Genomic DNA, 57,671 nt, shown 5'->3' with positions numbered 1-57,671 from the left:
TCTGGATTATGAGGAAAAATGCCTCAAATCTCTAAGGAGTTTGCCGAGAAAAGATATGCTTAAGCATCCATCTAAAGGTATAGTCCTTCCGAGTACTATGCAAAATTTAAAAAAACTATTTGCCCTATCGTACATGAGGTTGTTGCCCTTATGTACGATTTTTTATTTCAGTATTCGATTTAAAATGAAATAGGAGAAATCAAAGTAAATTAGCTGGGTGCATATATTGCACATTTTCTTTTTATTATGTTAAAGGGAGTGGTCAGTTGCAGAAGTTAAAATTGTTCATTAAAAATGCGAAGGTAGGGGGGAATATTTTTAATGCCTAATCACTCTCCACAAATAAACAAGTTTTTCAAATGGTGTATGGGTATCATTTTTGTTCTCATCATTATATATTTGTGCACATTAGTCGATTTTTTATTTATACCGATAACTTCGTTAATCAGCGTTGTCTTATTGCCATTAATGCTGTCCGTTTTTTTCTATTATCTTTTGCGCCCATTGGTAGATTTACTGGAGAGACACAAGTTCAACCGTTCTCTTGCAATCATACTGATTTATATCGCTATTGCAGTCATTTTAGCTCTCTTTATTGTAGGTATTTGGCCTTCCATACGAAATCAAATGATCAACCTCGTGGATAATGCACCCAGTTTATTTAGTGCATTAGGTAATAAGGTTCATGAATTAGAACAGAATGGAGCACTTTCTACCATTTTTCCGGGCGACGTTAATCCGCTAACACAACTTACTGAATACTTGAATAAAGGTTTCTTATTAGTTACGGATTATGTAACCGGTTTGTTTGGTCTTGTTTCTAATGTTACAATCGCATTGTTTACGTTCCCTTTAATCCTTTTTTACATGCTGAAGGAAGGAGAAAAATTTGGCCGTAAATTGGTCAGTTTTGTTCCTAAACGCTTTCTAATCGCTGCAAACGAAGTCTTGGATGATATTGATAGCGCACTTAGCAGCTTCATCGTGGGAAGAGTACTTATTAACTTGGCACTTGGTGTGTTAATGTACTTCGGATTTCTTTTGATTGGACTGCCATATGCATTACTATTAACCGTTGTTGCGGTGATTATGAATTTTATTCCTTTTGTAGGTGCTATTCTATCATCAATCCCTATTGTTATTATTGGTTTTATTCAGTCACCCTCGGTTGCGATATGGTCACTTGTTGTTATTTTGTTGGCCCAGCAAATACAAGACAATATAATTTCCCCCTATGTATTCGGTAAGCAGCTTGATGTTCACCCTTTGACAGTGATTATTCTTGTACTGATTGGTGGGGATTTAGCAGGAATTACAGGAATATTGCTGGCCATCCCTTATTATATGATTATTAAAATAATAGTCAGTAAGGTGTACTTGCTTTTTTACAGAGAAAAATGGGAACATTTATAATTGATATTGGATTTTAGTATGCTAAAATTTATTTTTTTGCCCAAACGTACACACATCCTCGCACATGTGTACGTTTTTTTAAAAAAGGTACAAAATGATAAAATATAATGTTTTTTCTAAGTACTTAAATTAGAGGTGGACTATGGGCAAACAATCCAATGAACAAGACCAAGATGTCGATTTAAAGATCTACAATGGAGAAAGTGATCGACTTACTATATCCAGAGTTCCGATTATATTATGGATCGTTTTCATCTATATCGAGGGAATCGTTATTCAAAATATTTCTACACCATTACCACTTCGAAGTCTATTGTTCTCTCTGGCAATAGCCCTGCATGTACTTTTGTACTGGCATGTTCGAAAAATTCTGCATTACGGTTCATGGATTTATTTTATTATTCAAGCAGGAATTATCTTTTTAAGCGCTTTTCTTCTTCCTGTCAGTTTCCCAATTATGCTCATTGGATTAATCCCAATTTTAATCGGTCAAAGCATAGGTATATATTATCAAACAAAAAAAGTTGTATTGGTGTTTGTTGGCTTCTATCTTCTTTTTTGTCTAGCTATGATATGGTATCGCGATGGTGAGCACTCTGTGCTGTTTATTGGGTTGCTCATTCTTATCGTTATAATCGTAGCTGCATATTCTATTCTTTTCTACAAACAAGTCAATGCGCGAATTCGTATCCAAAACTTTCTTACTGAGCTGGAGCTTGCACATCAGAAAGTAGAAGAGCTTACGTTGGCCAACGAGCGGCAACGCATGGCCCGGGATCTGCATGATACACTAGCTCAAGGTCTTGCTGGCTTGATTATGCAGTTGGAAGCCATAGATGCCCATATGATAAAAGGCAGCTCACAGCGAGCCCATGAAATCGTTCAGCAGTCCATGTCACAGGCACGAAAGGCGCTGGCTGACTCGCGAAGGGCTATAGATAACCTGCGTTCAAAATCGGCCTCCGAGGTCGACTTTTCCGATGCAGTCCGGGAAGAAGCGCAGCGTTTTACGATGGCTACCGGCATTCGTACAGCACTGAACATCAAAATGAAATCCTCTGTATCCAGACTGTTAATTGAACATGGATTACAAATCATAAGTGAATGTTTGACGAACGTAGGCAAGCATTCTTATGCAAAGAACGTATGGATTAATATTTTGGATCAACAAGATAAAATTACTATAGTGGTCCGTGATGACGGAAAAGGATTTAATCCAGATATTATTGCTAGACGATCAGGACATTATGGACTAATAGGCATTCATGAGCGTGCGCGTCTGCTGGGCGGAACAATACAGATCAACAGCACAGTCCAAGAAGGGACATCTATTAAAATAGAAGTACCCCTCACCAAAGGAGATGTATCATGAAATTTAAAATATTAATCGTAGATGATCACTGGGTGGTTAGAGAAGGGCTAAAACTCGTTTTAGAGACAAATGACAGCTACGAAGTTGTGGGTGAAGCGGGAGAAGGGGTAACAGCTATGGCTCTGATTGAGGAACTTCAGCCGGATGTCATACTAATGGATTTATACATGCCCCAAATGAGCGGATTGGAAACGATGAAGGCTCTAAAAGAGAAACAAAATGAAACCCCAGTTATTATCCTGACTACCTATAACGAAGATGATTTAATGATTCAGGGACTCTCCTTGGGGGCCAAAGGCTATTTATTAAAAGATACCAGCCGTGAAAATTTGTTTCGGACTATTGAATCAGCATTAAGAGGAGAGACACTTCTTCAGCCGGAAATTACCGCAAGAGTTTTTGCTAAAACAAGTGGGAAAGAGGTCAAGAGTGAGCAGCATGAAGATACTTCAATGCTGACCGAGAAAGAAAGGAACATTTTACAGTCTGTTGCGCAGGGGCTTAGGAGCAAGGATATTGCGCTCGATATGGGAATTTCGGAGCGGACGGTGAAGGCTCATTTAACGAACATTTATAACAAACTCGGTGTCGAATCCAGATCCGAAGCAGTAGCCGTTTCTTTGGAACGAGGCATTCTGAATATTTAAAATTGGTGAATAAAAACATATAATCATTTTGAATTTGCCCAAACGTACATGAGGTGCTTGCCCTTATGTACGATTTTTTTTTTTGTTAACTGTTGTACCATGAAAATAGAAAGAATCCAGTTAATTTCGTAGATTGCTGGTAACTGCATAGAAGTAAGTCAAGGAGGATGAAATTGTTGAATAGAACACGAATCAAAATGCTAGTCACGGGAATAACCCTCGCTATGGTGGTTTCCGGTTGCTCGAGCGCTTCGGAGGATACCACTGCAAAATCTGGTCAGCCGGTACAAATTCAAAAGGTAAAGATGCAGCCTTTGACTAATGAATTTAATTTGGCAGGAACATTGCAGGCAAGCAATCAAACCGCAGTTTCCTTTGAAGCGAATGGACGTATATTAAATACAACAGTTGCAGTGGGGGATCAGGTACGTAAAGGAGCAGTTCTCGCGCAATTAGACACATCCACTTATCAGCTGGAACTTGCAAGGGCCAAGACAACTATGGAGAAGGCCAAAGCGGGTATCAGCCAAGCTGATGCTTCTGTTCAATCAGCACAGGCAAGCATTCATACTGCACAATCCCAGATTAATTCAGCTCAATCCAAATTACAGGAATTAAACAACGGTGCCAAAAAACAGGAAATTGTACAGGCGCAAAATGCAGTTACAGCCGCTACCAATACTTATAACAAGAAAAAGGCAGATGCCGCTCGGAGCCAAAGTCTATTTCAGGCAGGTGCAGTATCATTAACAGAAAATGAGAATGCGCAACTGGAAGTAACGAACGCACAAAAAAGTTTGAGTGATGCGCAAGAACAATTGTCCCTTTTGCTTGCAGGGGCTTCCCAGGAACAGCGTGCACAAGCTTCGGATGGTGTAGATCAGGCTAGGGCAGGGCTGGAATCGGCTAGGGCTACTCAGCAACAAGGGTTAGCCAGTAAGGCACAGGCACAGGCTACCTATAAGGATGCATTGACCGCTTACGAGCAATCGGCTTTGGCACTCAAGAAAACTACATTAACATCTCCTATAGCTGGTGTTGTGATTGAGAAAAAGGTATCTGATGGGCAGTTAGGCTCCAGCGGGAGTGAGGCTTTTACTGTCGGTAATATTAGTACTTTAAAAGTGCTCTTGCCTGTACCGGATAGTGAAATTTTATCGTGGAAGAAAGATCAAAAAGTAAATATCTCCCTCTATAATGAAATTAGAACAGGGACCGTTACTCAGATCTATCCATCGACGAACTCCAAAACAGGAAGCATCAATGTGGAAGTTAGCATTCCCAACCCCGAACTCAATTGGAAACCGGGTCAAGTCATTAGTGCAGCTAAAATCATGAAGCAAAACGAAGCGCTTTTAGTGCCCGTAGAGTCCGTAATTAGTACGGGTAATGATCCTTATGTCTTTAAAGCTGTAAACGGAAAAGCTGTCAAAACACCGATTAAACTGGGGAAAGTGACTAATAATCAGCTCGAAGTTCTCTCTGGACTACAGGCAGGCGACCAAATCGTTACGCAAGGAGCGGGAACCTTATTTAATGGTGATTTACTTGGGAATGATGTACTTGGGAAATCGGAGGAGTCGTCCGAATGATTAAATATATCGTTACAAAGCGGAAAATTACGCTCATCTTCTTTGCCATGTGCATCATGTTAGGACTATACAGCTTTACATCCCTGCCCAAACAGGAGATGCCTGACGTCATTCCTATGTCAGCCAGCGTTACAACCGTGTATCCAGGGGCCTCACCCGAAAGAATCGAACAAACCATTACGAAGATATTGGAGCAGAAAATCAAAGAAGTGGAGGGTGTCAAAACCATTTCTTCCACTTCTTCTAAAGGCCAATCCAGTATAAGTATAGCAGCATTGGATGAGGCGGATCCGACAAAAGTGTGGGCTGATCTTCGTACAAAAGTACAGGATGCACAGTCCGAGCTTCCGGACGATGCGATGCAGCCCATTGTCAATGATAGCATGGCAGGCTCCTTCATCGGGTCATATGCAATCACTTCTGATAAAGTTGAGAATTTATACTCGTTAAATGAATTGATGAACAAATGGAAAGATCAATTAAAAACGGTCTCAGGTATTTCAAAAGTTAATATTCAAGGAATTCCTGAACAAGAAGTACGAATAAGCCTGAACACTCAAAAAATGCAGCAATATGGAGTCTCCTGGGAACAGGTCGTTCAAGCCATTAAAAATGAAAACGATAGAGTGCCTACAGGAAGTTTGGATTTCAATCAGCGTACGTATCAATTGACGGTAAATGCCTCTACTGACCCGAACGTCTTAAATAATGTTCAGATTTCAAGCAATGAAGAAGGGTTCCCGATATCCTTGAAGGATATCGGTGCAGCCTCGCTTGTTTTTAAAAAAACAGAGAGTTATACGTATGTGAATACCAAGCCTGCTATCTCAATCAGTTTGAGTGGAGATAAGGGCACAGACGTACCAACGGTATCCAAAGCGGCGACAGCCAAAATCAACGAACTTGCGAGTAGCTTACCTAAGGATGTACATTTTGAACTACTCTTTGCTCAAAATGATCGTGTAAGTGAAATCTTTGGAAATTTGTCCAAAGAGATGATGATTGCTATTGCATCGGTTATTGTGATTTGTACATTAGGGTTAAACTTGCTGACTTCAGCATTCGTGGCCTTGGCTATTCCTGTTTCTATTGCCATCGGTTTTATTTTCTTGCCGATGACAGGTACGACGTTGAATCAAATTTCAGTTATCGGATTAATCATCGTGCTAGGGATACTGGTTGATGATGCCGTCGTGGTCAATGACAATATTGAGCGCCGACGCTCAGAATTTGGGGAAGATGCTACGGAGGCGGCAATCAAAGGAACGAAAGAGGTATCCTTATCGATCATTACAGCCACGCTGGCTACGGTTGCAGCATTTGCCCCGCTTTTATTTCTGCCGGGTAATATGGGAGACTTTATTCAACCGATCCCAACCGTAATTTCGTTAACGATGCTGGCCTCCATGATTATGTCGCTTACGATCATTCCTATTTTCCGTCAATGGTACGATAACCGTCATAAGGGTAAAGAACGCAGCAAAACAACCAAGCCTCCAGGGCTCCTCGGCAATCAAATTCAGTCTCTCTCTAATGTATACGCTAAAAACTGGATGCCGAGAATACTGCGTCGACCACTTTTCACTGCGCTTATTGGTCTTATGATTGGTACGGCAGCTTATGGACTGCTTGCTATTGTTCCGATTCAATTATTTCCTGAATCCGATCAACCGGATGCCACAATCAACGTAACGATGCCAGAAGGAACGTCGTTGCAGGCAACCAATCAGGTTATAACCGAGATTGAAAACTGGGTTAAAAAGCAGCCAGAAACAGAACATCTGGCAGCAACTGCAGGTGGTGGAGCACCTCAAATGTACAGCGATATTGTAGCTGGTAGTGGTTCCGTGGGAGCGGTGCACGGACAGCTTGCTGTTGTTGGAAAGGAGGGAGTCTTTGATATCAAAAAAACAGTGGATAGTTGGACAAGTATGCTGCAAGCCCAATATCCAGCAGCATTAATAAGTATACGTGTTCCTCAATTAGGTATCCCAGTCGGCAGTGCAGTGTCTGTCCGTATTAAAGGAGAAGACCTTGGAAAGCTGCAAACGATGACGACAAAAATAAAAGAAATCGTTGCGGGGACTTCTGGAGCTGTAGATGTGACCGACAACATGGGGATGCAGAGCTATAATTTGAATTTTCAAGTCAACCAGCAGGCCTTAGATAAATATCAGGTCAACTATTCCAACTTAACCCGCACTTTGTTGCTAATGGGTGACGGAGTGAAGGTCACTGATTTTGATACGGGCAAGGAACTACTGGATATCAATATGTACATGGATAAACCTAACCAGGATCCTGAAGTGTTATTCCAACAGCTAAGTGTCACTAATGCCGGAGGAGAGCAGGTCCCGTTATCCCAGTTAGCCACGATGAAACCGGACTTTTCCATTCAGCAAATCCACCGCTATGATTTGGAACGGACGGTAACAATCTCAGCCAATGCAAATGGGCGTACGGCTACGGAGCTCACCCAGGACATCCGCAGCAAGCTTACAAGTACACACTTCGATTCGGGGTACACTTGGGAAATGGACGGGGAAACATCTACACAGTCCGATTTATTTAAGGATTTGGGCAAATTAGCCGTTATCGTTGTTTTTCTCATTCTGCTCTTGATCACCATGCAGTTTTACTCGGTTTCCACACCGATCATTATAATGACGACTGTGTACCTAGCAGCAGCAGGAGGAGTGCTTGGAAGCTTTATTACAGGTATGCCAATCGGCTTTATGAGTATCATGGGTATCATTTCACTTGCCGGTATCGTCGTGCGTAACGGTATCGTATTGATAGAGTTTATTGAAGATGCACGGCGTGAAGGCGCCGAATTAACAGAAGCGATTTTAATGGCATGCTCCGCCCGTTTCCGTCCGATCTTGCTCACCTCGCTAACTGCGATCGTCGGAATGATACCGATTGCTACGATGGGAGAAATTCTATTCAAGCCATTGGCAGCCACCATTATATTCGGACTGATTTTTTCAACCATTTTAACGTTGTTTGTAGTTCCGACTCTGTATATGGTCGTAGCTCAACTGAAGTTGAAACGAAAGCATAAGAAGGAAATGCATACAAACAACGATAGCTCATTGTCTTTGTAATGGATATAAAAGAGAGATAGGCCATAGCTTTGCTTGAGCACCTACCCGATCGTACATTAGCCTCTTGCCCTAATGTACGATTTTTTTCTTATATGAGCGTACTACAATGAACAGTAAGGAAAAAATTATTAAAAATCAAAAGCAGTAAAAACAAATTTTATACGATGCCAAAGGAGAGAGTCGTATGACTGAAAACGAGCAGCATGGTCGCATCCTAATATCAGATGATGTTGTATCCCAAATTACTGGTGTAGCCGCATTGAAGACCCCAGGAATTTCAGCAATTTATGGAGGGTTTTCGAAAGAAGCAAACAAACGTATGAATGAAAAAAATATTAAAAAAGGAATTTCAGTAAAAATTAGCTCGGATGAAACAACTATTGAACTAAAAGTTGTCGTTGATTACGGGTGTCCCATCCATGAAGTGACCAGAGAGTTACAACAAAATGTAATGGAAGATGTGATTAATATGACAGGGTTATCCATTGTTGTGGTGAACGTGAGGGTGGAGGGAATTGCTATTTAAAATATTTAACTTTTTGAAGGAATCCAAACCAAATTTCTGCGTTCCAGTCTGTTGTTTATCCAAACGTGCATGAAGGACCTAACCTCATGCACGTTTTTTATATGAAATTGACTTAACATAATTAATGAAGTTACTCGGCTGTCCAAACGTACAGAGAGAGGAACATAAGACTAAACCCATTAAATTGTATATTTAGCTTTCCTTTGGTAACCTACGGGAATTTGTAACGAGGGATAGGAAAAAAGATCAAAGAACTATGCGAGCGAATAGGGGTAGAGATTATCGAAGCGGAAGCATGTGCGGATCACATACACATGTTGGTAGTATACCGCCGAAGCTAAGTATCTTCACCTCTATAAGGTGCAGGTCAAAATAGCCCGAATCTTTAACACCTATTCGGGTGGGTTAAGGAATGATGATGGAAAAAGAAGAGGCTACCGGAGAGATTATTAACATCCGTAATCCTGAAGAGTATGCTATTCTTGATATCGCTCAATTCATCAAGAAATTGGCACAATCCAATAGCAAAATTACGTTTCAACCGCTAACCCAGGACGATCGCGGTGTCCCAATATTGATAAAGCAATCAGATTCTAGGCTGGAAACCCACTATTTTTGTAAGAAAAGGGTAAATTTTGTGTCATTGGACAAGATGAAGGAGAGCTTTCACCCAGTCTTATGATTCAACAAAAGATGAGTTCATCTTCGGCAGCTGGAAATGCCAAGAGGGAAGCACGTTCGGTTGGGGTGAGGATGCTAAGACGCGGCATGATTAGTCTCCCCTCAGATACTGATAAAACGTCTCACGACTGATGCCATACTTGCGGGCCAATTATGACTTTTTCTCGCCGGCATGCGCACGTTGGCGCAACTCTGCCACTTGTTAGGAAAGCGATGACTTCTTTCGTCCTCGGTACACGCCACACTGCTTGGCCAATGCAATTCCTTCGCGCTGACGTTCGCGAATCAAGGCGCGCTCGAACTCTGCAAAAGCCCCCATCACCGAAATCATAAGATTGGCCATAGGTGAATCTTCACCAGTAAAGGTTAAATTCTCTTTAACAAACTCGATCCGAGCGTTCCGTTTGGTCAGGTCTTGGACGATTTTTGAAGGTCATCCAAGTTGCGAGCGAGACGATCCATGCTATGTACCACCACTAAATCTCCTTCGCGAACAAATGCGAGTAACGCTTCTAATTGCGTTCTTGCGTATCTTTACCGGATGCTTTGTCCGTAAACAGCCGATCTATCTAAACTTGTTCCAATTGTCGTTCTGGATTCTGCTCGAAGCTGCTTACCCGGACATAACCAATGCGTTGACCCTGCAGTAGAGCGTGGTGAAATACGTTCGAACTGTTGGAATACTGCTCACTCAGATAATGGCTAACGTTAAGATTGGCGGGACGGTAGGGTTGCTTCTTATAACGAATAGACTATTACATACGGAGTGAAGTGTGCGAATTATAAAATATGATTAACCCCAGAAGCATGGTCGTTAGTTCAATATTGTCCTACTGAGTTACTCTTCAAAATTCTGAATAAGACCGATTTGCTGCGGAAGGTACTTCGGCGAATAATTATTGACTCCGTGGTCAAGATTGGATATGATGATCCCATGAGGTGATTTCATGAGCAGACCAAGAGAATTTGATGTCGATCGTGCACTGCACCAGTCCATGGAAGTGTTCTGGACGAAAGGCTTTAAGTCGACCTCCTTTGAGGATTTGACCCAAACGACGCGGGTCAAGAAACAAAGTTTGTACGGCGTTTTTGATGACAAGCGATCATTGTTTTTGAAAGCGTTGGCGTTGTATCGCAAACAGAGTGTAGCGGTGCTGGAAGAAGTGATCTCCCAGGACGACATGTCTCCCGTAAAGATGCTAGAGGCTATACGAGATGTTGCGTTAGGCCAATGCCACGAAACAATTCGCAGAGGATGCCTCATGGTGAATTCAGCACTGGAATTCGGTACCGACGACAATGAGGTAAAACGCGAAGTAGAGATGATGTTCGCCGAAGTCGAACAAATACTTGAGAAGGTAATCCGTAGCGGTCAGGAGCAGCAGTTGATTACGACCCGCTATACCAGCAAAGAGCTTGCTGCTTATCTAAACAATGCTCTTCAAGGCGCGAAAATGATGGAGAAGTCTGGTGCATCCTGGGAGCGGATCGATATGGTCTTATGTACGTCTTTTGCGATGATCGAGCCTTAATCCTTTTTTTTGCTAAATTTTTGACTATGTGGTCAATAAAAGATCTATAAGGTAAAGAATTGATGATAAAGGTGAAAGGGGGTGGTTCTTTGGGATTATATAATTACGTGTTGAGCAAAAATACGAATTCAAGATGCTGATTGTAACACTTTTAACGCAACCGCTAGTCTGTTGTGCAAAAATATCTGATATTTTAAATAAATTAATCGGAGGTCGTTATGAATAATACTCGATCTGTTCAGGCCTTGTTCAAACCATTCGCAATCGGGAATATGACCCTATCTAATCGTATCGTGATGGCGCCGATGACCCGACAATTTTCCCCAGATGGGGTACCGGGTTTGGACATGGCTTCCTATTACCGTCGCAGAGCTGAGAACGGTGTTGGTCTTATAGTCACTGAGGGTACAGTCATCAATCACCCGGATTCGTCAAATCAAGTCAACGTACCACACATCTATGGTAAGGCTGCTTTAGATGGTTGGGCAAACGTAGTGGCTGCGGTACACGAGGCAGGCGGACGGATCATACCGCAGATTTGGCATATGGGGGCACGAGGCAATGTCGGCGATTATTCGGAATCGGAAATCGCCGCAATCATCCAAGCCTTCGCACAGGCAGCATTCGAAGCCAAGCGGCTTGGCTTTGACGGCATTGAGCTTCACGGTGCGCACCAATTTTTGATAGATCAATTCTTCTGGGAGAAAACCAACCCGCGTACTGACAGCTATGGCGGCGACATAGTTGCGCGCACCCGCTTTGCAGTGGAGGTCATCGAAGCTTGCCGCCGTGCTGTCGGACCGGAATTCCCGATTAGTCTGCGCTTCTCGCAGTGGAAGGCGATTGACTACACGGCAAAATTGGTAGAAACGCCGACACAGCTGGGACAGTTCCTGGCGCCATTGGTCGATGCGGGCGTCGATATGTTCCATTGCTCCACTCGCCGTTTCTGGGAGCCCGAATTTGAAGGCTCCGATCTGAATCTTGCCGGATGGACGAAGAAGCTGACAGGGAAACCGACGATTACAGTTGGATCGGTAGGTCTCGATGGCGAATTTATGAGTCTTTTAACCGAAGGAAAGGGAGCGGGTAATACCAAGATCGACGGGTTAATCGAGAGGCTGGAACGTGAAGAATTCGATCTGGTAGCCGTAGGCCGGGCATTATTGGCTGATCCTGCTTGGGCAAAGAAAATCCGAGACGGCGGAACAGACGAATTGACCCCCATTACAGCTGAGACATTGAAAACACTTCATTAAGTTTCCACTTGATTAGCAAAAACGGGATACAATTTTGAACTAACGGGGACGTTAGTTGAACTTCACTTGCTATTACGAGAACCGGATTCCCTTTAAGGGTCCGGTTTTTTTCATGCAACGCATTGCTTAGCGTAAGATTTTTTCCGTTTCGTGAGGTGACGCCATTAAGCAAGGAATTTTGCCTAGTTGGGAGTACGGCCAACAACTAGATAAAAAAGATCGAATACAAGAAGGGCGTTTCCGGAATGAGCCGGGAGCGTCCCTTTTTCGTTCTAAGTTCAAACTCAGGGATGGTTTAAAACAGCCCCATTCTGGTAGAAAGAAACTGGGTTCCGGATCGGTGAGCAATGCAGGCGGGATGAACAGCAACGGAATGGACAAGAGAGCAGGGTAACCGTGCTCACGCTTAACCTATAGTCAAAACAATTTGATAAGCAAAATAATGACTGCAAAAATACCGACTACAATTAGCAAGTTTACTGCATTACGTAAAGAGCCGAAGTTTTCTTCGGCTCTTTTCTAAAATATACAGTTGCTTTATTGCAAGAAGCGATAACCCGTTAATACTTGATGGTTGTTGGTCATTAAATATATGGAGGAATGTACGCACATAGAAGCTGTCGTTTGGGCATCTTGGTTACTCCCACCCGTTAAAAATTTAGTCCAGAGCAATATCCTGACTCTCTCTCTTAGATATACTTTTTAATTGGAAGCAACCTTAGCACAGTGCAATACCGAGCTGAGGCTGCTTCAGTTATCTAAGACGTACTGCCGTTTACTTCAGATAGGTTCCCGTTTCTCCAATTCCGCCTCTGCCATTCAATACATATACCCTTGCATTTCCTTTGCCGGAGCATGTCAGGGTAATCTTGCCATCAGTAACGGTTTTGGAATCACCGGTCACCGCATCCACATAGGTTCCGTTCGGAATTCCGGTAAACGTGGCGTTTCCTGAAATCGTGACCAATGCAAAGCTGTCAATGCCTTTGGCACTGTCGGTATATCTTCTCTTAAACGCTAGATTGCCCGACACATTCTCTGTGGAATACTGGCCTTTTTGCAAGGCGGGAACAGCTCTTCTGATTAAATTAAGCTGTCTGATATGTTTCGCCAGAGGATGGTTGAGTGATTCCGCAAGCGTGCCAGTAGCATTTGTGTATTTGCCGTAATCTTGTACCGTAACACTACCTTCCATGTGATCGCCGTAATAAGCCCGTCCCGTTTTGCTTAGCGGTGCGTTTGGACCCGGATCAATAACAGCCCCCTTTTGGAATTCGATTTCGGAACCATAGAAGATAGCGGGTATTCCGCGGAAGGTGAACATCAGATCGAGATTCTCGGCCCAAGTGTCCTGTGTGCCCGCAAATCTTTGATTTTCTGGAGCTTGGTCGGGCGCATAGTCATGCGAGTCGACATAGGTTACATTCCAGGTAGCATCATTATAGTATTGATCGCCACCTTTCATGCTGAATGCTTCCTGTGCAGTCTTGAATGCCCAATGCATTGGAAAATCAATCACATCCATGCCCGATTTCATCGAATAGTCAGGCGTATGATAGGTATTTCCGTTTAAGAGAGCATTGTTCGAGGTTGGCTGTCCTGCTGTAGTAGAGTTGTCCGCCCACTCTTGTTCAACTGACGCTTTATTGGAGGCGTAGTCATTCTTTCCATCGCCCGGATACGATTTCGAGCTTTTCCAAGTATAGAATGGCGTCGAGATCGCTGGAATTCCACTGTTCCAGACATCTCTGTAACGAGTGGCTACTTCTCCAAAAATATAGAAATCCGAGCCGCCTCTTGTCTTCCAGGCAGGAATATAGTATTTATTGAAAATATACCTGCTCACATGCTTCACCGTATCGACACGGAAAGCGTCAACACCCATGTCTATATAGTGATTGTAGGTATCAATTAAATATTTGTTAACTGCAGGGTTTTCCGTGTTCAAATCCACGCAATCTCCCGCTATCTGACCAGTCTGAACAGTATAGGATTCCCAGGATAGACTTTTCTCTGTATGGTAAATGTTATTGTTCGTTTCCTCGTTCTTCATTAAAGCAAGCCTTGCCTGATACTGCTGATAGGGCGTCATAGTATCATAGTTTGATGGCAGCTTATCCGTAGTTTTCACCAAGTTGTTAGCAGTATCCTGTTTAGCCGGATCTTTCTTGAACATGGGATACAGATTCTCTTCACCGAAATTACCCGTATGATTGACGACGATGTCCTGAATAACCTTCAGCCCTTTGGCATGGGCTGCATTGATCAAATCCTGATAAGAAGCTCCCGCCGATTCATACCGTGGGTCTACTTTGGCAAAATTTAAAGCATGGTAACCATGGTAATCATAACCGCTGGCATTTTGCACAACAGGTGTAATCCAGATGGCGCTGAATCCGAGGGCTTTGATGTAATCGAGCTTTTGAATCAGCCCCTTAAAGTCCCCTCTCCAAGCCGGGTCCGAATCTGGATTGCGTGCCTTTCCATCATCCCATGCGTGCACGTTGTTGCTCGGATCACCGTCATAGAACCGGGAAGTAATCACGAAGTAAATAGTGTCTTCCCGAAAATCACCCTTATTTCCAATATTATAAACAAAGCTCTGTTTAGTTTGATTGCCAGCGCCGTCTATAACGAGAAATTTTAATGTCGTGGTCTTGGAGATAAGGATAGACGGTCCGGTCAATCCGGCCAGAGCGTTGCCGAGGATATAGACTTTTGAGCTTACGGATGGTTCCGTACCATCCTCCGTGTAGTATGCCTTGGTCGTTGCCGCCTTGTTATCTTTAATGGTGAAGGATACAGTCACCGAGGAATCGGAATGCCCGGCAGGCAAATTCGCTGTGATTGTCGGAGCTTGCAGATCTGCATTCAGGTCAATTACATAATCGAAAGAGGATGCATTTCCAGTTTGACCGATTGAGTTGACACCGAAGGCCTTAATGGTCAAAGAGGAGGCAACTTGGATTGGAGAGGTATACAAGGTCGAGGATGTCGTAGGTGTCGAACCGTCTATCGTATAGTAAATCTTATCGTCACTGTTGGTGCTGGAAAGCGTCACTGTTTGGGACGAATCATATGTTTTGGGTAAAGGAGAGGCGGAAATCGCTGGGATTTTAGGCATTTCCGGGCTGACATCATACCATGTGTTATCTGTGTAATACCAGCCCTCTTTTACACTGCGGGACAAGTCTGCCGTCTGCTTGCCGCTACTGTCATTGAAGATGAGGCTTGAGCCTGTGGCATCGGCAATGGTGTAGCTGTACCAGTCGTTTCCATCCGACTTCATCAGGATTCCCGGCCACGCCCCGCTTATCGGAACGGTTGCCGGATTCAGATTCCAGTAATGGATTCGAATCGCTGAATTCCAGCTTGAAGGTTTCTTAAAGTGAACCGTTAACCCGGTTTGAGTTGATTTAGTTGTTGTGGTAGGTGCATACGTTGCGGTAACGGTAGACGTGATCGAAGCGGTTGTCGATGGAAGAGCAGTCGCTGTGGAATTCGTGTAGGTGGCTGTATAATCGTTGTTACTCGAAGCTACGCCGGGTAAGCCGAAGAAGTTGAAGCAAAGCGATAAAATAATCAACCAAGAAATAAAACTTCCAGTTTTTTTTCTTAGCAAGTTAACAACCTCCTGATAATATTTAGTGGGATAGATTTTGCAACCGGTTGCATTAAAAGTAAAAAAAAGAAAGACATTTATTTGGATAAAATAGATTCATTGATCGCCTCCTCCGTGGTATGTAGGGAAATAAATCATTGTACACGCTTACAAAATAAACTATGAAAAAAGCCCATTCACAGGGCTCTATACCAATGATTTTTTCCTTTTATGATTATATCAACCATACTTTTACTAGTCAATGCAATTGCTAGGGCATATTTCAAACCTAAGAAAACCAGTTCGTGATTGAAACCAACGTCCCAAAAAGCCTTGAAGGCACAGTGAATAATAATGAGGGGAGAAAAAGGCCGCTGGAAATTTATCTTTAATATAAACATTGACAAATTGTTAAATCAATGAAATCATGTCATTGAGTGCAATTATGTGCAAACGATTGCCTCTTTTGAAAACGTATACAATTGTTTTGCCCTCTTTTATTTACTCCTAATCTCTCAAGAGAGGTTGGTTGTAAAATAAAATTTAAAAGGAGAGTTTAGTATGAGGAGGAAGACAAGCCCCATCTTGAGACGTACCTGGAGTATCGTTCTCTTTGTCGTATTGTTGTTGCAAACGATTGGCTTTACTCCCGAAGCACAGGCGACTGCCGATGTTCGGCAGTTAGGCGGTTCGGATGCGAAGCTATCGGCTGTCGCAAACTTTGAACTTCCGGAAAGAACGAAGGATGGTCTTATTTTTCATGCGTGGAACTGGTCTTTTGACAACATCACTAGGAATCTTCCGGAACTGGCTCAGGCGGGATTTAAAGCGGTGCAAACATCGCCAATCCAAGCCAGCAAGGAAGGGTTGACAGAAGGCAGCAAGTGGTGGGTTTTGTACCAACCCATCAACTTTAAAATCGGCAACTCTCAATTGGGAAGCAGGGATGATTTCAGACAGCTTTGCCAGGAAGCGGATAAATACGGCATAAGTATCATCGTTGATGTTGTCGCCAATCATACGGGGAATGCAGGCGGTGGAAATCAGCAGTATCAGCCGGCGCATAATGTTGATTCGGCGATCAAGAATAACAGCTATTTCTGGCATGAGGCCAGAGGTGTAGAAAACTGGAATGACCGTTGGCAAGTCACACAGTGGGGAATTGGTCTGCCCGACCTCAACACGTCTAATCAGGAATTGCAAGATATCATTATCGGCTTCCTGAATGACGCCATTTCCTTGGGCGCCGACGGCTTCAGATTCGACGCCGCCAAGCATATTGAGTTGCCCAACGATCCGGGGGGCTCCAACTTCTGGCCCCGGGTACTGGGTTCGTTAAACAATAAAGATAGACTGTTTAATTACGGAGAAGTGCTTCAAGGTGGAGCCGACAACTTTGCCGGCTATGCCAATTACCTCAGTTTGACCGCCTCCAGCTATGGGGACAGTGTCAGAAGCGCCGTTGGTTATCACGGTGGCATCAATGTTGATGCGGCCAAATCTTTTAACGCCAATAATGTAAGCCCCTCCAAATTAGTTACTTGGATCGAATCGCATGACACTTATGCCAACGACAACAGCGAATCGACGGGGTTGAACGATTGGCAGATCAAAATGGGCTGGGCAATCATCGCCTCCCGGGCGGAGACGACCTCTCTGTTCTTCAACAGACCGACAGGAGGTGGGAAATTTGCGAATCGGCTCGGCGATGCGGGGAATACGCTCTGGAAGGACCCGGACGTCGTTGCCATTAACAAGTTCCACAATGCCATGGTAGGTCAAGACGAATACATTAGGACGCAAGGGAATCAAATTATGCAGGTTGAACGCGGAACCAAAGGCATGACGATTGTGAATCTTGGAGGCAATGCTCAAATCAACTCCCCTACCAGACTGGAGGACGGCGTTTACCAGAACAAGGCCAATGGCGGTGGATCGTTTACAGTGTCGAACGGCAGAATTACCGGCCATCTGGACGGAGGCAGGATCGCCGTACTGTATAGCGCGGCGCAGCAAACTCCGACAGTATCCGTCGATCCTGGGGAAGGTGCTTTTTTCACAGATTCTGTCAACGTGAGAATGAACTTTTCCAATGCAAATTCGGCAACCTACACTTTGAACGGGGGGCCGGCGACTCCGTTCAGGTCGGGAGATATGGTCAGCATTGGCGCTGGGACTCCAATTGGATCGACGTTTGTTCTGAAAATAGTCGCCGCGAATTTGTCCGGTCAAACAGAGAAGATGTTCAGGTATACGAAGGAGGAACCGAGCTCGGGCATGACCGTTCATTTCTACAAGCCTTCCGGCTGGGGAGTACCGAACATCTACTACTACGATGATTCCGTGACCCCGCTCAGGGAAGGCTCTGCTTGGCCGGGCGTGGCCATGCAGGATGAAGGCAACGGCTGGTATGTGTATAGAGCCCCGGACTGGACGCAGGCGAAGGTCATATTCAACTCAAGTGGGAATCAGATACCCGGATCGCAAATGCCTGGATATGCCGTAAGTGGCGAGAGATGGATCAAAGAAGGACGGATTACTCCGCAAAATCCCGATGAGACAAAACCGACGGTTACGATCGATAAACCGGAAGGAACATTCCAAGGGGATAGTCAGGAGATCATGCTCAATTACACCGATGCCGACAGTGGTACTTAGAGACTAAACGGCGGTTTTTTACTGCCGACCACAAACTAACGATAGGCACGGGCGATCTGCCCGGTGCCCGCTATACGCTGGAAGTGACAGCAAGCAACGCTATAGGGAGAACGACCAATACCTATACTTTCGCCATAGCACAAAGCCCAGGCGAAATTACAAGCCGGCGGATTAGGGTGTCCCCAACATTTACTATTACGACGAGATGTTGAATTCCAAGAAAGAAAATACAACCTGGCCGGGAGTTCCAGGGGAGCAGCTTGTATTCCCACACCAACTCCGGCTGGAGCTCTGCCAGGCTAACAAGAGAACACATGGGGCATCGGCGTTGCCAATATGGCCTACGCTGTCCGCAGCGGACGGCCTCACCATGCCAGCGGTGAACTGGCCTACCATGTTTTGGAGGCAATGTTGGCTTTCCATGGCTCCTCCGATGAGCAGACGTTCTATCCGATGCAGAGCACATGCCTGCGTCTATTCATTCACAGTAAACAACGAAGATCCCGGCTATTATATATCAGGAAAGCACAACAAGTATAACCAACTTTTCCTTTTGTAAATGGGAAAAGATACGTCTGAAAAGCCAAGAAGAAACGCCATATGCTCCAGAAGGAAGACAAATAAACGCGCAAATAACAGGCAAGAAGCCACTAATGACAAGGGCTGACGGATTACTAAACATACATCTCTCGGAGCTCATTGCAAAAGGGATGACATCGGACATGTACAATTTTGAATACTACATGAATCGTGCCTAGTAACCGCAGACTCTCCCATCTAGGTACTAAGGTTTGGAGAAAGATTCAAAATTTCAGAGAAAAGTTGACAGTAAATATCGCTACTTAAAGATGGAACGCCATATGCCACAAAAGTGGCAAGTATGGTGCGAGACAGGGAATAGACAATACCATCCAAACGAGAAACTAAATAATTAGTCGCCGATTGAAATCCGACAACTGGCTACCTAAACTTGAAAGGTGTCTTGAACCTTGTCTCACAAACCTGGGTCAGTCCCGTCCCCTTTGGGAAGCAACACATTTTTTTAAAAATTTAGGAATAAAAATCTTACTACGGAAAATTATATACATATACACAAAATAATGAAGAAATTGCGAAAGAACCAAACAGTTCTATCGACCCTATTCCGGTATTTAGGAAGTGCATTACAATTATCGACAGTAAATAATTTATTGTATAGTGTTGTAAATCCAAAATTTGAAATACGAAAGAGGGTGATCTGGACAAATTACTGATATAACACCAAGTGAAAACCACATTTGAATTGCAGATGTATGGAAAGTTATTATTTTGTTGAGGAGAGACGGAAATGAAATCCCATGTAAAAAAGTCAATCTTTCTGCCTATAAAGGTGACAACAAGGTCGTCATTGTGGCAATCAACAAAAGTGCTTCCCCAGTAAGCCAAAACTTTACACTGAAAAACGGAACAGCATCCACAGTCTCCTCCTGGGTAACAGATGGAACCAGAAATTTGGCAGCCGGACCAAAAATGAATGTGGCAGGCAGTTCCTTTACGGCTCAGCTTCCTGCACAAAGTGTAACTACTTTTGTAGCTGAATTAGGCAAAAATAACAACATCGTCAACACCGATGCCGGTACCACTTATGAAGCTGAGAAGGATACCACCTTAATTAACTCCGTAGTAGAGAGCACTTACTCGGAAAATAACAATATTCAATTTGTTAACTTTAACACCATGTCCGATGCATCCATTCAGTGGAACAGCATTAACTGTACTTTTGCAGGCTCCAAAAATGTGAAATTCAGATATGCACTGGATAAAGGTACACGATACCTGGATGTGTATGTGAATGGAGCAAAAGTAATGAGCGATGCGCCTTTTGAAGCCACTGGTAGTTGGGGAACCTGGGGTGAAACTACAGTCCAGCTACCATTTAAGAGTGAAGTCAATACCTTAAAAGTAGTAACTACGGGTACAGAAGGACCTAATATTGATAAAATCACTGTATCTGCCCAATAGCCTAGTATAAGCAAAAGCTATAAAGAATGAACTGTACCCTGTCAGTCAGACACGAAGAAGAAACTATGTCTACTTGGCAGGGTACTTTCATTGGTTTTTCTGACTCCAGGAGGATGAATTGATGTGGAAGAAATGTAGTTTGTTTTTATTAGCTCTAGCAGTTGTGTGGAGTTGCATTTCTGAAATGCCTGCGTCTGCCGCCAGCTCTACAATTGCCAAGCATATAGGAAATTCTAACCCACTTATAGATCATCATTTAGGAGCGGAACCCTTTGCACTGACTTATAACGGAAGAGTCTATCTCTACATGTCCAGTGATAGCTATGAATACAATAGCGACGGAACGATTAAAGATAATTCATTTGCTAATTTAAAGAGCGTTTTTGTTATATCTTCAGCAGATATAGTGAACTGGACAGACCATGGGGCCATTCCCGTTGCGGGTGTCAATGGCGCCAATGGCGGTCAGGAATTGCGAAATGAGCAGGTGCGGCTTGGGCACCAGCAGCCGCAGTTAAAAAGATAAATGGAAAAGACAAATTCTTCCTTTATTTCGCAAATGGTACCGGTGGTATCTGTACAGTGACAACAACAAGTTTACCTCTTTAGAGGAGAATGACAACAAGTTTATCCCTTGCGAGGAGTTTGTAATATACTTAAAGCGGCGGCTATAGCTAAGTTACTAGACTATTGGATCGAAAAGATAGCTTATTAAACCATGAAGATGCGACTATCGGCAAGTGATTGCAACGTCTTCGCTAACAGTAGGTGTGATTGAATCAGGTGGCACGAAATTCATATGCGGGGTAGGCAATGAAAAAAGTCAGAAAAAAAGCGCTTCAAAGATTATTGAAACGTTTCCAACTTCGTGCTATTATAATTCCCATAAGAGAGATGGGGGGGTTAAATGCCAAGTATTAGGGATGTAGCTAAGATAGCTGGTGTTGCTGTGGGAACGGTGTCCCGCGTTATTAATAACTCGGGCTCTGTAAAACCAGATACACGAAGGAAAGTGGAGAAAGCTATACAAGAACTGAATTATTTTCCTAATGAAGTCGCTCGAAATTTTAAGATGAGGAAATCCAAGATGGTAGCCTTGCTGCTTCCAAGTATCTGGCATCCTTTTTTTTCTGAACTGGCTTATTACATTGAGGATGAGTTGGATCGGGAAGGCTTTAAGCTTATGTTATGTAATAGCGGCGGCAAGCCGGAAAAGGAACTGTATTACCTGGATATGCTACGGCAAAACAAAGTGGCTGGTATTGTCGGCATTACTTACAATGATATAGAAAATAGCGTAAGCAATGACATTCCGATTCTAAGTATTGACAGACATTTCAACAAAAAAATCACTTGTGTGACCTCAGATAATTATGAGGGAGGCCGTCTAGCTTTGAGGGAACTTGTTAAAGCAGGGGCCCAGAAGCCGGCTTTTATGGGAAGTGTAACTTCCGTTTTTAGTGAAACCATGAATCGAAGAATAGGTTTCATTGATGAGGCGAAAAAATTAGGTGTAGACTATGTTGTATACGAGAAACCAGATCCTATTGTGGACGACGAAGCCTATTTTTGCGAATTTCTATCTAAGCATCAGGATGTGGACGGCATTTTCGCTATTACCGATATGTTTGCCGCCAAATATATAGAAAGAGCAGGTAGGCAGGGTATTCGTGTTCCAAAAGATGTAAAGGTCATCGGTTACGACGGCATTCAGGATCATCATTATTTTCATCCTATATTGTCTACAATCAGGCAGCCAGTGGAGGAGATGGCACGTCTGACAATCAGACTACTGTATCAAAAGATCGAAGGTATAACTTTAGATCAGCAAGTGTATCGTCTCCCCGTTATCTTCAGGCAAGGCGAAACTACATGATTTTAATTGTAAAAATATTAGCTCGTAAAGTCGGATCACAGTCTGGATATGCAAACTTGACTTTTTCTTATAGAAAATTGGAAACGTTTCATTTGGCAATCAGACTACTCTGTTAAAAGATCGAAGGAATAAGTTTGGATCAGCAAATGTATCGTCTCCCGTTATCTTTGGCAAGGTTGTTTTTGACTTTGGAAAAACTTCAGCTCATTCGGTGGATTTATGTTATGGATCACCGACTGACGTTTTTCTTATAATGAATTGGAAACGTTTCAATTGTGAAAATATCCTTTTACAAGAAGGGAAGTTTAATGGTGAATTCAAGAACTAGCGAGTTAGATCATTCCACGATCAAGCCAAATCGCAAAATATGGAACCAGATCAAACGTGACTATGAACTGTATCTGTTTTTGCTGCCAATCATTATTATTTATCTCGTATTTAAGTACTATCCGATGTATGGAATACAAATTGCTTTTAAGGATTTTTCACCAAGTCGGGGGATCTGGGGAAGCGAGTGGGTAGGCTTTAAGCACTTTATTGATTTTTTCGATTCCTATAACTTCTGGATGATTATGACGAATACGCTTACACTCAGTGTTCTATCGCTTGTGTTTAGCTTCCCAGCTCCGATTATTATAGCGATTATGTTGAATCAGATGCTGGCCAAAAGATACAAGAAAATTGTACAAACTGTAATTTACGCACCACACTTTATTTCTACCGTAGTGCTCGTCGGTATGCTTAATGTTTTTCTGTCTCCAAACAGCGGAATCGTGAATCACATCATCACCTTGTTCGGAGGAGACCCCATTATGTTTATGGCCGACGAAGGTTGGTTCCGTCCTTTGTATATTTTATCAGGGGTTTGGCAAGAGACAGGTTTTGCTACCATCATTTACCTTGCTGCGCTGGCAGGGGTCAATCCAGAATTGCATGAAGCCGCGATAATGGATGGAGCAAGCAAATGGAAGCGCGTAATGCATGTAGATATTCCAAGCATTTTGCCGACGATCGTCATCTTATTGATTCTCGCACTCGGTAACATTATGGGCATCGGTTTTGAAAAGGCTTTCCTTATGCAGAACGATTTGAATTATGCCACTTCCAATATCATTCCGACCTATGTTTATGAAATCGGGATTCAAAAGGCACAATACAGCTTTTCTACCGCAATTGGTCTGTTTAATTCAGTTGTGAATATTATCCTGATAATCACCGTCAACCGGATCGCCAAAAAGTTGACTGAAACCAGCCTGTGGTAAGGGGGAGTTCATTTTGAATCAATTATTAAAGAGAAAAAGCAAGGGAGACATGTGGTTTGACATCGTCAACTACGTCATGCTGACCATAGTTATGCTGCTTGTATTATTCCCGTTGTATTTTGTGTTGATTGCTTCCCTCAGTGACCCCAATCTCATCTACTCAGGAGAAGTATGGTTTTTTCCAAAGGGTTTTACGCTGGATGGATACGGGCGGATATTCAGTGATTCATCTATATGGATTGGTTATGCCAACTCGATTTTATATGCGGGTCTAGGAACATTAATCGGAGTAGCCGTGACCGTATGTGCAGCTTACCCGTTAGCTCGTAAAGGACTGGCGGGAAAATCGGCGATTATGTGGTTTTTACTGATCTCCATGTTTTTTAGTGGAGGGCTGATCCCAACCTATTTGCTGATCAAAGATCTTCACATGCTGAATACGATCTGGGCACTTGTTATTCCTGGAGCGGGAGGGGTTTTTAATGTCATTATCGTAAGGACTTTTTTTCAGTCGACCATACCGGATGAAATGTGGGAGGCAGCTTCGATCGATGGTTGTTCCAATACCAGATTTTTTTGGAGCATCGTATTGCCTTTGTCTAAGTCCGTTATAGCTGTAATGGTACTATATCATGTTGTCGGCTTTTGGAATGGGTTCTTTGACGCTTTGATCTACTTGAACGACGAAAACAAGTATCCGTTGCAACTGGTTCTCCGCAACATTCTCGTCCAAAATCAGGCCAACTCAGGCATGATGATAGACGTGGAATCTTACGCAGCGAAGATGCGCGTTACAGAGCTTATCAAATATGGTGTCATTATGGTATCCAGCCTGCCGTTGCTGATTTTGTATCCTTTCCTCCAAAAATACTTTGTTAAAGGCGTGATGATTGGCTCGATCAAAGGCTAATATTGACATGGTGCCTGAAAGGGGGAATGTGCAACAGAATCGATAGATCCAGCATTCAGACAAATATATAACAAGGGCAAGGGAAGTCCTCAGCTTGTGGATTGAACTAACAGGAGGTTATGTACGATGAAACCGTTATTCAAAAGTGCTGGAATTCTAATGCTGGCAGGAGTGTTTGCGCTTAGCGGATGTTCGGGAAGCGGCGGTGAGTCAAAAGATCAGGTGGTAAATCCAGATCAGGATGCGAATTTTAATAAAACCGGTCTTCCGATAGTTAAAGAAGCGGTAACGTTAAAGATGGTATCCCCAAAAGCTGCTTTAGCGCCAGATTACTCAAAAATGGAAATATTTAAGCGGCTGGAAAAACAAACAAACGTAAAAATTGATTGGGAGAACATTCCAGACACTGACTTTGCAGAGAAGAAAAATTTGTTGTTGGCCAGCGGAGATTTGCCAGATGCCTTTTACGGAGCCGGATTCACAGATTACGAGCTAATCAATTACGGTAAAGACGGAACCATTATTCCGCTGGAGAATTTAATTGATAAATATGCGCCTAATTTGAAAGCGCTTCTCGATCGTCGACCGGACATTAAATTAGCTATCACAGCGCCAGATGGACACATCTACGGGCTGCCATCGTGGGAAGAGAACAACCTCGACATCAACCCCTTCTTTCACGTCATCAATAAAAATTGGCTCGATAAGCTGGGCCTGAAAGTACCTCAGACGCTAGATGAATACACGCAAGCTTTGATCGCCTTTAAAACGAAGGATCCGAACGGCAATGGTAAGGCCGATGAAATCCCAATAAGCTTTATGCACATGCAGTGGTGTAGCGACATTGCTGGCATATTCGGAGCTTTCGGTCTTCCGGATAATTTGGAACATCGGATCGTCCGCGAAGGCAAAGTGATCTTTACCGCTTCGCAACCTCAATATAAGGAAGCATTAAAATATATCCATGATAACTGGTATAAGCAGGGGCTGATTGACCCTGAATCGTTCACTCAGGATGCCGCTCAGTATTTAGCAAAAGGCAAAACACCAGATGAAACGCTCGGCTCCTACGTTTGGTGGGAAGTCGAAGAAGTTGTCGGAGCGGAGCGGAGTAAGGATTATGCTCTACTGCCCCCGCTTAAAGGCCCAAATGGAGATCAAATGATTGGCCGCAACAACGGCGGAGGACCGGGACGAGGTAGCTTCGTGATTACAAAGGAGAACCGTTATCCGGCAATGACGATGCGTTGGATCGATCAACAGTATGACCCTTACATGGCGGCTCAAATTCATTGGGGTCCGTTGGATGTCGTATTCAAGAAGGACGAAAAAGGAAAATTGGTGAACCTGCCGCTTCCCAAGGGAGTCTCCGCAGGTGAATTCCGTCAAAAAGTGGCTCCAGGCACAGGAAATCCGGGCGTCATTACTTTCGATGACTTCGGAAAAATTGTTGATATGGAACCCCGAGCTCAGAAGCGTGCTGAGTATTTGGAGAAATATTACACTCCATATATGAAAAAGGAAAACTATCCGAGCATCTTCTTTGAACCGGATGAACTAGATAAAATCAATCGGATTGAGCCTGAACTTATTAAATATGTAAATACCCAAAGAGGCAAGTTCATCGTCGATGGCGAGATAGACGAAAAGTGGGACAGCTATGTGAAGACACTCGAGAAGATGGGGCTGAACGAATTAATGGAGATCTATCAAAAAGGGCTGGACCGTTATAATGCAAATTTAAAAAATAAATAATCAAACGATAGGTGGGGAGAAAACTGTGCTTGATGTAATAACCATTGGGGAAGTATTGATAGATTTTACGCCATCAGGTCGTACAGCGGGAGGCAACGGGCAGTTTGAATGCAATCCTGGAGGGGCTCCGGCTAACGTAGCAGCTGCTCTATCCCGTTTAGGAGCTAGAGCGACGTTGATTAGCAAAGTTGGGGATGATCAATTCGGTTCCTTGCTGCACGATACCTTGATGAACGGCGGCATCGACGTGTCTTCGCTTTCGTTCACAGATGAAGCCAATACAACGCTGGCATTTGTCCATCTGGATGAAAACGGAGACCGATCGTTCAGCTTCTACCGGAAACCAGGAGCGGATACATACTTGCGCACGCAGGATGTCCCGTTCGATAGGATTGAAAACTGCCATGCACTGCACTTTGGTTCTTTGTCGATGACCCATGAGCCGGCCCGTACGGCAACAAGAGCGGCAGTTGTGAAGGCTAAAGAGGCAGGAGTCCTGCTTTCATTCGATCCGAATATCCGGTTTGCTTTATGGGAGAGTAAAGAGGAAGCGAAACAGAATATCCTTTGGGGCATGAAGTATGCCGACATCCTGAAAATATCGGAAGATGAGCTCCACTTTATAACGGGTACAACTGATGTGGAAAAAGGCTCGCTAGAGCTGCAACAGCAATTCGGCATCGCTGGGATCTTCGTAACTTTAGCGGAAAAAGGCTGCTATTACCGATTAGCGGGTCATGACGGATATGTGCCGGGTTTTCAAGTAGAGGCCATTGATACGACAGGAGCCGGCGACGCTTTTCTGGGCTGCTTGTTATATAAGATACTGAATGCTGGTATTTCTTTGAATCAGCTGACCAAACAGCAAATCATCAGCATGCTAACTTTTGCTAATGCTGGCGGTGCATTAGTAACAACACGGAAGGGAGCTCTTCAATCTATGCCGACGACGGATGAGATTAAACAGATGGTTGAAACAAATAAACAGCACGATGATGATAGATTAAGACCGGGTTTTCATTTTTCACCTCACTCCCATTGGTTGAATGATCCGAACGGATTAGTCTATTACGAGGGAGTCTACCATCTGTTTTATCAGCACCATCCTTATAGCAATCAATGGGGGCCAATGCACTGGGGGCATGCCGTAAGCCAAGACTTGGTTCATTGGGAGCATATGCCTATCGCTCTGTTCCCGGATGAGCATGGCGCTATTTTCTCCGGTTGCTGTGTGGTTGACTGGAATAATAGCAGCGGACTGTTCGATGGTTCCCATGGATTGATCGCGCTCTTCACTCATGCAGACACCTGTCCGGAAACCGGACAACCTCGCCAGCGGCAAAGCCTAGCTTATAGCAGCGATAAAGGCCAAACTTGGCACAAATATGAGGGGAATCCAATACTCGACGAGCAAGATCTGGTTGACTTCCGGGATCCCAAAGTGTTCTGGCATTCGCAAAGTGAGCGGTGGATTATGGCTCTCGTCGGGGGAGACCACGTTCGGTTTTATTGTTCGGAAAATCTGCGTGAATGGTCGTTGTCAGGCGAATTCGGAAAGAGTGAAGGCTCGCATGACGGAGTTTGGGAATGCCCTGATCTTTTTGAGTTGCCGGTTGATGACAGCGGACGTTCCAAATGGGTACTTATCGTAAGCATCGGGGATAATCCCAATTGTCCGGAAGGCTCACGCACACAATACTTTATCGGAGAGTTCGACGGAAAAACGTTCATCAATGACAATCCGGCCGATCATATCCTCTGGCTGGATTATGGCCGGGATAATTATGCGGGGGTCACTTGGTCGGATATAGCTGAGCAAGACGGACGGCGCGTGATCATCGGATGGATGAGCAACTGGAAATATGCCAACCAAACGCCAACCGGTGCCTGGAGAGGCGCAATGACTCTGCCTCGCGTCTTGTCATTAACCAGCCGAGACGAGGGTATAGTTCTGACCCAAATGCCTGTTCGGGAAATAGAGCGTCTGCGAAAAGGAACGCTCTGCTGGAATGAGGTCAAGGTTACGCCAGCGGTGCCGTTTACGCAAAAAATTGCTGATGTTCTGCTTAAGATTGAAGCGGATATCGACATTTGTTCCGGGGACGAGGTTTATATCAAAATGAAGTCCTCTGGGCAAAGTGAAACTATTATCGGATATGACCCTGTGCGCCAATGGCTATTCATTGACCGTTCGAAATCGGGCCTGACTGACTTCCACCCGTCGTTTGCGTGCAAGCACGGTGCTAGAATGGTTCCGGAGAATGGAAAGATCATGCTGCATATCTGGCTGGATCGCAACGCGGTTGAAGTGTACGCGAATGAGGGGTTGGTTGCACTGACGGATCAAATATTCCCTGATGCTCCGATGGATCGTATTGAGATAAGTGTGAAATCAGGGGAAGTTGTACTGAACTCGTTTCATATGCATGCCCTTAACTCCATTCATATTCCCAATGGCCCAACGGAGCAGACATCAAGGAGGGTTGAAGTATGAGCCTTACAACCGATAATCAGGGATTGATCATGTATTGGGCCTTCAATGAAGGAACCGGTACAAGCGCTCTGGAGAGCGTATCCCAAGTCCAGGATAATATCCAATACGTATTTAACCGAGCGGAATTTACTAAACCTTGCCCTCCATCATGGAGACAGGGGGTAATTGGAAATGGGCTCCTGTTCGATGGTTATTCGACTTACATTGCGCATTCGTTCGATGAGGGAAATCAGAACACCGAGCCAAAATATCGATCAGCGCTAAGCATAGGATTATGGGTAGCCCCTCGTTCCTATGAATGGGGTGATGATGGCAAATTGTCCGCCATTGTGAACCGCTACAACCTGGATCGCAAGCAGGGTTATCTGCTCGGCATGTTCCGTCACGGTTCCTGGTCCTTCCAAGTCGGGCTGGAAGGAGGGGGGTGGAAGGAACTTTGGTCGCCGGACGGCCATGAACTGCCCAAGAATGAATGGTCATACGTGAATGCTGTGTTCGATGGGAACGAAGGCGAAATCAAGCTGTATTTGAACGGCAGTGAAATTGCTTCGGCTGCCTTGCCTCGCGGTTCCCGCCTGGCTGAGGCGGCGGACACGGATCTTCTAATCGGCAAGAATAACCATAGTAGCCTGCTGGCAGAAGTGTTCAGTCTGCACATGTTTAGTGGTATCATCGATGAACTCAAGATTTATAATCAGGCACTGAGCGGGGAGGAAGTGGCTGCTTCTTATCGGTATGTGCTGAATACCTACCATGAAGGAGTCCGGCCGCAATTAAACTATGATGAGATCAAGCTCGACCGGAAGCCACTGCTCTTTGATCGACACAGACCGCTATATCATGTTAGCCCGCCGGCCCATTGGATGAACGAACCCCATGCACCGATCTATTTTGACGGGCAATATCATTTGTTCTATCAGCATAACCCGCAGGGTCCGTTCTTTCATCAGATCCATTGGGGACATTGGGTAAGTCAGGATTTGGTGCATTGGCGTGATCTACCCGTGGCCCTGGCGCCCGAAAAGGATCAGCTCGCACCGGACGGGATCTGGTCGGGAAGCGCAACCTATGATGCTGACGGCCTGCCTGTCTTGTTCTTTACGGCAGGTAATGACAGCGCTTCTCCGAATCAGAGCGTGGCGCTTGCCCGAAGCACCTATACCCTTGACGGAAACCCAGATCTGGTTCACTGGGTCAAACATCCAGAGCCGTTGATCGTACAGAAGAAGGGAATGGGCGCATTTGGGGATTTCCGGGATCCGTTCGTCTGGAAGGACGATGACGGCTGGTATGCTCTGGTCGGGTCCGGAACCGAAGGCGGAGCAGCACTGGCATTTGCATCACAGGATATGTTGAATTGGACGTATAAGGGGCCTTTTTTTGAAGCAGATATTCAGAAATTTCCTTACCTTGGCCCCATCTGGGAGCTCCCTGTTCTTCTTCCCCTTGGCAGTGACAAGCAGGGGGTGAACAAACATCTCCTGCTTGTCAGCCCTGTGGGGAAAGAGGCGGATGTCGAGGTGTTCTATTGGATCGGGCAACTTGACAAGCAAAATCTTTCGTTCATCCCCGATCAAGAAGAGCCTCAATTGATTGACGTCGGGGATTTTCATTTTACCGGGCCAAGCGGAATGGTTGATCCGAAGACCGGCAGAAATATCATCTTTACGATAGCACAAGGCGACCGGACGTCCGAGATGGAGTATAAGTCGGGCTGGGCTCATAACGGAGGCTTGCCGTTAAGTGTATATTTGAGGGATGACGGACGGCTGGGAATAGAGCCGATTCAGGAGCTTCAATCGCTGCGTGGCTCCAAGCGGCTATCGCTTCGGGATCAGTCATTGGCTGAAACTAATGTACGGCTCAGGGATGTACATGGCGACATGCTTGAGATTCAATTGGAATTGGAGCCCGGTAGCGCCAAAAAATTAGGAATCAAGGTTCGTTGTACGCCGGACGGTGAGGAAGAAACTCTGCTGTATTATGATTGGAATCAAGCGATGCTCATGGTCGACCGCTCGAAAACGACGCTGCATCCGGGAGAAAAGTGCAGAGGGGTTCAGGGCGGTAAGCTGGAGCTACTCGGGGAGAATCTGAAGCTTCACATTTATTTGGACCGCTCCATGGTTGAAACTTATGCAAACGGATTGAAAAGCCTGACAACCCGGGTGTACCCGAGCCGTATGGATGCTTTGGGGCTCAAGATTTGGGGAGATGGAGAACCATTTGTTAAATCCCTGGAAATATGGGATATGCAGTCCATTTGGTAAGACGATTGTTTAGGCGCTCCTTACAAATGGGGTCATACACAAATGATCAAGTAACTTTGCATCCCTGCGTTTGGAAACGTTTCATTCATATTCTCCCTTCTTCATGACTATTCAACTTTGTACAAGGAGAGCATTTCGAAATGAGGTATTGATGTTCGCAAGTATAACAAGTTTCGAAGGAGGCTCGAGAATGAGGAAAGCCAAAGGAAGAAAATGTTGGATATTGGGAATGGTTATATGGGCTATGGTTCTCCAGCTTGTTGTTCCGGGAATCTCTGGCGCATCCGAAAATAGAGCTGTTGCTGGAGAAACGCTCATTCCTAAGAATGATGTGAGATCATCGGTTACGGATGCGATTTATCAAATCAAGAATATTCCTAAGAATGACATGGGATTGTCAGTTACGGATTCAGTCTATCAAATCCGGAATCCTGGATTTGAAACAGGAGATTTGACGGGATGGACCGTTGTCAAAGGCGATGCGTTCGGTCCGAATAGCGTAACTGATGAAACGACTTGGTGGGCGGAAAAAATACCGTATAACCAGGAAGGAGCTTATCATTTAAACGGCTGGAAGTATGACGAATCTGCGACAGGTATACTTCATTCAAGCACTTTCGAGCTGGGCGGCAGCGGCTGGATCAGCTTCAGGCTTGGCGGTGCGAAGAACCCAGACAAGGTATTTATAAATATTGTGGAAGTCGATACGGGACAAGTTATTGCCCGATACGGAAATAGCGCATTCGCCGACGTTGGCTTCCCATATCCCGCGCTGGGCATGCGGCTTGCCAATATGGTGCAATACAAGGCGGATCTTTCCACATATTTGGGCAAGAAACTGTATGTGGAGGTCGTCGATAATGCAACCTCGGATTGGGGAGTCATTTTTGCGGACGCATTCTCCATGTACCATGAGTCGGAGCCAGCTGAAGGAATTGTTGCGACGGATATCAAGCCGGAATTCAAGCGCTATGAAATCGATAATCCAAGCTTTGAAACCGGAAATCTCGATGGCTGGACGGTTGAGGGAGATGCTTTTGAAGTGACTGATGAAGCTCATGCGAGCAAAGAAGGGAACTTCTATGCCAAATCCTCGGTGCAAGGAACGGGCTCCATCATCTCCAATACTTTCACGCTTCAGGGAACCGGAACAATTAACTTTACTATTTTGGATATCCTCAAACCAGAAAACGCATATGTTGCACTTTACGATGCGAACAGCAACACATTGCTTATGAAAACCGGGAATGTCAGCGCGAACGAGAAAATCTCATGGAAAGTGCAAGAACACTACAACAAAAAGCTCTATGTAAAGGTTGTCGATCATTCCAATGAAGCCAACATTGCCGTTGATAGTTTCCAAGCAAGTGGTAGGGGTACTATTTTCTACTTAAACCTTGATGAAGGCGCAGGAAAGAAAGCGTTGGAGAAAGTACACAATCTTAAGCACGATGTGAACTATGTATTTAACAACGCCAGGTATATGGCATCGAAGGATCCGAGATGGACTCCGCGCGGAATAAAAGGCGGCGCCTTATTGTTCGATGGATACTCGAATTATATTGAGGTCAATGCAAACGATACTGTGCCTGTAAGCGACGCGTTAACCATCGAAGCTTGGGTTGCACCGCGTAGCTATGAATGGGGAGACGGAAACAAGCTGTCTGCGATCGTAAACCAATCCGATCAGGATAAAGCGGAAGGCTTTTCTCTTGGAATGTATCGGCACGGTACATGGTCGATGCAAGTAGGCATTGGCGGCCAGTGGATTCAAGTATGGGTAAAGGATCACCCGTTGGAAAAATATAAGTGGAATTATGTGGCCGCTACTTTCAGTAAAGAAGATGGAAAGATTAAGTTATATCTAAACGGTGAGGAAGTGGCTTCCCAAGCAACCCCCGTCAACGTTCCGATCACACCATCTACCGAAAGCCTGATCATCGGTAAAAATAATAAACCTGTAGAGTTGGCAGGTTTGTTCTCCTTCAATATGTTCAGCGGACTCCTAGATGAAGTAAAGCTGCATAATAAAGCCCTTACGAACCAGGAGATACTTGCTGGATATGAGAGCGTGAAGGCGCTTCATGGAGGTTCGATTCCGAAAATTCCGAATGCGGACATTGATGAGGATCCAAGTGTGTTTGACGGAGATCAGCACCGTCCCCAGTACCACGTGATGGCTCCGCAAAACTGGATGAATGAAGCACATGCACCGATTTATTATAACGGCAAATACCATTTATTTTATCAACATAACCCGCAAGGTCCATTTTGGCATCAAATCCACTGGGGGCATTGGGTGAGTGACGATTTGGTGAACTGGGAAAATGTAAGACCTGCTCTTGCGCCCGAAGCGGGCACTCTAGATCCGGACGGCACGTGGTCAGGCAGTGCAGCGTATGATCGAAACGGCAATCCCGTTCTGTTCTATACCGCTGGCAACGACTCCTTGTCGCCGAACCAAAGAACAGGACTGGCAACTCCGGCGGATTTGTCCGATCCCTATTTGGAAAAATGGGTGAAATATCCTAAACCAGTAACGGAGCAGAACGGTAAGGGCATCCATAACGAGTTCCGCGATCCGTTTGTATGGTACGACAAAGAGGTGGACAAGTGGTATCAGTTAGTGACATCTGGTCTTCCAGACTTCAGCAGCGGCACAGCTTTGGTGTATGTATCCGACGATATGTACAATTGGGAATATAAGGGGCCATTATACGTTAGTGACAGAAGCCGTTATCCGGAGTTGGGTACGGTATGGGAGCTACCAGTGTTATTGCCTTTAGGCACGGATAGTACGGGCAAGCAAAAATATATTTTCATGATTAATCCCCATGAAAAGCCGGAGCATGTTCCTCCAACGAACGATGTGCAAAGAGATGTTGAGGTCTTTTACTGGATCGGGACCTGGGACCGGGATAACTTTAAATTTATTCCTGATCAGGAGGCACCCTCCAAAATGGATGTAGGTGATGGCTATTTAACCGCAGAAAGCGGTCAGGTCACACCAGACGGAAGAACGGTCGTATTCTCCATGGTGCAAAATGTAAGAACACCGCAAGCCGAATATCAATCCGGATGGGCTCATAATTTATCCTTGCCGGTTTCCCTAAGACTCGATAAGCATGATAAATTGCATATCGAACCGATTAAAGAACTGCAGAGCCTTCGAGGGAAAAAATGGGTTGATTTTTCGGACAAAGATTTGAAGAGCGCCAATCAATTGATCCAAAATGTCAAAGGCGACATGCTAGAGATTGTGATGGAGATTGATCCGCGTGAGGCCCAGAAATTCGGTCTCAAGGTGCGACGTTCGGAAAAAGGGCAAGAAGAGACGCTCATTTACTACGACAAGAAGAACGGGACGTTTAATGTGGATCGAACCAAGAGCAGCATTGATCCGGATGTGCGTGTGGACGGCATTCAAGGAGGATATGTAGATCTTGACGGAGAGAACCTGAGACTTCATGTCTTTCTCGATCGCTCGGTCGTTGAAGCTTTTGCAAATTACAAGAAAAAGCTGACAACTCGTGTCTATGTAGGCAGATTCGACTCCTTGGGCTTGCAGATCTGGGCCGATAGCGATATCACTGTCAAATCCATGCAAGTATGGGATATGAATGCCTTAACGGGTAAACCGGCTGCTCCGGTCTATGTACCCGATAACTGGGATAACTCCGTGTATACAAATATTACGGATCTGCCTAACCATGACTTTGCTACGGGCGACTTAACAGGGTGGATAACGGAAGGAGACGCCTTCCAGAATGTCCATGTGACCAATACCCAGTTCTTCTGGGACAACATTTACTTCAACCCGTCGCATAAAATTCCGGGCGGCTACCATTTGTGGGGCTTCAATGAGCAAGCCGGCGGCGACAGCTTAACCGGAGCGCTAAGATCTCAAAATTTCGTCCTTGGTGGGAACGGTAAGATCAACTTCCTTATCAGCGGTGGCCGGGATATAGACCATCTGTATGTTGCGCTGGTTCGGACGTCGGACGGCAAAGAATTATTTAAAGAGACAGCGACCAATTATGAAGAATATCAACGGAAGATTTGGGATGCGTCGGAATATATCGGCGAGGAGCTTTACATTAAGGTGGTTGACCACTCCAACGGCGGGTTTGGACATATTAACGTCGATGATTTCAACGTACCTGTTCAGGTAAAGACGAAGACCAACAACTGACCTTGTCATCCAGGACGCTCCGTGAGTCCTGCAGTCACTCCAAGCAAACCGAATAGTCAGAGCAGCTTGTCATTTGAAATGGCAAAGGAGAACGGCAGGTACTTGTAAAACGAAGCTGAATCAATTTATTTGGATGGGAGATAAAAATGTATTTAATTTAATGATTCGGTGTAGCAAATGACGTGCTTTATAACTCTGGGATTAAAATAAATAAACAATAAAAGCCTATAATCCCTTGGCGGAGCCAAGGGATTATAGCTTGGTGAGCGCACATTAATAAAGAAATAATGACTTCTAACTCTACATGAAACCTGATAATGTACCGCTTAGCACGTTTTTAAAGTCAGTTATTGCGATGCCGAATATTGATTTCAAGAACACGGAAGAGTCAGTGAAATTTAATTTCTTGTCTTTAAATGTCGTGCAAATGCTTTGCCCATCTTGTTGCTCTATCCATTACTTTAAGAGTTTTTTATAAAAGGCATTGTGGAGCAGTTAAGGAGTAGAAGATTTCCATACGGAGTTTGACATGAGGAGTGAGTAACCTTACGAAAATATTAATACAGCGCCATTCTATGATTTGGCGATTTCCTCCCAAAGTTCATTTAGGAGGAAATCGCCTGGTTTGTTTGAAGTGTTCCCAATCTGAGTAAGTCGGGTACTTAATCGAGCATGTTTATTCAATTCTGGTATCAAGTACTAATATCAAGTATTATAATTGTAGTCAATTAGGAAAAAAGCTGACATATCATTTTTAAAAAGGAGCTAAATTAATGAAATTTAATGATTTTCATATTGGACAAACCTTTAAAACAAAGTCCATGGAAATAACCAAAGAGGATATTATGACCTTTGCAGCCGAGTACGATCCGCAATATATGCATTTGGACGAAAGTAAAGCGAAAGAGGGAAGATTCAAGGGTATTATCGCTTCGGGGATTCAAACCTTGGCAGTGTCATTTAAACTTTGGATTGAAACGGGAAGTTATGGTGAAGATGTCATTGCCGGGACGGCATTCGATAATATCCGATTTATTAAACCCGTGTATCCTGGCGATGTATTACATAACATGGTTGAAGTAATCGAAGTCAAAGAAAAGAAAAACGAAACAGGACTGGTTACTGTGAAGTTCTCGACTTTCAATCTTAAAGAAGAACTCGTTTTTGAGGGGAATTTAACTGTCCTGGTCAAGAAGTAGGTTTTAATCGCTAGTTCCTTCATATCTCCAGGAAAACCATCGCCGTTAGCAGCAGCTATAAACGAAGATGGGGATATCCGCCAGTTACATGCAAATCGTGTTATCTTTATTCACAACTTTGCTGTTTATTATAATGAATACATACAACTACCTTAATGACAAGCAAATCAAGTTTACACAAATTGACCAATTATAAGGAGAATCTATCCAACGCCCTAAAATGAATTTAGATAATTTAGCCTTATTTAAATAATTTCATAAATAAAAATAATAAGCTACAGGGAAGTAAAAAATTAAGCACAGTTATTATTTCCAGAAGGCACTTAGAGAACAATGATGTGCCTAGACTAAAGAACCAATTAGGCCATTCCTCAATACAAACAACCATGATCTATACACATTTAACTGATGAGGAAATGAGGAAGGCAGTCAATAATATGGATAAATAATGTAAATCTTGTCAGAGAACAAAAGTACTTTATAACTACTTGAAATAATAATTTTATTCTGAAAATTTGACAACAAGTTTATACCTTTGCAAGAAGGATGATAACAATAATATGGATTTCAAAAATATTATTAGGCTTGTTCCAACAAAATTCATATAAGAAAGGGTTAAACTTGTTGTCATAATCTCTAATTCGGCAAACTTGTTGTCAATAACGGGATAAACTTGTTGTCACTGGACAAAATTATTGCAGAATTTGAAATCAATACTGCAGTGGAATTCGGATTCAAAGTGCGGAAGTCTTCCAATCAGGAAACTATTGTCGGCTACAATGTCTCGAATGGGGAGTTGTTCGTCGATCGGACGAAGTCGAGCACTATTGATTTTCACTCCGATTTCACAGCAAAACACAAGGCCCCTATGAAGCCAGAGTATGGTCGGATACAGTTGAGCATTTACGTAGATTGGTCAAGTGTTGAGGTCTTTGGCAATAGTGGGAAAACAATCATTTCAGATTTGATTTTCCCTGACTTGGAAGTAGAGATCTAGAACTCTATGCCATTGGTGGAGAAGTAAGGGTTGTGTCGCTTCAAATCAATGATCTGGTAAGTATTTGGGGAAATGAGACTGTCTAGACGTTAGTTATCGTTCTCATTCGAATTGAAATTATCTTAAGACTGAACTCGTTGAGCCATGACTTGATTCGAATTTCGTCCTCAAAACTAATTAGAGCAACTAGGTATTATCAGAACGAACTATTCCTATCTGGGAAGGAGTTCGTTTTTTCTTTCTAAGAGTTTATGTCAAATTCTTTCAGATTCAGCAGGTCATTGTTGGATGTGAATAACAACTTAAAAATACGGAATGTCGGCATGTATCAGTGAAGTCGGATAATTATCTATTTATCGCAGCACCAATCCGTCGTAAAGGCAATATCCAACGATTAACTCCAGATCAATTGAAAATCGGATTGAACGAGTCGAGGCAGCACTTATTCGATGACTTGCCGGGTGGTACTTTTTCTACCGTACACAGGATCTAAATATGAAAGAAGATGTAATGATGATAATATAGTATGATGTTCCGTGGTTGTTTAAGGAGGATTTATAATGGAGCGAGGATATTACGAAATCAATAGGATGGTCAAAAATTACCCGTTGAAAGTGGTGCCTCATGAACAAGTATTGCTTATGGGGGAATCAATGATTGCCAAGCATTGGCATAGAAGTATGGAAATCGTCTATGCCTTGGGTGGAGACATTACACTATGGGTCAACGGTGAAACCAAAGAACTGCATTCCGGCGATATTGAAATTATCCACGGAGGCTTTCCTCACGAGTATCAATACGGTGAGTCGAACCGAGGTTGCAGTATTCTGATTTCCCACAACTTTTTAAAAGAAATTTATGAAGAAATAGACGATATTCGTTTCGTTTTGCAAAAAGATCACTTATGGTATTCCCAATTGGGGATAGCTATTCATCGAATGCTGGAGATCTATACTAAACAGGATGAGTTTTATAATCTGCGCCTAAGAAGTGCCTTGTATGAATTGTTATATCTGCTGCTGACTCATTTCAAAGTAGAAAAAAATAAGGTTACAGAGGTCTTTTCGGAAAAGTATGCCGAGAGATATAAAAAAATCATCGACTATATCAATAAAAATTACAAGGAGAATTTAAGCTTGGAAGATGTTGCGGATGCTTTTGGATTTAGCAAGCCCCATTTCTCAAGAAGCTTTAAGAAGTATATGGGCATCGGTTACAAGAACTATTTAACAAGTGTCCGCCTGTATTATGCCAGAAAGCTTATTCTTAAAACGGATTTATCTATGCTAGAAATTTCCATAGAAACGGGATTTAGCGACGTTAAATCTATGATCCGGGAATTTAAGGAAGTGCATAAAACGACTCCTCTTCAATATAGACTTTTATCCAAAAAAGAGGGGACGACACATTAGTATACACATTAGTATATGATCCGAATATTATTGAAATCGTCTTCAAATCGAAGACGGTTTTTTTTGTATAGTGTTTTTCTTCTATTGAAAATATCAATTTTCGCCCAAAAATAAGCTAATCATTGGAAAGAAAGCACACAAAAAAGGGACTAAGATTAATAATGTAAGTTAGACAAACAGGGGGGAACAGGCAATGGCAAGCAAGTATGATGAATTAACGAAAATCATCATTCAAAATGTAGGCGGGAAAAGCAATGTTGATTCTTTAACGCACTGTGTGACACGACTTCGGTTTCAATTAAAGGATTCGAGTAAAGCAAACACTGAGGTGTTGAAGAATACAGATGGTGTTGTAACCGCTGTCGAGAGCGGTGGACAGTATCAAGTAGTTATCGGAACGCATGTGCCTGATGTATATAAAGTGGTTTCGAAAAGTCTTGGACTGACTGAACAGGTGGGACAAGAAAATGAGAAGGAACCCCGGAAAAAAATGAGTTTGTTTAATCGGTTTATCGACATGATTTCGGGAGTTTTTACCCCCATTCTGAGCATTCTGATTACGGGCGGGGTGCTAAAAGGGGTACTTGCGCTTCTCGTCGCGATCGGTATTTTAAGTTCGACAGACGGGACATACATTATTCTCCAGGCCACAGGAGATGCCATTTTTTACTTTTTCCCCATCTTCCTCGGACTTACGGCAGCCAGGAAGTTTAAAAGTAATGAATTTGTCGGAGTTGCCATCGGAGCAAGTATGCTTTACCCGACCCTTATTGCCGCTGCTGGTGGCGAAGCCATTTCCACGTTATTTGCCGGAACGGTATTGGAATCGAAAGTATTTCTGACCTTTTTGGGAATACCGGTCATATTACTCAACTACTCCTCTACTGTAATACCTGTACTTATTTCCGTATTTCTGGCGTCAAAAATAGAAAAATTCTTAAAAAAAATAGCACCGGAAGTTGTCAAAATGTTCTTCGTACCACTCTTTACACTTGGAATTACAATCCCATTGACGTTGATCGTCATCGGACCTATTTCAACATGGGCGTCCAATTTGGTCGGTGCGACTACTTTAGCTCTTAACGACATCAGCCCTATATTATATGGGATGTTTTTAGGTGGATTATGGCAGGTATTTGTAATGTTCGGCTTACATTGGGGATTGATTCCGATTGTAATTAACAATACGATGACGCTCGGTTATGATACTATTTTTGCGGCAACCTTTACAGCTTCATTTACCCAATCGGCAGTTGTTCTGGCGATCTACTTCAAAACGAAAGATAAAAAACTCAAATCTCTTTCACTCCCGGCATTTTTCTCTGGCTTGGTGGGGGTTTCCGAACCCGCTATTTACGGAATTACACTGCCACGTAAACGGCCGTTTATTATCAGCTGCATCGCCACAGGGGTAGCCGGTGCAGTATCCATGATGTTGGGAATTAAATTTTTCGTCCTGGGCGGTCTGGGTGTTTTCGGTTTTCCAAGCTTTATTGACCCTGAAACCAGTTCAATGCAGGGAGTTATTCGTCTGGCGTTTGTTACCATTGGAGCAATGGTCATTTCTTTTATTCTGGCCTATCTCTTGTTTAAGGATGAAAAAATACAAAATAACAATGAAATGGCTAACAGATCCGTTCCGGAACCGGAAACTTCTAAGAACCAAGAAGAACTTTCAAGTCCTCTAAAAGGTGAAGTTATTCCTTTAAGTCAAGTTGAGGATGAGGCCTTCTCAACAGAGTCACTGGGTAAAGGGATGGCTATTATCCCGACTGAGGGCAAATTATATGCTCCTGCAGATGCTGAAGTCATCAGTTTTTATCACACAGGACATGCGGTAGGCTTGGCCTTCGACAGCGGGATTGAATTGTTAATTCATGTGGGTCAAAACACAGTTAAGCTGAAAAATGGTGCTTTTTCTCCCAAGGTGAGCCAAGGAGATCGGGTGACCAAGGGGCAGCTGCTGCTGGAATTCGATATCGACAAAATCAAAGAAGCCGGGTATTCGACGGTTACGCCAATTATTGTAACCAATACTGCTAACTTTGCTGATGTCAAAGGTACAGCTCAAACCTCTGTTGATTATACGGATATACTACTTACTGTTCAAAAAGCGTAGACGCAAGAATTTAGATTAATAAAATCAAAAGAGGTGCATTCCATTCATGATTAATTTCAAAGGCAATCCATTCTTCCTTTCGGACCAGGACATATCCTGGATAGAAGACACGCTCTCCAATATGACGGTAGAGGAAAAAATCGGGCAGTTGTTTTGCTTGCATGGAGATTCAAATGATTTTAGTGTTTTGGGCCAGATTGTGGAAACGTATAAACCAGGTGCTATGATGTATCGGCCGGGCGAAAGCGAAAAAATATATGGAATCCATCAGTTTTTGCAAAATCAAAGCCAAATTCCTATGCTTCTGGCGGCAAACCTGGAGGCAGGGGGCGATGGAATTGGTAATGATGGAACCTTCTTTGGTAGACAAATTCAAGTCGCCGCCAGTGACAATGTAGAAAACGCCTATCATTTGGGTGTTGTCGCAGCTAAAGAAGGAAGCGCAGTCGGTTGTAATTGGGCATTTGCACCGGTGGTTGATATTGATATGAATCATTCAAATCCGATCACCAATGTACGGACCTACGGATCGAATCCTCAAAGAGTGCTTGATATGGCTAGTGCTTATATGAAGGGATGTCAGGAAAATGGCGTGGCTGTCTCCATTAAGCATTTCCCCGGAGATGGAGTGGATGATCGGGATCAGCATTTGGTAGCTTCGGTAAATTCGCTATCCGTGGAAGAGTGGGATGCCACATTTGGCTTCGTTTATCAGGCGATGATAGACCGAGGGGCGAAGACAGTTATGGCCGGTCATATTCTGCAACCAGCGTATACCAAAGTATTTTCTCCAGATATCAAAGACGAGGACATGAGGCCCGCTTCGTTATCAAAAGAACTGTTGCAGGGACTACTTCGGAATAAACTAAATTTTAATGGTCTGATTGTAACGGATGCGACTGAAATGGTCGGTTTTGCGGTAACTGGACGTAGATCGGACTTGATACCGGAAGCTATCGCTGCTGGTTGCGACATGATTCTTTTTACCCGCAACATGGAAGAAGATTATCAGTATATGAAGGACGGGATTCATGACGGAACGGTGTCGCAGCAACGGCTGGATGAAGCAGTATCCCGAATCCTGGCTACCAAAGCATCTTTAAAGCTGCATAGCAAGGCCAAGGCAGAGAAGCTTATGCCGCCGAAAGAAGGACTGGCTATTCTAAAATGCCCGGAGCACGTGAAATGGGCGGAAGAATTATCGGATCAATCCATAACGCTTGTCAAAGATACGCAACATATTTTGCCTATTGACAAGGAAAAACATAAAAAAATTATGGTTTTTGTTCTTGGAGATATCGTAAGTGCCAGCGGTAAACCTCCGGTTAGTAATTTATTTATACAAAGCTTGCAAGATGAAGGATTCCAAGTAGATAAATTCGATGCAGACATCCATAGTGATTTATTCAGAAAGAGTCCGATCGCAGATATTAGAAAACAGTACGATCTGGTTATTTACTTTGCCAATATTAAAACTGCAAGCAATCAGACGACTGTAAGAATAAACTGGCTGCCTCCTATGGGGCTGGACACTCCGTGGTTTGTTCATGAGATTCCTACAATCTTTGTTTCGGTGGCTAATCCATATCATTTGCAGGATGTTCCAATGATCAAAACCTACATCAATGCTTATACGGCAAATGAATATAATCCCAAGCTGATTGTAGAGAAATTGGTAGGAAAAAGCGAATTCAAAGGTAAAAATCCCATTGATCCCTTCTGTTCTTACTGGGATACTAAATTATAAGAAGGGGAGAAGAGGCATGAAGTATAAAGCTATCATATTTGATTTGGACGGAGTGATTTGTTTTACAGATGACTACCATTATCAAGCCTGGAAAAAAGTTGCTGATTCCCTCGAAATTAATTTTGACGAAGCAGTTAACAATCGTCTTCGTGGGGTAAGCCGCATGGAAAGTCTGAATATAATCCTGGAGAACCATCCCCGGAAGTTGAAGGAAGAGGAGAAGCTGGCAATAGCCGAAGAAAAAAATGCTTATTACAAAACGCTTCTTACAGAAATGTCTCCTGCTGATTTAAGGGATGAAGTGAGAGAGACTTTACTTCAACTGAGAGAACAGGGTCTTAAGCTGGCTATCGGCTCGTCAAGTCAAAATGCACGGTATATTCTGGAACGAATTGGCTTGGGCGACTTCTTTGATGCTGTGTCGGATGGCAGCAACATTACTAATTCCAAACCAGATCCTGAAGTGTTTATTAAAGCTGCTCAATATATTGGTGTTTACGAGAAAGAATGTCTTGTAGTTGAGGACGCCATAGCTGGCATCAAGGCTGCTGTTAACGCCAAGATGGATTCAGCTGCGATTGGAGACGCTGCACAGTATGATCTGGCGACTTATCGCATGAACTCATTTAGAGAACTGTTACAAATTTGCAAATAATAAAATTAATTAGGCGGTCTTGGTCCTGTATTCCATCGGACTGAGGCCGTTTTGCTTTACCCTCAATCATTCCTGCGTTTTATTTTACATTTGACTATTCCGAACTTGGTGTGTTTGTTTCATATTATACAAATGAAAGCGCTAACACCATTCATGTTACTGAACTTCATGAGTTAGTACAATGAGAGTGACCGGAAGTGAATCAAATTTCACCTGCATTTCTGGACGCTTGTGACAGACTTGGATTATTGGTCGTTGACGAGGCGTTTGATGTGTGGAGAGTGGGTATGACTGCTAATGACTACCATCTGTGGTTTGAGAAAGATTGGCAAGAGGATTTAGCTTCCATGATTTTAAGGGATTATAATCATCCATCTGTTATCTTATGGGCTGTTGGAAATGAGATCATGGAACGAGATGGTCAGTCGGAAGGTTATGCTTGGGCAAAGAAAATTATTGATTTCACCAAAGAATTAGATCCAACCAGAGCCGTAAATCTAGCAGTTTGTGGACTGATGGACGAGGTTACTGGCGAGCTGGCAGAATATTATTCATTGAGATTATAAGGTAGGGTAGAGTCAAAGTTAATTTAATTACGTAAAATAATAATTTGACGAATAAATAAAGATGAGATATATTGAAAACACGGAGGTGCGTACATATATGGATAAACAAATGAAAATGCACTATATGCAACGAATTGATGATAAACTATCTGATTTACCTTGGTACGTTACAGAATTTATCGATAGTAAAAAACGAAAGTTATCTCCAACGACACTTCTTAATTATTGTCATGATTACATTATATTTTTTGATTGGCTTATCGCTGAGGATATAACTTCATCAATCCGAAAAGAGATAAATTTAGAAACGTTAGAACGATTAACCATTCGTGAGGCGGAAAACTTTATGTCATTTCTGGATTATCAGCTGGGAAACAAAAAGCTTACGATTAATCGAAAATTGTCCTCATTAAAATCTTTGTTCGATTACCTGCAGAATAAGGCTGAAACCCCCGATCTAAAGCCTTATCTCCAACGAAATGTTATGGCCAAGATGGACTTGAATGCTATAAAAGAAAGCCAGGAAACTATAGCAAATCGCATTGAAGGAAAAATTTTAAGAGAAGACGACTTTGAATTGTTCAGACAATTTGTAGCCCATGATTTTGGCGAAAAACATAAAGACAATAAACGGATCTTTTCGTTTCATCAATTTAACCGCGAACGTGACACCGCAATTGTTTCGTTGATATTAGGTTCTGGACTTAGATTATCAGAGGTTGCAGGTATTAATATGGATGATCTAGATATGAATAAAGCTTTAGTCAGAGTGATACGCAAAGGTGATAAAGAACAATATGTTTACTTTAGCAGGCAGGCATTAATGGATTTAGAAAGTTATCTTCAGATCAGAGAAAAAAAATATGTGCCTGAAAAACACGAGAACTATTTGTTCATAGCAGCTCCTGTAGGCCGTAAAGGAAAAAGCCGACGTTTGACACAACGATCAATTGAAAAACTCGTTGAAAAGTATGCAACAGCCTTTGGCAAGCCTTCGTTAACAGTGCATTCTCTCAGACACTCCTTTGCAACACGATATCATCTGGAGAATAACGATGTACCCAGGTTAAAGAATCAGTTAGGACATTCGTCGATACAAACGACAATGATATACACACACCTAACTGATGAAGAGATGCGTAATGCAGTAAATAACATGGATCGATAAACCCGCGGCACTATGCGGTTTTTTCAAGACTATTGCACAAAATCCGTATTTTGACTAAAAGTCTAACTCGTTAATTGATTTAATTCCTCGGGCAGCATGCCTGCTTCCCCTAAGGCGAGCTTCGCTCTGTTACCCGATTGGATATCGCTTTTTTAAGTAATCCACCTGAGCTTTCAAGTAGTCCGTTCCTCCTCGATGCTGGAAAAGGATGTAAGAGGACGCCCCTACTTGTTCTTTTTATCCATAAAAATTCCCCTCCAAGTTCACTCATTTCCTCATGGTAACACACAAGGTTTTTTTTAAAAGTGTCTACTTGAAGGGGATAATACAACTTTGAATGGAACAATGTTCTTGTTTTTATTGAGCTATCGTTTTCGTTAGTTGAACGTTTGGTCAATCTTTTTGATCTATCTCCCTACCATCTTGGTGGCTTTTTAAACGACTTCGTACCACAACTTTCTCTGTTCTATGTGTTGTTCATAAACAAGAATTTTAAATAGTATGCCCTTTATTTGTAACATTCGTTTTGCCTTATCTATATCTTTAATTGTAAATTTGACCTCCTGCGCAATTTACAATCGAACCTGATAATAATTTTCCATTCGTCATGGCAAAAATGACTGCTTCTGCTACTTCTTCTGGAGTTGCTGAGATATTTGGACCTGTTGTTTCAGAGATCCCTTTAAGGATGTCTTCATTAATAGTAACAGCTGCGTTTGCTGAAATATTAGTTTGCATAGTATTAGGAGCCACGCCTACAGCGAAGATTGACTTGTTTTGATAGTCTTGACCAATAGATTTGGTGATTCCTGCCATTGCATGTTTTGAAGCAGAATAAATACCATTAAAGGCTGTTGGCTTAAATGAATTAGAAGAAACCGTATTCACGATTGTTCCCCCTCCATTCTCCAGCATTACTGGGATTACATATTTAACTCCCAAAAATGCACCTTTTACGTTGATATTCATTAGACGATCATACTCGTCAGAAGAGTACTCATGAATTAAACGAAATGGAATCATAATGCCTGCATTATTAATAAAGAAATCAACTCTGCCAAATGCTTCTACAGTCTTAGTAACATAATTTTGAACATCGTTTTCGTTAGAGACATCTGCTTTCACAAAGATTGCTTCAGCACCTTTTTCTTTAACATTGTTCGTCGTTTGTTGACCATCTTTTTCATTAAAATCAACAAGAGATAATTTATATCCTTGCTCTGCTAACTTCAGAGCTGTCGAACGCCCTAAACCCGTTGCTGCTCCAGTAATAATTACTACTTTATTCATTTGAACATCTCCCTAAATATTATGATAAAATTAATAGACAACTGTCTCTTTAATGATAATAAATTTAGGGAAATACTAATCAACAAATCTTGTATAGTTGTCGGTTATTTAATAAAAGGAGATTTTAATATGGATAAAAGAGTATTAAGGACAAAGCAAAATTTGTATCTAACAATTGAAAAATTACTAAAAAACTCCTCATTTGAACAAGCTACTGTTTCAGAGATTTGTAAATTAGCAAAAGTAAACAGAAGTACCTTCTATGTCCACTATGTTGATAAAAATGATTTGTTTAATGATTATACTGAGCATCTGATCGCAAAAGTTGAACGGGAATTAACGCCATATCAAAAAAATTTAGAACGAACGGGTGTATTGCCTTCGTATGAAAAATTACTAATGCATGTTCAGCAACATGATTATTATTATCGGTTTATTTTTTCACCAAGTGCACCTTTGCAGTTTTATTTTCAATATTCAAAACATATTCAAACAATGATCGAGGAATCAATAATGTTAGATCCTTCGAAGCATATAAATGCTGATCTTTATTTTGCCTTTCAAAGAAGCGCTTATCTGGGAGTTGTTATGGAATGGGTCGCGCAAGACTTTTCTATATCGGTCAAAGAAGTTGACAATCAGTTGAAACTTATTCTGAATTTAGACGGTTCTTCAAATCATGTGCTAAGATCCCTATAAGAAAGATTCACAAGTTCACTGATGGGTATCACCCAGTCGATACATTCCTTAAATCAGGACCACCCGTCCAACGGGTAGTTTGCCCTTGGGGTATAACCCCCTGTTGCCAAACTGCTCCTAAAGACGCTAGCCTGACCACATATCCGTTCAGGCTCAATGTTATTTGTCACTTTCACTTACCAGTTAAACTGGCTTATTTCTTTTTGCTCTGGTTGCTGCTGAACGGATCTTCATACTCTTTTACACTCAACTTATCTATGGCTTGGTCATGTGCTTCTTGCTCCCGTATATATTTCGCTACAGTTGCTTCATTTAAGCCCACTGTACTTACATCATATCCTTCTGCCCAAAATTTTCGATTCCCATATTTATACTTTAACTGTGCGTGCTTCTCAAAGATCATTAAGGAACTTTTCCCCTTCAGATATCCCATGAATGATGAGACTGCAATTTTCGGCGGAATCGCTACCAACATGTGCACGTGATCTGGCATCATGTGGCCTTCTATAATTTTTACTCCCTTGTACTTACATAAGCGTTTGAAGATTTCGATCAGATCTTTTCTCACTTGATTATAGATCTCTTTCCGTCTATACTTCGGGGTGAATACAATGTGGTATTTGCACATCCACTTTGTGTGAGCAAGGCTGTAGCTCTTGTTTGCCATTTAAGACCATTCCTTCCCTTTGAGCCTGAACATCTCAATTGTATCGGAACGGTCTCGGTGGTCAAACCTTCGGCCCCTCCACCCGCATAGCGGGTGGTTTTTTGTTTCGCGCGTTTCACGCACTCAACTGGCTAAAGCCATAAACAAAAGTCAACCGCTAACCGGTCGACTTTTGTTTATGATTGTTATTGTGATTTATTTAGCAAACGTAAAGCTATAATTTCCAGAGCCAAGCAAAAGTAACTGTTCTGAACCGGATTGCTCCACTTTGAGCAGACCAGCGGTTTGGTTTAAGGATTTCTCTCCCTCCAGGATACTATCCATACTACTTGCCGGGAGGATTACTTCAGCCGATGTATTAGCAGGAATGACTACATTAAACTTCACCGTACCGTCATCCTGTTTATTCCAAGCTGTGCTGATCGTCCCGTATACAGAATCAAATGATGCTTCAGCCCAAGAGAATTGTTCACCCATATGGGGCTGAATCCGGATTTTCTTGTATCCCGGTTCGATCAGGTCAATCCCGCTGACAATGCGGTAGAGCCAGTCACCAACCGCACCATAAGCATAATGGTTATAAGAGTTCATATTGTCACTCCAGAATGTACCATCCTGTTTGATTCCGTCCCAGTGCTCCCAGATCGTAGTCGCCCCTTGTATAACGGAATATAACCAGGATGGATATTCCTTTTGAAGCACTAGCTGATAAGCGAGGTCCGTATACCCGAACCGGGAAAGGACGAGACAGAGGTAAGGAGTACCCACAAAGCCGGTCGTTAAGTGCACTCCATTCTCTTCAATATGCTCGGCTAACATTTTGGCCGTGCGGGGACGATCCTGTTCTTCCATTAAATCAAACATAAGCGCCAAGGCGTATGCTGTTTGTGTTGGTGAAGCTACCCGACCGTTCGGCGTCACGAACTCTTGTCGGAAGGCGTCCACGATATTTTTATGCAGTAAGGCGTATTTTTCAGCGTCTGCCTCTTTACCTATTACTGCCGCGGTTTTAGCCAGCAACTCGGTTGAATACGCATAAAAAGCAGTAGCAATTAAGTCCTTTGGCGTAGCGCCGATGTAGCTGTTTTCTTTGGCATCGAGACCAAGCCAGTCACCCCAATGAAACCCCGTATTCCATAAGTATTCATTTTCACCCTGTGCATGGATGTATTCGACCCAAGCTCTCATACTTGGATACTGCGTTTCCAGAACCCGGGTATCACCATAGCATTGATACAATGTCCAAGGACAAATTATAGCCGCATCCCCCCAGGCAGAAGATCCGTATCCTGCCACTGGAACATCTGGGATAACGTGCGGAACCCTTCCGTCTTCTTCTTGATCTGCAGCCAAATCCTTTAACCATTTCTCAAAAAAAGGAACTACGTTCATATTAAACGCTGCTGTACGGATGAAAACTTGAGCATCTCCTGTCCAGCCTAATCTTTCATCTCGCTGCGGACAGTCTGTAGGTACATCAAGGAAATTCCCCTTCTGCCCCCATAAAATGTTGTGCTGGAGCTGGTTGACCAGTTCATCAGAGCAACGGAAGCTCCCTGTTTGTTCCAAATCGGAATGAATAACACAGCCTAGGAATTGCTCCAGCAATTGATCTTCAGGTACTCCCGTCACTTTCACATACCGGAAACCCTGAAAGGAAAAGTTCGGATGAAACGTCTCCTTTCCGTTCCCTTTACAAATATACGTCACCGTCTGCTTTGCTAAACGCAAATTTCCGGTGTAGAAATTACCGTCACGGTCTAGTACCTCGGCATGTTGTAAAGTAATAGAGGTGCCTGCCTCCGCACGAACAGTGAATTCCACAAATCCGACCATATTTTGGCCCATATCGAGCACGGTATCTCCGTTAGGAGTTGTAATGACTGCTACAGGCTTGAGCGTTTCAATTATTCTAGCCGGCTCGTTCTCCTGAGCAACCAATGCAGATACCGGGGCTTTTGTAACCACTGCATTTTCCCAATGCAGATCATCAAAACCAGGGGAGGACCAGCCCTCCATCTCTAGCCGGGCATCATAGGTTTCCCCATGATATATTTCAGACATTAAGATGGGTCCGGAAGAAACTTTCCACCCATCATTTGAAATGAAGACTTGTTCAGAACCGTCAGCCAAAGTAACATGAATCTGGATCATTAAAGCACGGGTATTCCCGTAGTGTGAGTTTTTCCCTTCCCATGCAAGGTATCCTTTATACCAGCCGTTGCCTAAGATGCACCCAATCGCATTGGAGCCTGAATTCATTAAGGAGGTCACATCATAGGTTTGGTATTGAAGCCTATTCTTATAGCTTGTATAGCCGGGATTAAACAATGTATCATCTGCCGGCACTCCGTTGATATATAGCCGATACATCCCCAGTGAAGTTGCATATATTTTCGCTGTGACAATATCTTGGGGTAATGAAACCTCTGAACGTATATAATCACACGCTTCTTTTTCTAATTCATCATTCTGTGCCGGTGTTGTAATCCAATATGTCTGCCATTCATCAGCAGACATAAATGCTGTCTCCCAATACCCCGGCTCACTCCACTCGGATTGGTCACCCTTAGAGTCCCAGATACGGACTCTGGAATAATATCTGGTATGAGATTTCAAAGCAGGTCCTGCGTATTCAATATGAACGTTTTTATCTGAATCTGTCTTTTTAGAGTCCCAGATAATTTCCGATTCAAAATCGGAACGATAAGCGACTTGAATCTGATAGGCTGCTTGAACAAAACCTCTGGCTTCAGAGTTAATCTGCCAACTAATCCGCGGCTTACCATCATCGATCCCGACAGGATTATTCCGATAATTAATTCGAAGATTAGTGATCGTACAATTGGTCACATATATCACTCCTGATTCATTATAAAGTACATCTACATGTAATATTGTAAGAGGAAATAAGAGTCTGCTTATAGGTTAATATCGACTATTTTATAGGTGTCTATAGACATCCTATCATCAATTACGTAGAATGAGATCAACACAGCAGCCTCTTGGAAGGAAGGTTATTTATGAGTATCAAGCGCAGTACTTATATGATGACTGGCGAAAGATTTTTTGAACCAGAAGTACCGATCTTTGTGAATCGTGCCTTTGAAACATTTGAGTTATCCGAGCACTCTCATGAATTTATAGAGATAACATACGTAAGTGAAGGAACAGGCGTTCATTACATAGCCAATGAGGCTGTTCCTGTTGAGCATGGAACGCTCTTCTTCATACCTGTTGGTCAAAGTCATGTATTCAGGCCTACAACACCAAAAAAAGACCGCCCGCTTATCGTCTACAATTGCTTGTTTCCATCGTCATTTTTAACAGAACTTCTGGCGGACTTTTCACCATATGCAGATATTCTCAATTTATTTACGGACAAGCACCTGTCCTGGTTCTCCATGAAGGATACCAGAGGGGAGTATCATGCTATGTTCCATGAAATGTACCGTGAATTCTCAGCTAAACCACCGGGATATATACTGATCCTCTCTTCACTCGTTTTGCGGATTGTAACAGGCCTATACAGACATCAGTTGCAGCTCGGTATATCTGCTGGAGATAAGCCTCAATGGTTAACCGTCGACGAAGCAATCATTTATATTAACAATTATTATGCAACCGGGCTTACGCTCGGGGAACTTGCCGCCAAAGCAAACCTCAGTGAACGGCATTTTAGCCGCTTGTTTCAGCGTCAGACTGGCATGAGTTTTAAGGAGTACGTTCAGAACGTGCGGATGGATGCCGCTTGCCGTCTGCTGACAGGAAGTCGCTATAGTGTCAGAGAAATTGCTGAAGCTGTCGGTTATCTTGATTTAAAGTTCTTCCATCGGTTGTTTAAGAAAAAGATCGGAATGCCACCCAGACAGTACCGCGCTACTGTTAATAAAAACTCCAAAGAGTAACGAACTATGTGCAATCAAACAGCGGGGCCGAAGCAGCAATTGATATCTGCTAGCGGCCCTCTTTATTCTGAGTATGCAATTATAAATAATAGCTATTCCTTTACACTGCCTAATACAATTCCCGTCATAAAAAATCTTTGAAGGAAAGGATATACTAGCAAAATAGGCAAAGCTCCTAAGAATATTTGAGCAGATTTGTAAGTGCGGTCACTAATCTTCTGCAGCTCTGCTATCGTTTCCAGACTGGCTGAGTTGAAGTGGAACTGAATGAGACAGCCAGAACATGAACAAGTGGTAATATGCACAGAATTGACAGAAGGGTCAGAAATCCATAGTTAAATCCTATAAACAATTTGCGACTAAATGAATACCGTTCAATCATAATCAGATTGTCTTCCCTTCCATTCAGAATATTCTATAGTTAGCAAAGCGATAAGCAAGGAAATATGAAGAAGAGAGTAGAATCAGTGACACCACAGACTTAAAAATCCATTCCCCAACCAATTAATGAATTGATTAACAATACCGTTTGTAGGCGACAGAATGTCGATCAGAACGCCCCCCAGAATAATCCAGGACAAAAAATGCGGCGAGTAAATCAGGGTTTGAACGGTTTTTTTCAAATAGGTTTTGCGAATTTCGTTAAGCAATAGAGAAACAATAATCGGAATTATTAGTCCTACAACGATTTTCATAACGGCTATTATGAGCGTATTCCATATGACCTGAAAGGAATCAGGCAATGCCATAACATAACTGAAATTCTCAAGGCCATTCCAAGTTGACTTCCAGATCCCAAGTGCAGGATTAAAATCCTGGAAGGCAATGACCGAACCGAACATGGGACCAGTAGGCCAGGGAACATCATTAAATGAAACGGTATTTGTGATTTCCATGACCCATTCTCTTTAGGCTTGACAGAGGCCACTGGAATCTTAGTTCGATCTCCTATCACTTTGTTTAGCACCACGGATCTTCCTTTCAATTAAGTCCTGATTCTGCCCTTGTCAGGACAAAATCAGGACATAGTAACATTTATTTTGATTTAACTAATTCATTAACTTCTTTGGTCATTTCATCGCCACCAAGCTTTTTCCAATTAGCTTTATTATCTCTATTCTGACTTCTTTTAAAAACAAAGAAGCTGAACTCTTCTCAAGAGTTCAGCTTCTTTCGCGTTCCCGTATACTAGTCAGCAGCAACCTCAACCGTAATTTAATGCCAGCTTCGCAAAGAGATCTTCCAGTGTAAATCTTGGATCGACATAATGATATACTCGGATTTGATTCTTTTGTTGAAAGTGAACATAATACATATCATTTGTAAATCGAGGCGCCGGCTTCATCTCGTAACCGAATTGATGATCATCGATTAGCAAACTGACTGCAGGTGAATCACCAAGACTCCACATTTCACCTTTTGGAAATTGCGGGATATGTCCGTGGGCGTCGTTAAATTCTATCAATTGCTGATACAAATAATTGCCTATTTTGCCGTAAGGCTTAACACGCATAGCAAGCTCTGCAATGCTGACCCGAATTGTTGAGTACACATTCATCGGTACCTGCCACAAATCTATACCTGATTGAAATACAACGTTGGCAGCATTTATATCGTTCCACAAATTGAATTCCCAGCCGCCAGCCGGCCACTGGGCTCCCCCGATCCAGATTGCAGTAAGCTTACCCGCAATTTCAGGCTGCATTAAATATGCGGAAGCCAAATCTGTAAGCGGACCCAGGAATATTACATATAAAGGCGTAGTATCCTCACTCATTGCCTCGTTAATGATTGCTTCGGCTCCTTCTGATATCTGGGGAGTAAGCTCATCGACAATTGCTCTCTCTGCACCTTTATATACAGGCACCTGATCTTGCAAGTACATTAACTCGAGCACTTTGTGAATTTCATCATAGCTCTCCATCATGGCATGTTCAGTTCGGTGGATTCCGAAATGTGCAGCGATGATCCCTTTAATCTTAAATTTTGGCGTGAGAAGCGCGTGTACAATTGCATATTGGTCATCAGCTTCGTTCTTTGCGTCGGTGTTGATGATCAGTCTGATTTTTTTTTGTTCTGGAATATCAAAAGGCAAATTCATAGTGTTAATGTCTCCTTTGATCTTTTATTTGTTATTCTTTAGTGATTTCTTCATTTGTTTCTTCTATCGGTGAATCGGAGTTTACGCTCTTTCTGCGTTCATCAAGCTCTCTCGCAATTTCCTCTTGTTTGTCCTCTGTAAGATCAAACCAAAGAATAGAAAGACTAAACAATCCCGCAATTCGTTTCCCGGGGTATCCGCATCGTACTCCCCGAAGGTAAGCTTGTTCATCCCCGAGTTGTCGCATGGTGTTCCTTCATAGGGGAATGTAATTGGATCCTTGAAGTTATAATCATAACTTTTAGGAAAAATGCAAAAACGGATTTTATTAAAAGCACTATGCTTCAAACTTTCCAGAGTTTTTTCCTGAATCTCTAAGGGCTGATGTGTCCATGCGTAACAGGTGGTACCAACAGGGAAAAAGGTGTTCCATCCTCGTATGCAAAATGTGTTCCTCTTGTTCTCACCGGGCCATGATTACCCGTTTCCGGCTTTGTAACCAGGAAGGTTCCGGTAAACGCAGTATCTGAAAAGCTTCCATTTACAAAATAAGTATACATCCCTTCAAAAGAAGGCATGAATCTGACTTTGTAAATTCCATTCCCATCGTAAAAACCTGTAACCTCTACCTCTTCAAACGGGCATTTGAATACCCCAGCAATGGTATAGTCGATAAATGGATTGCAGTCCGAATGTCCCAGGAGTTCGATTTCGAATACACTCCATTGTTCTATTGCAGCAGCAGACATGATTAACCTCCCTGATGAGTTAAACTTTCCGAGGATGTATTACCAGTAACAGAACGCACGGCATCCTTCCAGCCTGAATAATACTTCTCTCTGGTTGTTTCGTCCAGTTGCGGTTCATATATGGTATACATTGCTGATTTTACCGGAATCTCGGATAGTGCTGACCAGAAACCGATTCCAAGACCGCCCAGATATACAGAGCCCATTGCCGACAGTTCAGCGCAGGATGACCTCGTGATCCGTCTGCCAAGCATATCCGCTTGAAAAGCCATCAGCCACGTGTTAGCCGAAGCTCCGCCGTCTGTGCGCAAATCCAGCAGCTTAATGCCCGAACGCTGCCCGATGAATTCTGCCGCATCGCGAACCTGATAGGCGATACTTTCCAAAGCTGCACGGATAATATGTCCTTTGCCGGTTCCACGGTTCATCCCCGTAATCGCTGCTCTGGCATAAGGGTCCCAGTAGGGTGCCCCCAAACCCACAAAGGCAGGGACCAGATACACCCCCTCATTAGCTTTGGTCTCATCCACCAGCTGCTGCATTTCTTCAAAGGTAGTGAACAAGCCCAGATTATCCCGCGTCCATTTGATGCTGTCCCCGGTTGTGCGGATAACCGCCTCCAAAGCGTAGGTTACCGTTCCTCTGGCTCCCCAGGCGATGGCTGTAACAAGTCCTTCTCCTCCGTCTATCGGTTGTCCGCCGGTATTCATAAGAATCGAAGTCCCTGTTCCATAAGTAGCCTTGGCCGTCCCGGAGTCAAAACACAGGTGTCCATAAAGCGCGCCCTGGGAATCACCAATGATGCCCGAAACCGGGATTTTTTCCTCGAACAAATCACGATCCTCCGTATAACCGAAGATAACATCTGAGGCTTTAACCTCCGGCATTAGTGAGAGCGGAACGCCGAATATCTCCGCTAGCTCCTCATCCCAGCTAAGCGTGTGTATATTATACAATGAAGTACGGCTGGCGTTGCTGTAATCCGTAGCATGCGCCTGCCCGCCCGTCAGCTTCCAGATCAGCCAACTGTCGATATTTCCGGCCAGCAGCTCGCCCCGCTGAAGCATACCGGCTGCTCCTTCGGCATGCTCCAGAATCCATTTGAACTTCGTGGCCGAGAAATAAGGATCCAGCATCAACCCGGTCTTAGCTGAAACCTTCGCTTCAAGTCCTACTGCCTTGAGCATTGTGCAGACTTCCGCCGTCCGCTGGCATTGCCAGACCACTGCATTGTACACCGGCAGCCCTGTAATTCTGTTCCAGACCAATGCCGTTTCACGCTGATTGGTAATCGTTAATCCGGCAAGCATGGAAGGTGCAATACCGGCAAGCTCTAGCACCAGTCTTGCAGTTTCCTTTACGTTCTCATAAATTTCCAGTGGATCATGCTCGACCCAGCCGGCTGCGGATAATACTGCTTATGTTCCTTGTCCGCGCGGGAGATGATATTTCCCTGATGATCGACCAGGAGCGCTTTCGTCCCGGATGTGCTTTGGTCGACCGCTAAAATATACTTGTGCTGTAGCTCCATAATTCCCCGCCCTTTACTGCTTGAGCAGGTCTGCCGCAACCTGCTTCAGATTCTCCCCGGTAATGCCGTAATGTGCGAACACTTCCGATGTCTTGCCGGCAATAGCAGGCTCATCAGGAATTCCGATGACCTTCATCGGTACCGGGCAGTTCTGCACGACAACCTCCGCAACTGCAGCTCCCAGCCCGCCGTAGATACTGTGCTCTTCAACAGTGATAATCCGGCCTGTCTCTCGGGCAGCCGATAGTATTGCCGCTTCATCCAGCGGTTTGATCGTATGCATGTTGATCACCCAGCAGGAAATCCCGTCTACTGCAAGCAGCTCTGCTGCATCAAGGGCCATACGGACAGTTTCCCCTACAGCAATAATGGTCAGGTCAGTCCCCTGCTTCATCGTTACTGCCTTGCCAATTTCAAACGGATAATCATCTGATTCATAGACATCCTCTACGGCATTACGACCTATTCTTACATAGACGCCGCTATCGTAATTAACCAGCGCTTCGGTCATTTTCTTCGTCTCATGCCGGTCTGCGGGAAGGATGATTGCTAGGCCTGGTATTGCCCGGGCGACGGCAATATCCTGAACTGAATGATGCGACATGCCAAGCGCCCCGTAGCTTACACCGCCGCTGATGCCGATTAACTTCACATTGGTGCGGGAGTACGCCACATCCACCTTGATCTGTTCGATGCTGCGCATGCTCAGGAAGCATGCCGGAGAAGTGACAAACGGCTTTTTACCGCTATGGGCAAGACCTGCTGACATACCAACGATATTCTGTTCGGCAATCCCGACCTCAACAAACTGCTCCGGATAAGCCTTGGCGAAAGGCGCCATTGCTGCCGATCCGCGGGAATCACTGGCCAGCACCATAATATCTCGGTCCTCCTTCGCCAGCTCCAGCAGGGTTTCACAGATTACCTGACGGTTAGGTATTGTGTTCATGCGTGATACACCTCTCCTTCCTTGCGCAATTCCTCAATTACAGCACTAAGCTCGGCATGGGCGGTGGCGAGCTGTTCGTCACTTGGCACATGATGATGCCAGGTCGGCACATTTTCCGCGAACGACACGCCTTTCCCCTTCACTGTATTCGCCACCACCAAGGTAGGCTTGCCGGGTACAGTGGGCGCCTCATGGAAAGTTTTCACCAGCGACTCCATATCATTACCGTTGATTGAAACCACATTCCACCCGAAAGCTGCCCATTTCTCCTCCAGCGGCTCAAGTCCCATAACCTCTTCCGTACTCCCGCTAATCTGCAGCCGGTTGCGGTCGATGATTCCGATCAGGTTATCAAGCTTGTAATGCGCGCCTGCCATGGCCGCTTCCCAGTTAGAGCCTTCCGCCTGCTCACCGTCACCCATCAGGCAGAAGACGCGGTAAGAGAGATTATCCTTTTTGGCCGCAAGCGCCATTCCTACCGAAATCGGCAGTCCATGACCCAGTGCACCTGTATTCATTTCGATGCCGGGCACCTTGTTATTGGGATGACCGATCAGGCGGGTCCCGAACTGACTGTAGGTATCCAGCTCCTCCTTCGGAAAGAAGCCTTTATCGGCCAGAATACACCAGATTGATTCTACGGAATGTCCCTTGCTGGCAATGAAACGGTCGCGGTTTCTATGCTTCGGTTGAGCCGGATCAATATTCATAATTTCATAATAAAGTGCAGTCAGAATATCGGTATTGCTCAGCGCCCCCCCCCCCC

Annotated in this window: 39 protein-coding genes and 6 pseudogenes; 31 read left to right on the top strand and 14 right to left on the bottom strand. The window is 43.6% G+C overall.

What is annotated here, in order from left to right; all coding sequences use genetic code 11:
• Window positions 1-321 precede the first annotated feature (321 nt).
• The 8 genes and pseudogenes from AC5ELV_RS24520 to AC5ELV_RS24485 all read left to right on the top strand — a co-directional run bounded on the left by AC5ELV_RS24520 (window position 322) and on the right by AC5ELV_RS24485 (window position 9,339).
• Window positions 322-1,413: an AI-2E family transporter gene (locus AC5ELV_RS24520; protein ID WP_493432243.1), complete on the top strand. Its 1,092-nt coding sequence runs from the start codon at window positions 322-324 to the stop codon at window positions 1,411-1,413.
• A 142-nt stretch (window positions 1,414-1,555) separates the two neighbouring features.
• Entirely contained in the window at window positions 1,556-2,785 is a 1,230-nt protein-coding gene (locus AC5ELV_RS24515; protein WP_493432242.1) for a sensor histidine kinase, read from the top strand.
• Window positions 2,782-3,432 (top strand): response regulator, encoded by a 651-nt coding sequence (locus AC5ELV_RS24510; protein ID WP_493432241.1) that lies wholly within the window; start codon window positions 2,782-2,784, stop codon window positions 3,430-3,432. Before AC5ELV_RS24515 ends, AC5ELV_RS24510 begins: the two co-directional genes overlap by 4 nt.
• A gap of 167 nt (window positions 3,433-3,599) precedes the next feature.
• Entirely contained in the window at window positions 3,600-5,024 is a 1,425-nt protein-coding gene (locus AC5ELV_RS24505) for an efflux RND transporter periplasmic adaptor subunit (protein WP_493432240.1), read from the top strand.
• A complete protein-coding gene (locus tag AC5ELV_RS24500; protein ID WP_493432239.1) occupies window positions 5,021-8,131 on the top strand; it encodes an efflux RND transporter permease subunit in 3,111 nt (1,036 codons plus the stop codon). Before AC5ELV_RS24505 ends, AC5ELV_RS24500 begins: the two co-directional genes overlap by 4 nt.
• Before the next feature lie 184 nt (window positions 8,132-8,315).
• The gene (locus tag AC5ELV_RS24495) at window positions 8,316-8,657 is read left to right on the top strand and encodes an Asp23/Gls24 family envelope stress response protein (RefSeq protein WP_493432238.1); all 342 of its coding nucleotides are present in this window, start codon (window positions 8,316-8,318) and stop codon (window positions 8,655-8,657) included.
• Window positions 8,658-8,908: 251 nt separating this feature from the next.
• Window positions 8,909-9,003: pseudogene (locus tag AC5ELV_RS24490) on the top strand (transposase); the annotation flags it as partial.
• 66 nt (window positions 9,004-9,069) lie between these two features.
• Window positions 9,070-9,339, top strand: coding sequence for a hypothetical protein (locus AC5ELV_RS24485; RefSeq protein ID WP_493432237.1), 270 nt, complete (start codon window positions 9,070-9,072; stop codon window positions 9,337-9,339).
• Window positions 9,340-9,429: 90 nt separating this feature from the next.
• Here AC5ELV_RS24485 and AC5ELV_RS24480 read toward each other — a convergent pair whose 3' ends face one another.
• On the bottom strand, window positions 9,430-9,489 hold the full coding sequence (locus AC5ELV_RS24480; protein WP_493432258.1) for a hypothetical protein: 60 nt from the start codon (window positions 9,487-9,489) through the stop codon (window positions 9,430-9,432).
• A gap of 51 nt (window positions 9,490-9,540) precedes the next feature.
• A pseudogene (locus AC5ELV_RS24475) lies at window positions 9,541-9,812 on the bottom strand (recombinase family protein).
• A 473-nt stretch (window positions 9,813-10,285) separates the two neighbouring features.
• Here AC5ELV_RS24475 and AC5ELV_RS24470 point away from each other — a divergent pair.
• Together AC5ELV_RS24470 and AC5ELV_RS24465 are read left to right on the top strand one after the other, a co-directional pair.
• On the top strand, window positions 10,286-10,870 hold the full coding sequence (locus tag AC5ELV_RS24470) for a TetR/AcrR family transcriptional regulator (protein ID WP_493432236.1): 585 nt from the start codon (window positions 10,286-10,288) through the stop codon (window positions 10,868-10,870).
• Window positions 10,871-11,088: 218 nt separating this feature from the next.
• Window positions 11,089-12,129, top strand: coding sequence for an NADH:flavin oxidoreductase (locus AC5ELV_RS24465; RefSeq protein ID WP_493432235.1), 1,041 nt, complete (start codon window positions 11,089-11,091; stop codon window positions 12,127-12,129).
• Window positions 12,130-12,904: 775 nt separating this feature from the next.
• Here the strand turns inward: AC5ELV_RS24465 and AC5ELV_RS24460 are convergent.
• Entirely contained in the window at window positions 12,905-15,751 is a 2,847-nt protein-coding gene (locus AC5ELV_RS24460; RefSeq protein ID WP_493432234.1) for an alpha-amylase family glycosyl hydrolase, read from the bottom strand.
• Between the two features lie 540 nt (window positions 15,752-16,291).
• On the opposite strand from AC5ELV_RS24460, the gene AC5ELV_RS24455 reads away from it, so the two are divergent.
• The 19 genes and pseudogenes from AC5ELV_RS24455 (at window position 16,292) to xerS (ending at window position 45,011) form a co-directional block, all read left to right on the top strand.
• Entirely contained in the window at window positions 16,292-18,388 is a 2,097-nt protein-coding gene (locus AC5ELV_RS24455; protein ID WP_493432233.1) for a starch-binding protein, read from the top strand.
• Between the two features lie 303 nt (window positions 18,389-18,691).
• Window positions 18,692-18,928, top strand: a pseudogene (locus tag AC5ELV_RS24450) (hypothetical protein); the annotation flags it as partial.
• A gap of 849 nt (window positions 18,929-19,777) precedes the next feature.
• Complete coding sequence (locus tag AC5ELV_RS24445; RefSeq protein ID WP_493432232.1) at window positions 19,778-20,389, top strand: carbohydrate-binding protein; 612 nt, start codon at window positions 19,778-19,780, stop codon at window positions 20,387-20,389.
• 121 nt (window positions 20,390-20,510) lie between these two features.
• Window positions 20,511-20,986 (top strand): annotated as a pseudogene (locus AC5ELV_RS24440) (glycoside hydrolase family protein); the annotation flags it as partial.
• 310 nt (window positions 20,987-21,296) lie between these two features.
• Window positions 21,297-22,265, top strand: coding sequence for a LacI family DNA-binding transcriptional regulator (locus tag AC5ELV_RS24435; protein WP_493432231.1), 969 nt, complete (start codon window positions 21,297-21,299; stop codon window positions 22,263-22,265).
• 308 nt (window positions 22,266-22,573) lie between these two features.
• Window positions 22,574-23,527 (top strand): ABC transporter permease, encoded by a 954-nt coding sequence (locus tag AC5ELV_RS24430; RefSeq protein ID WP_307345057.1) that lies wholly within the window; start codon window positions 22,574-22,576, stop codon window positions 23,525-23,527.
• A gap of 13 nt (window positions 23,528-23,540) precedes the next feature.
• Window positions 23,541-24,437, top strand: coding sequence for a carbohydrate ABC transporter permease (locus AC5ELV_RS24425; RefSeq protein ID WP_103048545.1), 897 nt, complete (start codon window positions 23,541-23,543; stop codon window positions 24,435-24,437).
• Window positions 24,438-24,563: 126 nt separating this feature from the next.
• Window positions 24,564-26,192: an ABC transporter substrate-binding protein gene (locus AC5ELV_RS24420; protein WP_493432230.1), complete on the top strand. Its 1,629-nt coding sequence runs from the start codon at window positions 24,564-24,566 to the stop codon at window positions 26,190-26,192.
• Between the two features lie 25 nt (window positions 26,193-26,217).
• Window positions 26,218-28,686, top strand: coding sequence for a PfkB family carbohydrate kinase (locus AC5ELV_RS24415; protein ID WP_493432229.1), 2,469 nt, complete (start codon window positions 26,218-26,220; stop codon window positions 28,684-28,686).
• Entirely contained in the window at window positions 28,683-30,956 is a 2,274-nt protein-coding gene (locus AC5ELV_RS24410) for a GH32 C-terminal domain-containing protein (RefSeq protein ID WP_493432228.1), read from the top strand. Before AC5ELV_RS24415 ends, AC5ELV_RS24410 begins: the two co-directional genes overlap by 4 nt.
• Window positions 30,957-31,146: 190 nt before the next feature.
• Window positions 31,147-35,148, top strand: a complete 4,002-nt coding sequence (locus AC5ELV_RS24405) for a GH32 C-terminal domain-containing protein (protein WP_493432227.1) — start codon at window positions 31,147-31,149, stop codon at window positions 35,146-35,148.
• Window positions 35,149-35,921: 773 nt separating this feature from the next.
• Window positions 35,922-36,347 carry a MaoC family dehydratase gene (locus tag AC5ELV_RS24400; protein ID WP_493432226.1) on the top strand — a complete coding sequence of 142 codons (426 nt, stop codon included), beginning with the start codon at window positions 35,922-35,924 and terminating at the stop codon, window positions 36,345-36,347.
• Window positions 36,348-37,023: 676 nt separating this feature from the next.
• Window positions 37,024-37,344 carry a glycoside hydrolase family 32 C-terminal domain-containing protein gene (locus AC5ELV_RS24395; protein ID WP_493432225.1) on the top strand — a complete coding sequence of 107 codons (321 nt, stop codon included), beginning with the start codon at window positions 37,024-37,026 and terminating at the stop codon, window positions 37,342-37,344.
• A 560-nt stretch (window positions 37,345-37,904) separates the two neighbouring features.
• Window positions 37,905-38,756, top strand: coding sequence for an AraC family transcriptional regulator (locus tag AC5ELV_RS24390; protein ID WP_322157993.1), 852 nt, complete (start codon window positions 37,905-37,907; stop codon window positions 38,754-38,756).
• A gap of 193 nt (window positions 38,757-38,949) precedes the next feature.
• Window positions 38,950-40,875, top strand: coding sequence for a beta-glucoside-specific PTS transporter subunit IIABC (locus AC5ELV_RS24385; RefSeq protein ID WP_493432224.1), 1,926 nt, complete (start codon window positions 38,950-38,952; stop codon window positions 40,873-40,875).
• Window positions 40,876-40,921: 46 nt separating this feature from the next.
• Window positions 40,922-42,622: a glycoside hydrolase family 3 protein gene (locus AC5ELV_RS24380; RefSeq protein WP_493432223.1), complete on the top strand. Its 1,701-nt coding sequence runs from the start codon at window positions 40,922-40,924 to the stop codon at window positions 42,620-42,622.
• Window positions 42,623-42,638: 16 nt separating this feature from the next.
• Window positions 42,639-43,277 (top strand): beta-phosphoglucomutase, encoded by a 639-nt coding sequence (gene pgmB / locus AC5ELV_RS24375; protein WP_493432222.1) that lies wholly within the window; start codon window positions 42,639-42,641, stop codon window positions 43,275-43,277.
• A gap of 197 nt (window positions 43,278-43,474) precedes the next feature.
• Window positions 43,475-43,843 (top strand): glycoside hydrolase family 2 TIM barrel-domain containing protein, encoded by a 369-nt coding sequence (locus AC5ELV_RS24370; RefSeq protein WP_493432221.1) that lies wholly within the window; start codon window positions 43,475-43,477, stop codon window positions 43,841-43,843.
• A gap of 97 nt (window positions 43,844-43,940) precedes the next feature.
• On the top strand, window positions 43,941-45,011 hold the full coding sequence (gene xerS / locus AC5ELV_RS24365) for a tyrosine recombinase XerS (RefSeq protein ID WP_493432220.1): 1,071 nt from the start codon (window positions 43,941-43,943) through the stop codon (window positions 45,009-45,011).
• A gap of 543 nt (window positions 45,012-45,554) precedes the next feature.
• Here xerS and AC5ELV_RS24360 read toward each other — a convergent pair.
• On the bottom strand, window positions 45,555-46,301 hold the full coding sequence (locus AC5ELV_RS24360; protein WP_493432219.1) for an SDR family NAD(P)-dependent oxidoreductase: 747 nt from the start codon (window positions 46,299-46,301) through the stop codon (window positions 45,555-45,557).
• Window positions 46,302-46,430: 129 nt separating this feature from the next.
• Here AC5ELV_RS24360 and AC5ELV_RS24355 point away from each other — a divergent pair, with 129 nt between their 5' ends.
• Window positions 46,431-47,000 carry a TetR/AcrR family transcriptional regulator gene (locus AC5ELV_RS24355; RefSeq protein ID WP_493432218.1) on the top strand — a complete coding sequence of 190 codons (570 nt, stop codon included), beginning with the start codon at window positions 46,431-46,433 and terminating at the stop codon, window positions 46,998-47,000.
• Window positions 47,001-47,193: 193 nt separating this feature from the next.
• Here AC5ELV_RS24355 and tnpA read toward each other — a convergent pair whose 3' ends face one another.
• Together tnpA and AC5ELV_RS24345 are read right to left on the bottom strand one after the other, a co-directional pair.
• Entirely contained in the window at window positions 47,194-47,667 is a 474-nt protein-coding gene (tnpA, locus tag AC5ELV_RS24350; RefSeq protein WP_493432217.1) for an IS200/IS605 family transposase, read from the bottom strand.
• A 195-nt stretch (window positions 47,668-47,862) separates the two neighbouring features.
• Window positions 47,863-50,520, bottom strand: a complete 2,658-nt coding sequence (locus AC5ELV_RS24345; RefSeq protein WP_493432216.1) for a glycoside hydrolase family 78 protein — start codon at window positions 50,518-50,520, stop codon at window positions 47,863-47,865.
• A 170-nt stretch (window positions 50,521-50,690) separates the two neighbouring features.
• Here AC5ELV_RS24345 and AC5ELV_RS24340 point away from each other — a divergent pair, with 170 nt between their 5' ends.
• Window positions 50,691-51,575: a helix-turn-helix domain-containing protein gene (locus tag AC5ELV_RS24340; RefSeq protein WP_493432215.1), complete on the top strand. Its 885-nt coding sequence runs from the start codon at window positions 50,691-50,693 to the stop codon at window positions 51,573-51,575.
• A gap of 92 nt (window positions 51,576-51,667) precedes the next feature.
• Here the strand turns inward: AC5ELV_RS24340 and AC5ELV_RS24335 are convergent.
• The 8 genes and pseudogenes from AC5ELV_RS24335 to AC5ELV_RS24300 all read right to left on the bottom strand — a co-directional run.
• A pseudogene (locus AC5ELV_RS24335) lies at window positions 51,668-51,799 on the bottom strand (carbohydrate ABC transporter permease); the annotation flags it as partial.
• Window positions 51,800-52,039: 240 nt separating this feature from the next.
• A complete protein-coding gene (locus AC5ELV_RS24330) occupies window positions 52,040-52,471 on the bottom strand; it encodes a hypothetical protein (RefSeq protein WP_493432214.1) in 432 nt (143 codons plus the stop codon).
• A 308-nt stretch (window positions 52,472-52,779) separates the two neighbouring features.
• The gene (locus AC5ELV_RS24325; protein ID WP_493432213.1) at window positions 52,780-53,676 is read right to left on the bottom strand and encodes a nucleoside hydrolase; all 897 of its coding nucleotides are present in this window, start codon (window positions 53,674-53,676) and stop codon (window positions 52,780-52,782) included.
• A gap of 31 nt (window positions 53,677-53,707) precedes the next feature.
• The gene (locus AC5ELV_RS24320) at window positions 53,708-53,923 is read right to left on the bottom strand and encodes a hypothetical protein (RefSeq protein WP_493432212.1); all 216 of its coding nucleotides are present in this window, start codon (window positions 53,921-53,923) and stop codon (window positions 53,708-53,710) included.
• A 127-nt stretch (window positions 53,924-54,050) separates the two neighbouring features.
• Window positions 54,051-54,425 (bottom strand): DUF5060 domain-containing protein, encoded by a 375-nt coding sequence (locus AC5ELV_RS24315; protein WP_493432211.1) that lies wholly within the window; start codon window positions 54,423-54,425, stop codon window positions 54,051-54,053.
• A 2-nt stretch (window positions 54,426-54,427) separates the two neighbouring features.
• Window positions 54,428-55,956: pseudogene (locus AC5ELV_RS24310) on the bottom strand (FGGY family carbohydrate kinase).
• A gap of 13 nt (window positions 55,957-55,969) precedes the next feature.
• Window positions 55,970-56,905 (bottom strand): transketolase family protein, encoded by a 936-nt coding sequence (locus tag AC5ELV_RS24305; protein WP_493432210.1) that lies wholly within the window; start codon window positions 56,903-56,905, stop codon window positions 55,970-55,972.
• The coding region (locus AC5ELV_RS24300; RefSeq protein ID WP_493432209.1) for a transketolase at window positions 56,902-57,671 on the bottom strand (770 nt) is incomplete at its 5' end. The genes AC5ELV_RS24300 and AC5ELV_RS24305, both read right to left, overlap by 4 nt.

Source organism: Paenibacillus sp. NMA1017 (genome assembly GCF_058895805.1).
The sequence above is the reverse complement of the archived record's forward strand: the minus strand, read 5'-3'. Positions and strand labels throughout refer to the sequence as shown.

Excerpts from the sequence above, each read along its gene's own strand:
- AC5ELV_RS24465 (WP_493432235.1), top strand. The coding sequence starts at position 11,089 with ATGAATAATACTCGATCTGTTCAGGCCTTGTTCAAACCATTCGCAATC.
- AC5ELV_RS24485 (WP_493432237.1), top strand. The coding sequence starts at position 9,070 with ATGATGATGGAAAAAGAAGAGGCTACCGGAGAGATTATTAACATCCGT.
- AC5ELV_RS24420 (WP_493432230.1), top strand. The coding sequence starts at position 24,564 with ATGAAACCGTTATTCAAAAGTGCTGGAATTCTAATGCTGGCAGGAGTG.
- AC5ELV_RS24315 (WP_493432211.1), bottom strand. The coding sequence starts at position 54,425 with ATGTCTGCTGCTGCAATAGAACAATGGAGTGTATTCGAAATCGAACTC.
- AC5ELV_RS24325 (WP_493432213.1), bottom strand. The coding sequence starts at position 53,676 with ATGAATTTGCCTTTTGATATTCCAGAACAAAAAAAAATCAGACTGATC.
- AC5ELV_RS24515 (WP_493432242.1), top strand. The coding sequence starts at position 1,556 with ATGGGCAAACAATCCAATGAACAAGACCAAGATGTCGATTTAAAGATC.
- AC5ELV_RS24435 (WP_493432231.1), top strand. The coding sequence starts at position 21,297 with ATGCCAAGTATTAGGGATGTAGCTAAGATAGCTGGTGTTGCTGTGGGA.
- AC5ELV_RS24330 (WP_493432214.1), bottom strand. The coding sequence starts at position 52,471 with ATGGAAATCACAAATACCGTTTCATTTAATGATGTTCCCTGGCCTACT.
- AC5ELV_RS24360 (WP_493432219.1), bottom strand. The coding sequence starts at position 46,301 with ATGAATAAAGTAGTAATTATTACTGGAGCAGCAACGGGTTTAGGGCGT.
- AC5ELV_RS24510 (WP_493432241.1), top strand. The coding sequence starts at position 2,782 with ATGAAATTTAAAATATTAATCGTAGATGATCACTGGGTGGTTAGAGAA.
- AC5ELV_RS24405 (WP_493432227.1), top strand. The coding sequence starts at position 31,147 with ATGAGGAAAGCCAAAGGAAGAAAATGTTGGATATTGGGAATGGTTATA.
- AC5ELV_RS24355 (WP_493432218.1), top strand. The coding sequence starts at position 46,431 with ATGGATAAAAGAGTATTAAGGACAAAGCAAAATTTGTATCTAACAATT.
- AC5ELV_RS24390 (WP_322157993.1), top strand. The coding sequence starts at position 37,905 with ATGGAGCGAGGATATTACGAAATCAATAGGATGGTCAAAAATTACCCG.
- AC5ELV_RS24320 (WP_493432212.1), bottom strand. The coding sequence starts at position 53,923 with ATGCGACAACTCGGGGATGAACAAGCTTACCTTCGGGGAGTACGATGC.
- AC5ELV_RS24500 (WP_493432239.1), top strand. The coding sequence starts at position 5,021 with ATGATTAAATATATCGTTACAAAGCGGAAAATTACGCTCATCTTCTTT.
- AC5ELV_RS24455 (WP_493432233.1), top strand. The coding sequence starts at position 16,292 with ATGAGGAGGAAGACAAGCCCCATCTTGAGACGTACCTGGAGTATCGTT.
- AC5ELV_RS24495 (WP_493432238.1), top strand. The coding sequence starts at position 8,316 with ATGACTGAAAACGAGCAGCATGGTCGCATCCTAATATCAGATGATGTT.
- AC5ELV_RS24520 (WP_493432243.1), top strand. The coding sequence starts at position 322 with ATGCCTAATCACTCTCCACAAATAAACAAGTTTTTCAAATGGTGTATG.
- AC5ELV_RS24340 (WP_493432215.1), top strand. The coding sequence starts at position 50,691 with ATGAGTATCAAGCGCAGTACTTATATGATGACTGGCGAAAGATTTTTT.
- pgmB (WP_493432222.1), top strand. The coding sequence starts at position 42,639 with ATGAAGTATAAAGCTATCATATTTGATTTGGACGGAGTGATTTGTTTT.
- xerS (WP_493432220.1), top strand. The coding sequence starts at position 43,941 with ATGGATAAACAAATGAAAATGCACTATATGCAACGAATTGATGATAAA.
- AC5ELV_RS24400 (WP_493432226.1), top strand. The coding sequence starts at position 35,922 with ATGAAATTTAATGATTTTCATATTGGACAAACCTTTAAAACAAAGTCC.
- AC5ELV_RS24505 (WP_493432240.1), top strand. The coding sequence starts at position 3,600 with ATGAAATTGTTGAATAGAACACGAATCAAAATGCTAGTCACGGGAATA.
- AC5ELV_RS24410 (WP_493432228.1), top strand. The coding sequence starts at position 28,683 with ATGAGCCTTACAACCGATAATCAGGGATTGATCATGTATTGGGCCTTC.
- AC5ELV_RS24385 (WP_493432224.1), top strand. The coding sequence starts at position 38,950 with ATGGCAAGCAAGTATGATGAATTAACGAAAATCATCATTCAAAATGTA.
- tnpA (WP_493432217.1), bottom strand. The coding sequence starts at position 47,667 with ATGGCAAACAAGAGCTACAGCCTTGCTCACACAAAGTGGATGTGCAAA.
- AC5ELV_RS24305 (WP_493432210.1), bottom strand. The coding sequence starts at position 56,905 with ATGAACACAATACCTAACCGTCAGGTAATCTGTGAAACCCTGCTGGAG.
- AC5ELV_RS24430 (WP_307345057.1), top strand. The coding sequence starts at position 22,574 with ATGGTGAATTCAAGAACTAGCGAGTTAGATCATTCCACGATCAAGCCA.
- AC5ELV_RS24470 (WP_493432236.1), top strand. The coding sequence starts at position 10,286 with ATGAGCAGACCAAGAGAATTTGATGTCGATCGTGCACTGCACCAGTCC.
- AC5ELV_RS24380 (WP_493432223.1), top strand. The coding sequence starts at position 40,922 with ATGATTAATTTCAAAGGCAATCCATTCTTCCTTTCGGACCAGGACATA.